Here is a 57,178-nt window from a genome sequence, read left to right as displayed (position 1 = left end):
TGAAGGCAGCCGAACAAAAGACAGCGCAGGCGAAAGAAGCGTGGGTGACGGCCAAAGGGACGCTGGCTGCTGCCGAAGAGAGAGCAGCCGCAGCGAAGGCCGAGTACAGAGAGCTGGAAGCGCGGCTCGCCGCCGTCAAGGCAGAGTGTCACGGATATGGACAGCCTTGGACGGTAGAGACGTTTGAAGAGCTGATCGCTGTCTACCAGCGCGAGGAAAAGGAGCTGGCGGAAAGGCACGCCGAGCGCGAGCAGGCCAGGGAAGAACGGGAGCTTTTGCAAAAACAGTTGGAAGTGCTGCGCGAGGAAGAAGTCGAGAAGAAGCGGATGATGGAAAAAAGCGCCCTGCTGCTCGAACATGCGCAGAAGGTGTTGGATGAGAGCATCGCCCGCGTTGCTGTTGCTGTAGCAGCGGCGAAGCAGGCAGGCGAAGAGCTGGATGCGGTACGCCAGGAGATGGCGATCGAGGAAATCGAACAGCGCTACGAGGAAATCGGTCGTCTGGACAGAAAGCTGGCAGAGCTGGAGCACGTGCGCGCCGAGCAGGAAGCTTTGCGCAGCCAGCTAGTGATCCAAGTAGAAGCTGCCAAATCCAGAAAAGCCGATTGGAAATCGCGAGAATCCGCGCTCGGTGAAAAGATGGCCGACCGAAAACGGATGTGGGAGCAAAAGCATGCCCAGTGGCTGGAGCGGACTGGCGGCATTCCTGCACAGGAAGGGCTGGCTAAGATCGAGCAGACGCTAAACTCACTGCGCCAGTCGCTGACAGAGGCAGAGGCGAAGCGCAAGGCAGCCGCAGAGGCAAGGCAGGCCCTCCAAAACGATTTGGTCAAGCATTCGGAGACGCTGGCCGTTTTGACCAGACAGCGCACAGAGGCGCATGAGGCTTTGTATCAGGGGCTGCAGGAGACGGGCTTTGCCACATTGGAGCAAGTGCGTGAAACGTACGCGGAGCGCGACCGATTGCCCCAGGCGAAGGAACAGGTCGAGGCTTACACACGCGCCTTGGGGCAGCTTCGCTACGAGGAAGACAGGCTGCTGCAAGCCATCGCGGGCCGTACGATCTCGCACGAGGAACTTTTGAGCGCCAAAGATGCGTGGGAGACGTGGGAGCAGTCTTTTGCAGAGGCGCAGAAGCAAGTCGCTGTCGCCAAAGAGCACGTCGAGCGCATGGAGAAAAACCATTGCAGGTGGCAAGAGCTGCACCAGCAAATCGTCGAGCTGCAGGATGAGCAAAGCCGTCTGGAAGAGCTGAAAAAGCTGTTTGAAGCAAAGGCGTTCGTCCAGTTCATCGCCGAGGAAAAACTGGTTTCCATCGCTCGGGATGCTTCCTATCACTTGAAGCGGATGACCGCGAACCGCTACGGACTGGAAATCGGCGACGAAGGCGAATTTGTCCTGCGCGATGAAGGTGCGGGTGGGATGCGCCGTCCGGTCAGCACCTTGTCCGGCGGCGAAACGTTTTTGACCTCGCTTGCGCTTGCGCTCGCCCTGTCGATGGAGATACAGATGCGCGGCGGCCGACTGGAATTTTTCTTTTTGGACGAAGGCTTTGGAACGCTCGATCCGGAGCTTTTGGAGGTCGTCATGGACGCGCTGGAGCGGCTGCGAATGGACGATTTTACGATTGGCGTCATCAGTCACGTCCCGGAAATACGCGTGCGCATGCCGCGCCGTCTCGTCGTGACCCCGGCAGAGCCGATGGGCAAAGGCAGCACGCTGCAACTGGAGATGGAGTAGGGAAGGGGAAAAAACATGGCAGTCCAATTCATACTGGGACGGGCAGGCACGGGAAAAACAGAGGCGATTCATCAGCAGATTCAACAGCGGCTGCGCGATACACCGCTCGGCTCCCCGATGATTTTGCTCGTACCCGAGCAGGCCAGCTTTCAGGAGGAATACGCCCTCGCCAACCTGCCCGGGCTGGGCGGCGTAATCGGAACCCAGGTGCTCAGCTTCGGCCGCCTGGCTCATCGGCTGCTGCAGGAACTGGGCGATCTGACCACAATAGCTGTCGACGATCTCGGGAAGCACATGGTACTGCGCATGCTTCTGGAGCGGCACAAGGAGGAACTGCAAGTATTTGGCCGTTCCGCGACACAGCCGGGATTTGCCTCTCAGCTTGGACGTCTGATTAGCGAGTGCAAGTCGTACGGCGTCTCTTTTGCCGATTCGGAAAACGTGGACTGGGGCGGAGCCAACCTCAATCAAAAGATCAGCGACTTGCGTCTGATTATGAATGCCTATGAGGGGTACATGGCAGAAGGCTACTGCGATGCCGACGATATTCTCAACCGGGTCGCTGTCATGGTGAAGGACTCTTTTTACATCCGGCAGGCGGAAATTTTTATCGACGGCTTTACGGGCTTTACGAATCAGGAACTGCGGCTGATCGAGCAGTTGATGATGCACGCCAAACAGGTGACGATTGCGCTCACCCTGGACCCGGACGAGCGCGACGCGTCTGTCGACGAGCTTGGGTTGTTCCATCCGACTTTGCGCACGTACCAGACCTTGTTGCAGATCGCGCGGGAATCGGGCGTATCCGTTGCCAAGCCGATGCTGTTGACCGAGACGCGCCGTTTTGCCGACAGCCCGTGGCTGCGTCAACTCGAACAGGTTTATTTTCAATGGGGGACACCGCCCGCAGTCGGAGAGCCTGGGCGCCGCGATGAGATTGCCTTGCTCTCTGCGGTAAACAGGCGGGCTGAGGTAGAGGCCGTCGCGCTGAAAATTCTCGCCCTGGCCCGCGAGGAAGGCTACCGCTGGCGGGACATGGCGATCTTGCTGCGGGAAATTGGCACCTATGCCGATGAGATTTCCGCTGTTTTTACCGATTACGGTATTCCGCACTTCCTGGACCAGAAGCGTACCGTGATGAACCATCCGTTGGTGGAGCTGGTTCGCTCGGCGCTGGAGGTCATCGTCACCAGATGGCGGTATGACGCTGTATTTCGCTGTTTGAAGACAGACCTGCTCACGCCAGACCTCGCCCAGGAGCGCACGTCCCGCCAGGAGATCGACCGCCTGGAAAACTACGTGCTGGCTCACGGCGTTTTCGGCTACCAGTGGGCGGAGGAAGCGGCCTGGCGTTTTCGCGGGCCGTCCGGGGCCGCCGAGGATGCGGAAGCAGACGAGCTGAGACGCAAATACGCGGCTCCCTTGCTCGCTTTTGAAAAAGAGATGAAGCAGGCGGCAGGCAAAAATGTACGGGAAATGACGGTCGCGCTGTACAATCTGCTGATCGCGCTGGACGTGCCGGGCAAGCTGGAACATTGGCAGCGCAAGGCAGAGCAGGAGGGCGACCTCGATGCAGCGCAGGTGCACGGCCAGGTGTGGACGGGGCTGGTCGAGCTGATGGACCAGGTCGTGGAGGTCATGGGCGACGAGAGCATGGAGCTCGCTACGTTTGCCCGCGTGCTCGACAGCGGTCTGGAAACGATTGAGCTTGGGCTTGTCCCTCCGGCGCTCGATCAGGTGCTGGTCGGGGCGATGGAGCGCTCGCGCCAGCCTGATGTCAAGGCATTGTTTATTCTCGGAGTGAACGAAGGCATCATCCCTCTGCGTCCGAAAGAAGAAGGCATTTTGGACGAGGCGGAGCGCGAGCGGCTGGCGGAGATGGGGCAGGTGCTCGCGCCAAGCGCCAAGCAGAAGCTGATGGCCGAGCCGTACCTGTTGTACCAGGCGATGACGCGGCCGTCCGAGCGGCTATTCTTGAGCTGTGCCCTGGCCGATGAGGAAGGCAAGGCACTGCTTCCTTCCCCGGTGTTTTCGCGCATCAGGGAGGTGCTGCCGGACATATCTCACCAGATGTTTTACAACGAGCCGACGGGCGAGGCGGACACAGATGCCTTTTTGCTCGGACAGCCGAGAAGGGTGTTTCGCCACTTGCTGACCTTGTTGCGCGCGATGAAAAAGACAGGCGAGCTGCCGGTGTTCTGGTGGGAGGTCTACGACTGGTACGTCCGTTCCTCCCCGGAAGCATTGCGGGAAAAATGGCTGCTGTCCGGCTTGCGCTACCGGAATCTCCCGGACGGGCTGGACAGGCAGACAAGCGCGACCTTGTACGGCAAGCAGTTGAAAATGAGCGTGTCGCGTCTGGAGCGTTTCCAGTCGTGCCCGTTCTCGCATTTTTCCTCGCATGGATTGAGGCTGTCCGAAAGAGCAATGTACAAGCTGGAACGATTCGATGTGGGTGAACTGTTCCACGCCTCGCTCAAACGCGCAGTCGAAAAAATGAACGAGGCGCATCTGGAGTGGAGCAAGCTGACGGAAGACCACAGTATGCAGCTGGCGAGCGAGGTAGTGTCCGAGCTGGTGCCGCAGACGAGAAGCAGTATCCTCACGCGGACAGCGCGCTATCGCTATTTGGCGGGCAAGCTGATGCGGGCGGTTGGCCGTGCGATCTACGTGCTGGGCGAGCATGCCAAGCGCAGCCGCTTCGCCCCGGTTGGGCTGGAGGTTTCCTTTGGCCCGAACGCCGACTTGCCGGGCCTCGTGCTCACGCTCGACAACGGCGTGGAGCTGCAATTGATCGGACGCATCGACCGGGTCGACCAGTCGCTGGACAGCGAGGTGCCGTATTTGCGCGTGATCGACTACAAATCAAGTCCGAAGCAATTGTCGCTGTCAGACGTGTGGAACGGCCTGAATTTGCAGTTGCTCGTCTATCTGGACGTCGTCGTGGCAAACGCGGAGGAATGGCTGGGCAAAAAAGCCGAGATGGGCGGCGTCTTTTACTACCAGGTGGCCGACCCGTTTGTGACGGCGAAGCGGCTGCTTACGTCCGAAGAAGTGGCCAAGGAGCGGGCCAAGCGATTGCGGATGAAAGGCTTGATGCTCGCCGATCCCGAACTGGCGAAAATGATGGACGCGTACGTGGAGCAGGGGCCGTCCGAATTGGTTCCGTTTGAGCTGAAAAGGGACGGGACGCTCTCTTCGCGCTCTTCTGTCGCTACGGCCGAGCAGTTCCAGGCGCTGACCGCGTATGTGCGCGACACGGTGAAGCAAATCAGCACGCGCATGACCAATGGAGAAATCGGAATCAAGCCGTATTCCAACGGGACGATGACGGCTTGCGATTATTGCTCGTACAAGCCTGTGTGCCAGTTTGACGGGGAGACAGGCGGCAACGAGCACAGACAGCTTTCCAGATGGAACAACAAACAAATCTGGAGCATGCTGGCCGAGCAGCAACTGGCAAGAGAGGGAGGTGCTACCGATGGCGGAGCAACAAGTGCAGGCCAAGCCTGAGCAATGGACGGACGAACAATGGCAAGCGATTATTCAGCGCGGGAGCAACTTGCTGGTAGCGGCTGCGGCAGGCTCGGGGAAAACGTCGGTGCTCGTCGAGCGGATCATCCGGCGCATTATGGATGAGAGCGAGCCTGTCGGCGTCGATCAGCTTCTGGTCGTAACCTTTACGAATGCAGCGGCAGCAGAGATGCGGCACAGAATTGGCGATGCGCTGAGCAAAGCGCTGAAAGAAAATCCGTATTCTGCCCATTTGCGGCGGCAACTCGCCCTGCTCCAGCGAGCGACCATTACGACGCTGCACTCGTTTTGTCTTGGCCTTTTGCGCCAGTATTACTACCTGATCGACCTCGACCCGGAGTTTCGCATTGCCGACCAGATGGAGGGCGAACTGCTGCGGCAGGACGTGCTGGAGGAGCAGTTGGAGGGCTGGTACGAAAGCGACCCGGACTTCCAGGCGTTGGCAGACATCATGCTGGACGGACAGGACGATCAGGCGCTGGCGACTTTGCTGTTGCGGCTGTACGAGTTTTCCCGCAGCCATCCGTCGCCTGAGCGCTGGCTGGCGGAAGCAGCCGAGATGTTTGACATTCGCGCAGGAGCCGGATTGGACGGACTCGTCTGGGCCAAAAGTGTGCTGCGGTCTGTGGAGCTGTCGCTTGTCGGCATGGCTGGCAAGCTGCAGAGGGCGGCCGAGCTGGCCGCTTCCCCGGAAGGCCCGGCGGCTTATTTGCCGCTGTTGGAAGCGGAAGCCGCGGCTCTTCGGCAGGCGGCTCTCGCCTGCAAGGAAGGCTGGGAGGCAGCGAGCCAGGCTATTCGCAGCGTTGCTTTTGCCAAGCTGCCGCCAGTCAAAGGAACCGATCCCGAGATCAAAGAGCAGGTTCAGGCGCTCAGAAACGGCGTGAAAAAAGAGCTGGCGGAGCAGATCGAGCAGTATTTTTCCATGACGCCCGAGCAATATGCCGCTGATTTGCAGCGACTGGCCCCGCATATGAAGACGCTGGCCCGACTCGTTACCGAGTTTTCCGAGGCGTTCCAGTTGGAAAAGCGGGCGCGCGGAATCGTCGACTTTGGCGACCTGGAGCATCTGGCCTTGCGCATTTTGACGGCAACGGACGAGGCGGGCGAGGCGATTCCTTCGCCTATATCGGAGCAGTTGCGCGAACAGTTCGCGGAGGTGCTGGTCGACGAGTACCAGGATATTAACCTGGTGCAGGAGACGATTTTGCGCATGGTTTCCCGCGACGGGACGAACGGAGTCTCCCCCAACCGTTTTATGGTGGGCGACGTGAAGCAGAGTATTTACCGTTTCCGTCTGGCGGAGCCGAAGCTGTTTCTGGAAAAATATTTGACCTATCAAAAAAGTTCGGTAGGCGGGCAGGATGCGGACACTGACGCTCCGGGGCGGCGGATCGACCTTGCCGCCAACTTCCGCAGCAGACGCGAGGTCGTGGATGCGGTCAACTTTTTGTTTCGGCAAATCATGTCGCCGGGCGTGGGCGAGATCGACTACGATCCGTCGGCCGAGCTGATTAACCGCGCCTCTTATCCCGCGGCAGAGCCGGGGAGGCTGCAGGCAGAGGTGCACCTGATTAACCGCAACGTGGAGCAAGAAGCGGGGCAGGCAGTGTCTGCAGAGGCAACGGAAGAGGCCGAGCTGGCAGGAATCCCCGAGGCGACAGGCGACTCGAGCGAGGAAGCGAGCGTCGCGCAACTGGAAGCGCGCCTGATTGCCAGCCGGATTCGCCGCTGGATGGAGCCGGGCGAAGGCGAGTCGTCGCTGCTCGTGTTCGATAAAAAGGCAGGGGGAATGCGCCCGCTCGCTTACCGGGATATCGTCATTTTGCTGCGGGCCACGTCCGGCTGGGGGCAGACGATGCAGGAAGAGCTGCATGCGGCGGGAATCCCCGTGTACGCCGAGCAGACGGCAGGCTATTTTGCGGCGACAGAAGTTGAGACGATGCTCTCGCTGTTGCGGGTGATCGACAATCCGTTGCAGGACATTCCGCTCGCTGCGGTGCTGCGCTCGCCTATCGTCGGCTTGCGCGAGGAACAGCTTGCCCAAATTCGCATCCAGTATCCGACGGGCCCTTTTCATCTCGCTGTCATCCAGTACGTGAAGGAGCGCCCGCCGCAGGAGTCGTGGGAAAAACGGCTGCGCCAGTTTTTCGCGAAGCTGGAAGGGTGGCGGACGCATGCGCGCAGGGGAGCGCTGTCTGAGCTGCTTTCCGTGCTGTACCGCGAGACGGGCTATCTCGACTACGTCGCTGCCCTGGAAAACGGACAGCAGCGGCAGGCCAACCTGCGTGCCTTGTACGACCGGGCAAGACAGTATGAGGCAGGCTCTTATCGCGGGCTGTTCCGCTTCCTGCGCTTCGTCGACAGGCTGCAGGAGGCGGGCAATGACATGGGCGAAGCGCGCACGATCGGGGAAAACGAGGATGTCGTGCGGATCATGACGATCCACAAGAGCAAAGGCTTGGAGTTTCCCGTCGTTTTCGTCGCGGGCATGGGCAAGCAGTTCAATACGATGGATTTGAAAAGCCAGTTTTTGCTGCACAAGGACCTGGGCTTCGGGCCGATGGCCGTGGAGCCGTCCATTCAGTTGCGCTACCCGAGCATCGCGGCGCTGGGCATTCGGCAGCAGTTGCGCCGGGATATGCTGGCAGAGGAAATGCGCGTGCTGTACGTCGCCTTGACCCGTGCGCGCGAGAAGCTGATTCTCGTCGGTTCAGCCAAAGACTTGGCGAAAAGCGTCATGGACTGGGGCAGACAAGGTGATGGCGAGCGGCTCAGCGACGAGGATCTGATCCAGGCCAAAGGCTATTTTGACTGGGTAGGCCGCGCCTTGCTGCGACATCCGGCAGCAGGCGAACTGCGCGCGTATCCTGCGAAGCAAGGCGCAGGCGAAGAAGTGCGAGTCAGAACCGTTCCCGATGACTCCGTCTGGTCGTTTCATTTTCATCAGGCGGACGAGCTGAAGGCGCAGCAGGAGGCCATGAGCGATGACATGGCACTGTGGGAGCGCGCGACCAGGCGGGAGGAGATTGCAGAACGGCCAGGCGACGAAGCGCTGCGCAAGCTGGTAGAAGCGAGACTGGGCTGGACCGACCCGCACCCGGTTGCCTCGCGCGTGGCGGCCAAATGGAGCGTCAGCGAGCTGAAGCGGCATGCCAAGGTCAGCAAAAGCGGGCAGGCGCTCACACTGCCTTCGATTACGGAAAAGCCGAAGTTTTTGGCGGAACAAAAATCGCACCGCCTGACAGCAGCCGAGAAAGGCACGATCACGCACCTGGTCTTCCAGCATCTCGATTTGCAGCGTCCGCTGGATGAGGCCGACATACGCGAGCAGGTGGCAGAGCTTGCGGCGCGCCGCTTTTTGACAGAGGAGCAGGTGCAGGCGGTGGATGCCGGACAAATTGCCACGTTTTTTGCCGACCCTCTGGGGCAGCGGATGAAAAGGGCCAAGGCGGTTCACCGCGAGCTGCCGTTTACGCTGGTGCTGCCCGCGCATGAAGTGGAGCCGGAGCTGGGCGAAGCAACTTCGGAGCGGATTATCGTCCAGGGTGTGATTGACTGTTTGCTGGAGGAAGACGACAATCGGCTGGTCTTGATTGATTTCAAGACTGACTGGATGGCCAAGGAAGCCTCAGCCGAAGCAATCGAAGAGATGGAGCGCAGGTACAGCGGCCAGATCAGCTTGTACGTTCGGGCGATCAGGCAGATCATCAAGCCGTCTCAGGAAGTGGAGAGCTATCTGTATTTGCTTTCCGGCGGCTTCTCCATCCGGTTTACGTAAAGGCAGACAAGACTGCCGAGCATAAGAGCGCCGTTTTTGAAGCGAATCGAAAACGGCGCTCTTTGTCATGTGCGAAAACACGCTAACGCTCCCTCTGCAAAGTCGGGGGAACGGATGAAGTTGTGGGAGAGCGGGTGAAGTTCGGGAGAGCGGGGGAAGTTCAGGACAACAGATAACAAAAGCGGCAAGCAGGCTGGATAATGGCGAACGTACGTGTTAATGTATAGAAAATATTTACATTTCAGTCTATGGGAGGATTCAGGGTGAAAAAGCTGTTTGCGTACAACTGGATGGTGCGGGATGAATGGTTTGCTTGGTGTGCAAAGCTGCCGGAAGAAGAACTGCTGAAAACGAGAGTGGGAGGCGCCGGGACGATTTTGTACACGCTGTTTCATATTGCAGATGTGGAGTACAGTTGGCTGCGGGGCGTACAGGGGAAGCCGGATGTGCAAGTGCCTTACGAGGAACACCAGTCGCTTGCGCAAGTAAAGGCGCTGGCGGCTCAATGGCGGGAAGAGCTGCGCGATTTTATCGAGGCTTGGACAGACGACTGGGAGCGGGAGCCTGTGCGCGTGGCATGGAGCGACAAGGAGTACGCCAAAGGGGAGATCATGCGGCATGTGATCGCGCACGAGATTCACCATATGGGGCAACTGTCGATCTGGGCCAGGGAGCTTGGCTATACGCCAGTCTCCGCCAATTTTATTGGCAGGAGCTTGGTGTAAGGCAGCGAGTTTTGCGCGAACAGGGCGCATCACCCAGGGACTGCTTCGTTGTAATTTTGCGCCGGAATGCAGGCACTGCAAAAAGGAACCGCCACGCCAGCGTCAGTTTGTAACAAGGCAACGCGATTCGCGTCTTCGCGGGTGTGCACCAAAGCAACACATGCCCCTGCCAGTGCCAGTCCGCAACAAAGGCCACGCCGTCCACACCTTCGCGCGACTGCAACCATCCAACTTGATCCCCCATGCATAATTGTCCTCTTGCCTGCCCATACTCCAACTGTTTCGATTGAAGCTGCTGGAGTTGGAATGTCCGGGCGGGAGGTACGCACAATATGTCGTTAAAAGAACAGTTGTTGAGAAAAAAATCGGTTGCCAGCTTGATGGCACAGGTTGAGAGCAGGCAGCTCAAAAAAACGTTGGGCGCTTTTGATTTGACCATGCTTGGCATCGGCGCGATTGTCGGGACGGGCATCTTCGTTCTCACTGGAGTCGCTGCGGCCGAGCATGCGGGGCCTGCGCTGGTGCTGTCGTTTGTCCTGTCGGGGCTCGCTTGCGTATTTGCGGCGCTGTGCTATGCAGAGTTTGCTTCCACCGTCCCCGTGTCCGGAAGCGCGTACACATACAGCTACACCGCGTTTGGCGAACTGGTGGCGTGGATGATCGGCTGGGACCTGATCCTGGAGTACGGGGTGGCTTCCGCAGCGGTGGCGAGCGGCTGGTCGGGCTATGCGCAAGGCTTGCTTGCAGGCTTCGGCATTCATCTGCCTGTCGCTTTGACGAATGCGTTCGACGCTTCTAAAGGAACGATCATTGACTTGCCTGCTGTTGTCATCATTTTTGTTATTACGCTTCTGCTCATGAAAGGGACAAGGGAGTCGGCCCGCTTCAACACGCTGATGGTCATTATCAAGGTCGCGGTGATCCTTTTGTTTCTCATCGTCGGGATCGGTTATGTGAAGCCGGAAAACTGGAGTCCCTTCATGCCGTTTGGCTTTGCCGGGGTCGCGACGGGCGCTGCGACAGTCTTTTTTGCTTTTATCGGATTTGACGCGGTTTCCACGGCCGCAGAAGAAGTGCGCAATCCGCAGCGCGACATGCCGATTGGCATCATCACATCGCTGCTGGTGTGCACGCTGCTCTACATCGCCGTCTCCTTGACGCTGACCGGGATCGTTCCGTACGACATGCTCAATGTCAAAAATCCGGTTGCCTTTGCGCTCAACTACGTGAAACAAGATTGGGTAGCGGGATTCATTTCCCTCGGGGCCATCGTGGGCATCACCACTGTATTGCTCGTGATGATGTACGGACAGACGCGGCTGTTTTTCGCGATGAGCCGCGATGGTCTGTTGCCCGCCGTTTTTTCGCAGGTGCATCCGACCACGCAGGTGCCGCGAAAAAGTACGCTCATCGTCGGCATTTTGGTTGCGATCTTCAGCGGATTGCTGCCGTTGAACAAGCTGGCTGAGCTGACGAATATCGGGACGCTGTTTGCGTTTATTCTCGTCTCCATTGGCGTCGTCGTACTGCGCCGGACGAATCCGGAATTGCGCCGTGCGTTTCGCACGCCGTTCGTTCCACTCGTCCCGATTCTCGCCGTGCTTTTCTGCGGATACCTGGTCTACAGCTTGCCTGCTGTCACGAAGATCGGGTTTCTCGGCTGGCTGGCTGCAGGCGCTGTCGTCTACTTCCTGTACGGACGCAGGCACAGCCATTTGCGGGATGGCGAATACGGCAAATAGCAAAAAAATGAGGCATGTTCTCCTGGGGACATGTCTTTGTTTGCATCTGACAAAACCATCCAATTCATGGTAGAGTAAAAGGAACCAAACTGACGAGGAGAACAGGCCATGAAGCGAAAACGAGCAGACCGACCTGGGTGGAGACGCGTCAAGCGCATGGGCTATCAGGAAAAGTGGGTAGAGGCTTTGTCTTTTTCCGGGTACGCTGTCCGTTTGACCCTGGACGAAGTAACCGAGCCCGCCTACATGCCTGTTGGTGAAAAACTGTTGTGCGTAGGCGACAGAGGGTATGTGTACCTGCAATACTTTCCGGATCAGAAGCCTTATGCCGTCACGAAAATGATGGACGAGCTTGGCAACACCGTGCAGTGGTACATTGATATTTGCAAGGCGCATGGCAAAGATGAGAACGGCCATATCTGGTATGACGATCTCTACCTCGACATTGTGGTGCTGCCGCAGGGCGAGGTTTATTTGCTCGACCAGGACGAACTGGACGAAGCGCTGCAAAAAGGAGTCATCGACAGCGACGAGCACAGCTTCGCGACGGAGGTGGCCGATCAGCTCCTGCGGGAAATATTGGCGGGCAAACGGGATGCCTTTGATTTTCCGGATTTTTTTGCATAAACGGATGCTTTGCAGCTATTGAGGAAGAGTTTGGTGTCCATCTATGGACAGAAAGGGAGCGGTTTGCAAAACAAGAGGAAGCCAGCCCGTTTCCCCCTTTTTTTCCAGGAACGAAGGCAATTGCTGCCCTCGTTCTTTTTTTTCGTGCCAAACAAAACAACCCCATTACGCAAAGTTACGTTTGTCGTGACTTCGTGCAATGAGGTTTGTGGAAATTCCAGTTCCTTTATGGGGCGACTGATTTTCGGGTCCTGGATATTACTGGGACTGCGGAAAACCACCATACATATCTACTGTCCAAATATTATGATAATCTGCCCATTGTTTTAGGCTCACCCTAAATAACCACTGATCTTTTGTTGTAACAAGAATGTGACGCTCATGTTCGCTTTTATGAATCGTTTGAAATGACTCCATCTCTTTTTCTAAATGCTGTGTAAAGAAATCGTTGAGCACTTTTTTGTAATCTTGCCGATCTGAATCATTTTGTATTTCCTTTAGTTTGTGTGTGTCGAACTCCTCCCCAGAATTGAAATCGTGAATGAGAAGAAATTGTTCCACAAGTTTATCACGGTCCACGACGGAGGAAGAGGACAAGGAATCAAGGTTATCTTTCGTTTCACAACCCATCAAAAAGAGGAATACGAGACAAAAGACTTGTAATCTCATGGAGATAACCCCCCTTTACATTTATGCAAGACTTTCGTTATTCTTGCTACTTCCTTTCTCATAGAAGTAACCAAACAACAATGTCTCAAGTAGAGGAATCATCGGATAAACAAACACGGAATAGTGATGCATTTTCCAGGTGTAGACAAGAGAAAAAACGACTGCCACTAAAAAATAATAGAGAGGTCTGTTTATTTTTCTGAAAAATTTTTGTTTGAAGTAAACAGCCAGCCCGTTTTTAACCATCAAGACAAGAAAAAAGAACGGTGAAAAGAGAAGGAAATAAAAAAACACTGTATTTGCTGAAGTTGTAATTTTCATAAACTGCTCCGTACCCGGATCGAAGTATTCTACAGTCATTTCTAGCCAATAGATTAAGATGCTTAATACAGCATTTATTATCAGAAAAGGTTTCATTTTAAATTCCATATTCTCCCTCCTTATTAAAAGTATATTACAAGAAAAGGCCGATTCCAAATGGAATCGACCCATCATAAATTAATAGTCTTTGTTTACGCGAATGATGTTGAAGAGATGTCGGTCTTCGCCATAGAAGCTAAAATCTTCATCCAATCCATTATCATCATCATGTACCTGAATGCAACTCGATCCGGAACCATCCAATACGATTGCATTAGTTGGGTCTAGCCCAACATATTCAAGCGATTCTTTTAACCAAGGAACGCTAATCGCATCTGGCACTACGATCAGGTATGCGTAGCTTCCTTTCCACGCAAAAACGGTACGGGGAGCAGGTCCGTAGTAAGCCGTAGTGCTCCAATCAGCTGAATTGAAACTGGTTCCACCAATTACATTGGTTACATTATCGTAACGGTCGAGGACATCATCAAGATTCCTCGCATACATATAAGCTGCTTTGGTATTTCCATTGCTGTCTTCGTAAATAACGGCAGTTTTTCTCGACTTTTGATTGCTTGAAGTGCCGTTATATTCGTAGATCTCAGGCAAGGTTCTACCGCTATAAGTTACTTCGTCTCCGTCATCATATTTATTATAACAAATTGATCTACCTTGCGTTGGAGGCTCATCATAACCATCGTCAGCCGCAAAAAATCCACCATTAATACCTGTTTCTGTTGTGGTTGAAAGTGGCCTTAATATAGTCTCGGTCCTGATATTATCCAATTTTGTTTTAATGGTGAGAAGTCGAGGACCCCATGTTGTACCACCAGCTCCTGGTGCTCCTTCCATAGTAAAGTATTCATAATATCTTGGCATTAGACATTTCTCCTTTTTGTGTGATGAACGACTTTTTGACCGGTCAGTTTGTCGCTCTCACTTATATAGGAAAAAGATCAGGGTGAATAACAACCTCTATAGCCCCAAAATTGGATTTGAGTAGTACCTCCTTATCTTGTTAGGCTGTTATCAGTTGAACAGAGGGGGATTGTTCCTTCAATAAAACGGTTCGTCTGCTCGTCAGTTTCCACATACTTTCCGAACATCCCTACAGAAAAGCCAATCACAGCCACCGCCAATACCAAATGCTGCAAAAAATTTGGCGTAACCCGCATTCTCATCTACAATGGATGAGAACACATAGCAGGAATGTGAAGCAGATGTAAGGTGGTGTCACTTATGAGCAAAACGCTTGTACTGGCGGAAAAGCCGTCTGTCGGGCGCGATATTGCAAAAGTATTGCAGTGTCAGAAAAAAGGGAACGGCTTTTTCGAAGGAGATAAATACATTGTGACGTGGGCCTTGGGGCATCTTGTGACCTTGGCCGATCCCGAGGTGTACGGGCAGCAGTACAGTTCGTGGCGAATCGAGGATTTGCCGATCATGCCGTCTCCGTTGAAGCTCGTCGTCATCCGCGAGAGCAACAAACAGTTTCAGACCGTGAAGCAGCAAATGCGGCGCAGCGACGTCAGCCAGATTGTGATTGCGACAGATGCCGGGCGCGAAGGCGAGCTGGTCGCCCGCTGGATCATCGAAATGGCGCATGTGCAAAAGCCGATCAAGCGGCTGTGGATTTCGTCAGTCACCGACAAGGCGATTCGCGACGGCTTCCGCAACCTGAAGGACGGCAAGCAGTACGAAAACTTGTACGCTTCTGCGGCCGCCCGCGCCGAGGCGGACTGGCTCGTCGGAATCAATGCTACTCGCGCCTTGACGTGCAAGCACAACGCCCAGCTCTCGTGCGGGCGCGTCCAGACGCCGACGCTGGCCATCGTCGCGGCGAGAGAAGAAGAGATTCGCCGCTTTACGCCCAAGCCGTTTTTCGGCCTGCGCGCCGTGGCAGAGCAGTCGGTTTCGCTGCAATGGCAGGACCAGAAGACGAAGGACGTCAAAACGTTTTCCAAAGAGCGGGCGGACCAGCTTCTCGCTGCCTTGAAGCAGGAAAAAAGCGCAGAGGTTGTAGAAGTGACCCGCACACACAAAAAGACGTACGCCCCGCAGCTTTACGATCTCACCGAGCTGCAGCGGGACGCGAACCGGATGTTTGGCTATTCGCCGAAAGAGACGCTGTCGATCATGCAAAGCCTTTACGAGCACCACAAGGCGGTGACGTATCCGCGGACCGATTCCCGCTACCTCTCGTCCGACATCGTCGAGACGCTGCCTGACAGGATCAAGGCTGTGCAGATGAAGCCGTATGCGCCGCTCGCGGCGAGAATTTTGCGTTCGCCGATCAAGGTGGCGAAGTCGTTTGTGGACGACAGCAAGGTTTCCGATCACCACGCGATCATTCCGACTGAGCAAGCGGTGTTTCTCGGCGATTTGAGCGACAAGGAACGCAAAATTTTCGATCTGATCGTGAAACGCTTCCTGGCCGTTCTCTTGCCTCCGTTTGAATACGAGCAGACGACCATCCAGGCGAAAATCGGCGGAGAGCTGTTCCTGGCCAGAGGCAAGACCGTGCTCGCCCAAGGCTGGCGGGAAGCCTACGACCACGATGTCGAAGACGAGGAAGGACAGGACGGACTGACGGAGCAGTGGCTGCCGAAGATCGAAAAAGGCGATCGGCTCACCATCCAGAGCATCACGCAGACAAAGGGAGAGACGAAGCCGCCGGAGCCGTTTACAGAGGCCAGCCTGTTGTCCGCGATGGAAAATCCGGCGAAATACATGGCAAACGAGAGCAAGGAGCTCATCAAAACGATTGGCGAGACAGGCGGACTCGGTACGGTTGCGACGCGTGCCGACATCATCGAAAAGCTGTTTAACAGCTTCCTTTTGGAGAAGCGCGGCAAGCATATTTTCGTCACGGCAAAAGGCAAGCAGCTTCTGGAGCTTGTTCCCGACGAGATGCAATCTCCGACATTGACCGCTCAATGGGAGCAAAAGCTCGCCGCTATCGCCAAAGGAAGCCTGAGCAAGCGCGCCTTCATCGAAGAGATGAGAACGTACGCGCGAGAGGTCGTCCAGGAGATCAAAAACAGCGACAAAACATTCCGCCACGACAACCTGACGAGAAGCAAATGTCCGGAGTGCGGCAAGCTTCTGTTGGAGGTAAACGGAAAACGCGGCAAGATGCTCGTCTGCCAAGACCGGGAGTGCGGTTATCGCAAAAGCATTGCCAAGCAGACGAACGCCCGCTGCCCGAAATGCCACAAGCGGCTGGAATTGCGCGGCGAGGGTGAAGGACAAATGTTCGTCTGCGCTTGCGGGCACAGGGAAAAGCTCTCGACGTTCAAGGAGCGTCGGGAAAAGGAAAAGAACAGCAAGGTGTCCAAGAAGGAAATCGCCAGGTATTTGAAATCCCAGGAGAAGGGAAGCGAGGAAGGCATCAATACCGCGCTGAAGGACGCGCTCTCCAAGCTCAAGTTCGAGTAGGGAGGTTGGCCTGGGCCCGTCTCTTGCGCTTGCGGAAAGCAACAAGACGATTGTTTGTGCAAAAAGCTTCCCTGCCTGGGGAAGCTTTTTGCAACTGAATGACCCTGTCATTTCCTGCGTCGATACCGCTACAACAAGGAGTGCAGGTTGCATGCTGGACTGGTATAAAATGGAAAGAGAATACGAAATGGATCGTCACTTCCATCTTACATACTGTGAGGACGGATACGATATTGAAGCAAGCGCCTGGAAAAAGAAAAACGGTCAGGGTTGGGCAGTATTATTTGCGGATCACTTTCATGATCTGGGGCCATCGGATACAGCCGAAGATATTGTGATCTTTCATTATGAAAAAGAGGAACTGGACGTAGAAGAGATGAACAAGCTGTTTGCCAAATGGGTCAATGAGGTTCTGCTACCTCGTGCCAAGGATAAGTCGCTATATCAATATCAGGAAGTGTAGAATAGAAGGGAGGATGCACGCACACAACCAACAGCTCGCGAAAGAAAAGAGGATTGACATGGGGCTATTTGGCAGTCGCAAAGAAGAAACAGACGCAAAAGCAACAGCAAGCGTCCTGTTGACTATCCATGACAACGAACGAACCATCCGGCAGGAAACCGCCGCGATGGCGGCATTTCTGAACACGCTCATCCAGCAAGCGAGCCGGGAACAAAGAGAGGTCGTCTTTTTGTGCATCGGGTCGGATCGCTCGATTGGCGATGCGCTCGGGCCATTGGTTGGAACGATGCTGCTGGAGGCGGGTGTCACGCACCGCGTTTACGGAACGCTGGAGGAGCCGGTTCACGCCTTCAATCTGGAGCCGACCTTGAAGGCGATCAAGCGGCAGTTTCGACAGCCGCTCATCATTGGCATAGATGCCGGGCTGGGGGAAAAGGAGCAGGTGGGCGCAGTCATTTTGAAGGAAGGTCCGCTGCTTCCGGGACGGGCGCTGCAAAAAATGCTGCCGCCTGTAGGGGACTACCATTTGACGGGGGTAGTCAACTATCTCGACCCATTGCCAGCCACGCAGTTTTTAAATGATACCCGCCTGTATACGGTGAGGAAGCTGGCGAAAACGATAGTCGACGTGATCGCAGGCGCTGGCTGAGCACGGTCATGACACCGCGTCGCAGCCGTTGCGGCACATGCTTGAGCGGGTAAGGCAAACAGCGAAAAGGACGGAAAGCGAAGTTCCGTCCTTTTTGGCTGTTAATAAATGGCGCCTGTCAAAACCCCTACCAAAATGATGAACAAGGAACAGAGAATCGCCCATTTGATCGCGTAGCGCTGAAACTCGCCCAGGTCTGTTTTGACCATCCCGACCAGAAGCAGTGTAGAGGCAACCAGCGGGCTCAAGAAATGGACAGGCTGCCCGAGAACAGAGGCGCGTGCGACCTGGACCGGATCAATGCCGTAAGCGGCAGCGGCTTCGGCCAGGATCGGCAGGACACCGAAGTAATAGGCATCGTTTGACAAGACGAAGGTGAACGGCATGCTCGTGAGCGCAACTACGAGCGGGAAAAAGGAGCCGAGAGATTCGGGGATAATGGCGACGAGCGAGTTGGCAATCGCATTGACCATTTTTGTCCCTTCAAAAATCCCTGTGAAAATTCCGGCAGCAAACACGAGTGTGACGACGGTGAGCGCGTTTCCGGCATGGGCGAGCATCCGCTCCTTTTGCTGCTCCAGATTGGGATAGTTCACCATCGAGGCGAGGACAAACCCGATCAGAAACAGCACCGGAACCGGGAGAGTGCCGAGAACGAGGAGGACCATGACCGTCATGACGAGCAAAAAGTTAAACCAGATCAGGCGCGGACGTTTGATGTCCTCCTGGACAGCGGAGGCCGCAGCAGCTTCGGAGAGCGGGGCATCCTCCTGCCCTGTTTGCAGCGTATCAATTACCCCGATGCGCTCCCGTTCCTTTTTGCCGAGCAAATAGGCAATCACGAGCACACAGACGATACCGCCCAGCATGGTCGGCAACAGCGGGATAAAAAAGTGGCTCGCATCCAGCCGCAACGAAGTAATCGCCCTCGTCGCCGGCCCGCCCCAAGGCGTCATGCCGCTCATGATGCTGAGTGAAAGCAACGAGATCGTCGCCAGCACAAGCGGCTTCATCCCCAGGCGCTTGTAGAGCGGCAGCATGGCTGAAATCGTAATCATATGCGTCGTGGTACCGTCCCCATCGAGTGCGACGGTCAGGGCCAGTATGGCTGTCCCGATGGCGATTTTGACGGGATCACCTTTCACAATATTCAGTATCTTGCGGATGAGCGGATCGAACAGCCCGGCATCGATCAAAACCCCGAAGAACAAAATCGCAAACAGGAGCAGGGCGGCGGATGGTGCAACCGTTTTCAATCCACTGAGCATCATTTCTCCAAGTTCGGAACCAAAGCCACCCAGCAGGGCAAAGACAATCGGTACAACCGTGAGCGCGGCAACCGGGGTTAACCGCTTTGTCATGATAAGGTACGTGAAGATGATGACCATAGCCAATCCGAGAAAAGTTAACACAAGAGTCCCTCCTTCAAAGAAGCAATCGCTTTCATATTGGGGTATGGTGAATGGTTACTCGTAGCTTAGAGCAAATGGCGAGATAAAGGAAATACATATTTTTTTGCTGATTTCGAAAAAAAAACTTATAAACGAACAACGCAAGAGCGAATCTTGCGTTGTATCAAGGTTAGAGGCTCGCTGTCTTGTTCAGGAAGTCGATAAAATGTTTCACGGTAGACAGCCGCAACACATCCTGATTGTACATGAGCCAGGTATTGCGCAGTACAGGCTCGCCGTTTTTGTAGGAAAGCCCGTAAGTATGCAAATTGTCCGATGGCTGCAGGCAAATTTCCGGCAGGATGGAGACGCCGAGACCTTGCTTCACCATTTCCTTGCATGTTTCCTGCCGATCGTTTTCCATCGTGACCAGCGGCGGGTCAGAGAAGCGGTCGCGCCACCAGCCGTTTATCAAGTTTTTCAGCGAGCTGTCGGTTTTGTAGTTGATAAACGGCAGCGAAGGCAGGTCGTCCAAGTCGACCTCGTCCTTGGAAATCAGGCAGAGCCGTTCTTTGTGCAAAAGCGTTTTCAGGCCGTACCATTCGTAATTGCCGCGCAAAATGCCAAGCTGGACGCTCGCAGAGTTCAACAGATGCATAATATCGGTGCTCCAGCCTGTATGGACGCTGAACTGCACGTGCGGAAACTGCGCGGAAAACTTTTTCAAAATCTTCGGGAGCTTGTACTGGGCGAAGTTGCTGGAGACGCCGAGCCGCAGCGTGCCGCGCACTTCGTTTTGCATGTTGAGAATGTAGTCCTTTGTTTTTTGCAGCTTCCTAATCATTTCCTCCGCGTAATCCGCCAGGTAAATGCCTTCCGACGTAAATTCGATCCCGTTTTTGACCTTGTAAAACAGGCTCGTGCCAAACTCCTTCTCCAGATTTTTCAGCCGATAGGTCAGGGCCGGCTGGGAAACATACAGGCGCTCTGCAGCGCGGCTGATGTTTTTTTCCTCATATAGAACGCGGATGGCCAGCCAATCTTTTTCATCCAATCGCATTCGCCTCCAAAACAGACTATAAAATTTTTTTATCAAAATCAGAAAAAAACATGTATTTCACTTATGATTTAGCTTATCATACGATACTTTCATTGAACAAGAAAAGGTGGTTGTGGCGATGAAAGTACCTGTCGTAATCATGAGGGGCGGTACAAGCAAAGGAGTTTTTTTGAATCACGCGCATATGCCAAAAAACGAGTCGCTCTGGGAACCGTTTCTGCTCGATGTGATGGGCAGCCCCGATCAGCGCCAGATTGACGGACTGGGCGGGGCCAATTCGTTGACGAGCAAGGCGGCGATTATCAAAAAAGCCGATTCCCCGGACTTTGACGTGGAATATACGTTTGCCCAGGTGAGTATTGACCAGCAAATGGTCGATTTCAAAGGGAATTGCGGGAACATCTCGGCAGCGGTAGGCCCGTATGCCATCGAGCAGGGGCTGGTGCAGCCGCAGGAGCCAATCACGACCGTGCGCATCTGGAACACGAACACGAAAAAGCTGATCGTCGCCGAAGTCGAGGTGGAAAACGGACGGGTAAAGGTAGAGGGGCAGTGCGCGATTCCAGGCGTACCAGGCACAGGCTCGCCGATCTACCTGTCGTTTACGCAAGCGGAGGGAGCAGTGACCGGAAAGCTTTTTCCGACCGGCAATCCGATCGACATGATAAAAGCAAACGGGCGGCTGATTCCCGTGTCGATTGTGGACGTCGCCAATCCACTTGTCTTCGTCCGGGCCAAAGACATCGGGCTTACCGGAACAGAGCTGCCTGCCGACTTCACGGCCAGCAAGTTGCAGGAGCTGGAGGAAATTCGTTCGATTGCCGCCGAGATGTGCAAATTCGCTGACCGCAAAGAAGCGACGCTCAAGTCACCGGCTGTACCGAAGCTGACAATCGTTGCGGCTCCGACGGACTACACCGACCTGACTGGCACTTATCGCAAAGCGGCGGACATGGATCTTTCCATTCGCATGATGTCGATGCAAAAGCCGCACCAGGCGCTGGCGATCACGGGAGCGATCTGCACCACGGCGGCCGCTTTTCTGCCTGACACCGTCCTCTCCGAGCTGATCGACATCAAGCGGGAGGTGCTGCGGCTCGCGCATCCCGGCGGCATCATCGAAACGAAGGCGGAATTTGTCGCGGGCCACATCAGCGCGATCAAAGTCGTGCGCACGGCACGGATGATTTTGGAAGGGTATGTGTACACGAAAAGCCATTACACGCTCGCTTCCCAACTGGCGTAATCGGGAAGCCCGGTCGCAAAACGCCGCCGATGGATGCACCGGTCGAGCGGCATCCCGTGTCCCGTCCCTGTAGCAACAAAGACCGTTACACTACCCAACGCCAAAAGCGCTCCGGTCGGACTGGGGATGAATCCCTTGTTCTGGCCGGAGCGTTTTTCGCAGCTGACACGTGTTCACAAAATAAAAATTGCAAGTTGGGCGCAGGGAGCATATACTCAAAGTAATAAGTGAGTAATCACTCGCTTTTATGAAATGCACCGATGACTTGCATCATGAACTGCACAAAGAGGGCAACATGCCCGTTTTTTGACCGCAATAACAAAAGTGATTACTCACTCACTTGGGATAGGGGAGATTCTGCATGAAACGTGTCTTGCGTGCAGTAAGTATCGGCAGTCTTGTTCTGGCTCTGTCAGGCTGCGGCCTTTTCGGGGAAAAGCAGCAGCCGCTGTCAGGGACAATCGAGGCGGATGAATGGCCGGTCGTGGCCGAAGTAGGCGGGCTGGTGACGAAGGTGATCGCCAAGGAAGGAAGCGAGGTGAAAAAAGGAGAGCTGCTGGCGGAAATCGACCCGCGCAGCTACGAGATCAGCGTGGCGGAGGCCAGGGCGGCATGGGAGCAGGCGAGGGCAAGGCTGGAGGAAGCGAAGGCAGGCTCGCGCGACCAGACGATTCAAAAGGGAGTAGCCGCCGTGCAGCAGGCGAATGCCAGCATCCGTTTGGCGCAGGCGAGAAAAAGCCAGACCGAGGCAGGAATCGCCAAGGCGCAGGAGCAGCTCGCGCGGGCCGAAGCACAGCGCGCAGGAGCGGAAGAGACGCTGCGCTACCAGCAAAAGCGGCTGCAGGAGGCGACGGCCTTGTATGAAAAAGGCGCGATCTCGCAAAAAGACCTGGATACGCAAAAAGAGGCGGTCAGCCAGGCGACTACCCAGTTGAACCAGTGGACGGCACAGGTGGCCGAGGCCAAGGCGGCGTACCGTTCCGCCCAGGAGGATGTGGCAGCAGCGGTTGCCCAGGTCGGCACAGCCGAAGCACAGCAGCAAGCGGCGCAAGCAGAGCTTGATCTGGTGCGGGCAGGCAGTACAGACTACGCGATCCGGGCACTGCTGGCAGCAGAGGAACAGGCGCAGGCGAGGCTCGACCAGGCGATGCTGCAACTGGAAAAGACGCGGATTGTCGCTGCAGAAGACGGCGTTTTGCTGCGCTCTTCCATCGAGCAGGGAGAGGTCGCCAAAGCGGGGGCTACTCTGTTTACGATGATGAAGGCCGACCAGCTCAAGCTCGTGGTGTACATCCCGGAAGCGCAGCTGAACCGGGTGCAAAAAGGGCAGGAGGTCGGCATCAAGGTCGATGCGTACCCGGATGAGACGTTTACAGGCACGATCAGCCGCATCGCGGACAAAGCGGAGTTTACGCCAAGAAATGTGCAGACACAAGATGAGCGGACCAAGCTTGTGTTTGCCGTCACGATAGACGTCACCAAAGGCCAGGAAAAACTCAAACCGGGCATGCCTGCCGATGTGCTGCTGCCGGACGAGGAGGGAGGCCGATGAGCGCCGCCGCCATTACGTGCCAGCAACTGACCAAGCGCTTCGGGGAGCGGGTCGCCGTCAACAGCTTGACCTTGACAGTGCCAAAAGGCTCGATTTACGGCTTCCTCGGCCCGAACGGTTCGGGAAAATCAACGACGATTCGCATGCTGTGCGGGCTGATGACGCCGACGACGGGCAGCGGAACTGTGCTTGGCTACGACGTCATGACCCAGAGTGAAGAGATCAAGCAGCGCATCGGCTACATGTCGCAAAAGTTCAGCTTGTATGAAGATTTGACAGTGGAAGAAAACCTCGATTTTTACGCGGGTGTCTACCAGCTCGGCGCAGCGGAGCGGCGGAAAAGAAAGGCGGAGCTGATCGAAATGGCAGGGCTGGCAGGCAGGGAAAAGCAGCTCGCAGGCTCGCTGTCCGGTGGATGGAAGCAGCGTCTCGCCTTGTCCTGCGCCCTTTTGCACAAGCCGGAACTGCTGATTCTCGACGAACCGACGGCCGGAGTCGATCCGGTGTCGCGGCGCATTTTCTGGGAAGTGATTCACGAACTGGCCGAGCAAGGAATTACCGTGCTGGTGACTACACACTACATGGATGAGGCCCAGACGTGCGACTGGATCGGGTTCATTTTTTTCGGCAACCTGCTTGCGGAAGGAACCCCGCAGGAATTGATTGGGCAGATGGGCGCGAACAATCTGGAGGACGTATTCATCGAGCTGGTGCGGCGTGAAGAAGCGCGGCAGGCGGCGGAGGGGGGAGCGCGATGAGACGGTTTGTCTGGGGGCGCTACTGGTCCGTCGTCAAAAAGGAAGTGATTCAGATCAAACGCGATCGGCCCAGCCTGGCGATTGCGCTGGTCATGCCGCTGATGCTGCTGTTTTTGTTCGGGTACGCGGTCAATACGGATGTGAACGACATCCGCATGGCCGTCTGGAACCAAAGCCCGTCCGCGGCAAGCCGGGAGCTGATCGATCAGTTCGTCCATACGAAAATTTTTCAGGTGACAGCAAGCGTCGGCGGCTACCGGGAACTGGAGGCGATGCTGGACGACGGAACGGCAGATGTCGGCCTGGTGATCGGGCCGGACTATACGCGCCAAAAAGACCGCGGCGAATCGGCCCACATTCAGATGCTCGTCAACGGCTCCGACCCGAATATCGCGCGAACGGCTGTGTCCAACGCCCAACTCATCGTGCAGCACCAGGCGATCAGCTTGCAGGAAAAGAAGCTGGAAAAGCAGGGAATGGGCGAGCTGACGATGCCGCTTGAGCTGGAGACGCGCGTGCTGTTCAATCCGAATATGGAGAGCATCGTCTTCAATATTCCTGGACTGATCGGGCTGATTATGCAAAACGTCACGATGATTTTGACCGCCTTTTCGCTCGTTCGGGAAAAAGAACGGGGCACGATGGAGCAGCTCGTCGTGACGCCGATTCGCCCCCTTGAGCTGATGCTTGGCAAAATTACGCCGTATGTCGGCGTAGGGCTGTTCTCGTTTTGCCTCGTGCTTTTCGTCGGGACGGCCTGGTTCGGGGTTCCGGTCAAAGGGAGCATCGGTCTGTTGGTCGCCTTGTCCGTCCTGTTTCTCGTGACTACGCTGCTGCTGGGGATTTTTATCTCGACTGTAGCGAAGACGCAGCTACAGGCGATGCAGATGGCCTTTGCGCTCATCCTGCCCAGCGTGCTGTTGTCCGGCTTCATGTTCCCGCGCGATTCGATGCCGGTCGTGATACAATGGTTAGGCGGGCTTGTCCCGTTGACCTATTTTCTGGAAATCTTGCGGGGCATCTTCTTGAAAGGCGTGGGCGCCGAGGCGCTCTGGGAAGAGATTGTCGGGATGGGCGCATTCAGCCTGGTCATTTTGGCTGTCGCCATCGGCCGATTCCGCAAGAAGATTGAATAGAGGAGCGTAAAAGACGTATGAACAAGCCGCCGTCGTTTGCAGAGGGCCTGTTGCAATATGTGGAAGAGCTGAAGGACGAAAGCGAGATGACGGAAAAGCAGCGCAATATTTTGCGGGCCTCCGTCAAGCTGTTCGCGGAAAAAGGCTTCCACGCCAGCTCTACCTCCGAGATCGCCAAAGAGGCGGGAGTGGCTGAAGGAACGATTTTCCGCCATTACAAATCGAAAAAAGACATTTTGCTCGCTGTCGTGGCACCTGTGCTGGTGAAATTTGCAGCGCCGTTCATTCTGAAAGATGTGCGCGAGATTTTCAAGGAGCGGGCGCAAAAGCCGTTTGGCGAAATCGTCACGGAGCTGTACCGGAATCGCCTGAATCTGGTGGTCGCCAATGAAAAGCACATCCGCATCTTGCTCCAGGAAGCGTTTTTTCATGACGAGATTCGCGAAGCGCTGATTTCGACTGTATTTGAGGATGCGAAGGTGATGGCGCAAAAGCTGATCGAGGCCAAGGTGGATGCGGGCGAGCTGCGCCCGCTGCCGAGCCAGGCGGTCTTTCGCGCCGTCCTGTCTGCAATGATCGGTCTGGTGCTGTTTCGCCAGGTGCTGGACAAGGACGATTATGCAGCCTACAGCGATGAAGAGCAGATTGCCATGACTGTCGATATATTGCTGAACGGAATTGCAAAATGATTTTTATCGATAAGCAAGCGTTTTCTCTCAAGTTGCCTCTGGAAAATCTGCTGAGGAATGGTATAATTGCAAACAACTTTTTGCTGTTTGCTTTTGGAGGAGAAAAACCATGAATTTGTTATCAGAGAGAGAATGGCTTGCGTATCGGGAAAAAAACAAAGACCGTGCGCGCATGCTGATTTCCTGCCCGGACCGGGCGGGAATCGTTGCGGCGGTCTCGAACTTTTTGTTTCAGCAGGGCGCAAATATCGTCCAGTCTGACCAATACACGACTGACCCGGAGACAGGGCGCTTTTTCATGCGGATTGAATTTGATCTGGTCAACCTCAAGGAACGCTTTGAGGCGATCAAGGCGGAGTTTGCGCAGGTAGCCGACAGCTTCGGCATGGACTGGTCGCTGGTGGAAGCGAACAAGCGCAAAAAGGTTGCGCTGTTTGTTTCCAAAGAAGACCACTGTCTGCTGGAGCTGTTGTGGCGCTGGAAGTCCGGCGAGCTGCACGCGGATATTTCTATTGTCATAAGCAACCATCCAGACATGAAAGAGACGGTAGAGTCGTTTGGCATCCCGTACCGCTGCATTCCGGTGACGAAGGAGAACAAGCCGCAGGCGGAACAAGCGCAACTGGAAGCGGCAGCGGGCGTCGATTTGATCGTCCTGGCGCGCTACATGCAGATTTTGTCCCCGCGTTTTCTCGCCGATTACCATATGCGGATCATCAATATCCACCATTCATTCCTCCCTGCCTTCGTGGGGGCCAAGCCTTACGAGCAGGCGTATCGTCGCGGCGTGAAGCTGATCGGTGCGACCGCGCACTACGTCACCGAGGAACTGGACGCAGGTCCGATCATCGAGCAGGACGTACAGCGCGTCACGCACCAGGAGGACGTCGAGGCGCTGAAGCAGCTCGGACGCCAGGTAGAGCGTACCGTGCTGGCGCGCGCTGTTCGCTGGCATCTGGAAGACCGGGTGCTGGTGTACGGCAACAAGACGATTGTGTTTCCGTAAATACGATATGGGCAAAGCCGCTTCTTGTATGTGGCTTTGCCAAGCAGGAAAAGGCTTCCCGCGGTGGGAGGCTTTTTTTGTAGCGTCTAACGCTTCACGCATGCCTGAAGCGATTTTTCCCTCAAAACCATCTCCAAAAACCGCTCCACTACCGGGCGATAGCTGGTTTCTTCCTCGCGCGTGCAGATGTAGACAGGGCGTCTGATCTCCACGCCGGGGACGGTTACGCGCCCGATTTCGTTGCGCTCGATCATTTCCGTGACAGCCACCGCGGGGGCAAGCATCGTTCCGTACCCTGCGCGTACAGATTGGATGGATTCGACCAGCCCGTGATATTGCAGGCCGACGCGCGGGCGCTTGACGCCATGCTCGCGGCAGAGGGAAAACAGCCATTCCCGCGTCGAACTGCCTTGTTCCCGCAGCAAAAATGGCTCCTGCACAAGCTGCTCCATGCTGATCTCTTTGCCCGCATACGGGTGATCGGCGGGTAGGATGAACCAGTAGGGTACATCTGTCACGTGTACGCGCCGGACTGGCAGCTCGTCCCATGATTCCTTGATGACGATGGCGAGATCGACCTGACTGCTCAATAACAGTTCAATCGATTGCGCGGAATTGCGAGTGCGGACTTCCACATCGACCTGCTCGTACTGCCGCTTGAACGCAGCGAGCCACTTGGGCACGAGATAGTGGGAGGGCAAATAGGTGGCGGCGATGCGCAGCTTGCCCTTTTTGCCCTGCTTCATTTCTGCAAGCTGCCACTCGATCTCGCGCTCCCAGTCGTAGATGCGGCGGGCTTTTTCCAACAGAAAGCGTCCTTCGTCGGTCAGGGTGATTCCCCGGCCATGAGGGGCGACGAGTGCAACTCCCAGCTCGTTTTCCAGCTTGCGGATTTGCGCGCTGACCGCAGGCTGGCTGATCGAGAGGGCATCTGCGGCTTCGGTCACGCTTTGGCGCGAGGCTACTTCCACAAAAATGCGCAAGGCGTGCAGGTTCATTTTGCTCCCTCCATTCATAACCAAAAATGATGATTTTCGCACGAATATGTATTAGATCCAATGAATGATTCCTTGTATGGTAATCCATAGAACGCCGGGAAGTAAAGGAGCAAAAAAGAGATGAGAGAAATCAGCGGGAAAACGCAGGTTGTCGCGGTTGCCCTGGTGACGGCGCTGTGCATGCTCGGGGATTCGATGCTGTATGTGGTGCTGCCGCTCTATTGGCGGGAGGCCGGGCTCGGTTCGCTGTGGGAGGTGGGCGTGCTGCTGTCGGTCAACCGCTTCATTCGGGTTCCGCTTGGGCCGCTCGTCGGGAAGTGGTACGAGCGGACAGGCGGGCGCACCGGGCTTGTCCTCGCAGTCGTGCTCGCTTTTGTGACGACGCTGTCGTACGGTTTCCAGGGCTTTTGGCTGTGGCTTGTGATGCGCAGTCTGTGGGGCGTCGCCTGGACGTTTTTGCGGCTGGGGGCGTATTCGTTGATTGTGTCTGTGGCAGACGGACATAACCGTGGGCAGATGATGGGGCTGTACAACGGTTTGTACCGTCTCGGCAGCCTGGGGGGAATGCTCGCAGGAGCGCTGTTCGCCTCCTGGTACGGCTTGCAGCCGGCTTCGCTTCTGCTCGCCTGCTGCTCGCTGTTTGCGCTGTTGCTCGTCTTTTTCTACATTCGTCCTGGCTTTTCCTGCCGGACCGCGTCAGCTGTAGGGGAAGGCGGGGAGTCGCGCAGGCTGGGGCTGTGGCGGCAGGCGGCCATGCAAAAAACCATGCTGACCGCGCTTTTCGTCACCATGGTTTATCAAGGCATGTTTGCTTCCACGCTGAGCAGGCTGGTAGAGCAGCGGGCCCCGTTTCTCGTGCTCGGAGGCATCGTGCTGGGAGCTGCCGTGCTCGCAAGCGTGGTGCAAGGACTGCGCTGGTGCTGGGAGCCGTGGGCCGCGCCTGTAGTCGGCAGGCTGGCGGATCGGTACGGCAGAAGGAAGATGTTTGCCGCGACGCTTTTTACAGGCTCTCTCCTGTTCGCGCTCAGTCAGGCGGGGGTGCCGCTTGGCGCGTGGTTTGCGGTGCTCTTCGGCATCCAGTTGACCGCGACGATTCTTACGACAGTGATGGACACGCTCGCGGCAGATGAAGCAGCCAGGCACGCGAACAGCACAGCAGTCATGACGTTTTATTCCGTCATCACAGACGTGGGTGCGGCCTTGGGACCGCTGTTCGCCTTTTGGCTTGATGAGCATGCCGGGCTATCCGCCATGTACATGGGGCTTGCCGCAGCGCTTCTGCTCATCGCCGCATCATGGAGTGTCAGACAGAGACGGGAGAGTCTGGAAAACGCTCCTTGAGCGCAGTCAAAATATGGGCGATCGCCGCTTCCTTGTCCGGGCCGTGCAGCAGCATGTGATTGGAATGCTCGTACCAGGTGATTTGCGGCGACGCGGATTTGTCTACGCTGGTTGCCAGAAGCTGGGCGCTGATGGCATGCACCGTGTCGTCCCGCTTTGCCTGCAGCAAGAGGTACGGTGTCTTGATCTGTCCCAGGAGAGGCTTCGTTTCCGACAAAAGCCGGCGAAACTCCAGCATGCTGCTGATCGGGATTCTGCCGATGCTTCTTATGTAGCGGCGCGAATGGGTGGGGAAGTCCTCGCGCAAGTAGTTCATCGCTTCCTTTACGTCCCAGTATTTGTACGGCGTATTGATCGTAATCAGCAGTTCGACAGGGTAGCGGGTCGTCAGATGAAAGGCGAGCAGGCCGCCCATGGAAAACCCGATGATGACGATCTTGTCTGAGCGCATGGAGAGGCGTTTGTAGCCTTCCTCCGCAGAGCGCAGCCAGTCTTTGCGAGTGCTGCGGGCCATCTCGCGGCGAGTCGTCCCGTGCCCTTCCAGCGTGGGACACTCGACCTGGTAGCCAACCTCGCGCAGCGCTTTGGCGAGGGGCAAAACATCGTTGATGTCTCCGGCGAATCCGTGGATGAGAAGGCAACCGACTGTTCCTGACATCGTGATCTCTTCCTCTCAAATGTTGGCAATTTGCTTTGTGTACGTATTATATACCGAATACGGACGGGAAGCGACTGCGCGGGTGCAGCTTGCTTGCGAAAACGAAAAGGCCCCATCCCGGCAGGATGAGGCCGATTTTGCAAAAACTGCGAGCAGAAATGAAGCTGTCAGTCGCAGGGCTGGTCAAAAGGTTACAGTTCAATTGTTTTCAGCTCTGGCGAAATGAGCAGTTTCGGCTCTGTGCACGCCTGGATGTCCTCTGCCGTATAGCCTTCCGCGACTTCGACCAACAGCAGGCCGTCCGGTGTCACGTCGAGAACCGCTCTGTCCGTGATGATCCGGTTGACCACTTTTTTGCCAGTGAGCGGGAGAGCGCACTTGTTCAAAATTTTCGGCTCGCCATGCTTGTTGACGTGGTCCATGATGACGACGATTTTTTTCGCGCCGTGCACGAGGTCCATCGCTCCGCCCATTCCTTTGACCATCTTGCCGGGAATCATCCAGTTCGCCAGATCGCCCTCGGCAGAAACCTCCATCGCGCCGAGAATGGCGAGGTCGATGTGCCCGCCGCGAATCATGGCAAACGACTCGGCGCTGGAGAAGTAAGCCGCGCCGGGAATCGCTGTGACGGTTTCTTTTCCGGCGTTAATCAGATCGGGATCGAGTTCGTCCTCGGTCGGATAGGGGCCGATTCCGAGCAGGCCGTTTTCCGATTGCAGCACGACGGTTTTTCCTTCCGGGATGTAGTTGGCAACCAGCGTAGGCATCCCGATCCCGAGATTCACGTAAAAGCCATCCTCGATTTCCTTGGCAGCACGAATGGCAATTTGCTCACGAGTAAGCGACATATCTGTTTCCTCCCTTGAATGACCTTTGTCTGTGATCGTGTCTTCGGTTAGGAGCGGACCGTGCGCCGCTCAATCCGTTTTTCAAACGACGGAGCCTGAATCAGCCGCTGGACGTACACGCTTGGCGTGTGGATGTGATCCGGGTCCAGCTCGCCTGTTTCCACGATTTCTTCTACCTCGACAATCGTGATTTTTCCGGCGGCGGCCATCATCGGATTGAAGTTTTGCGCGGTCTTGCGGAAGACGAGATTGCCCATCTTGTCGGCTTTCCACGCCTTGATGAGCGCAAAGTCGCCCGTGATCGCATGCTCCAGCAAATACTCCTTGCCGTTGAAGACGCGCGTCTCGCGGCCTTCCGCAATCGGGGTGCCGACGCCCGCAGGCGTGTAGAAGGCAGGGATGCCAGCGCCGCCAGCGCGGATTCTTTCGGCCAGCGTGCCTTGCGGTGTCAGCTCGACTTCCAGCTCGCCCGAGAGGAATTGACGCTCAAACTCCTTGTTTTCCCCGACGTAGGAAGAAACCATTTTTTTGATTTGCTTTTCGCGCAGCAACAGGCCGAGTCCCCAGTCATCCACGCCGCAGTTGTTGGAGACGACAGTGAGGTTTTTCACTGCTTTGTCGCGCAGGGCGATAATGAGATTTTCCGGAATGCCGACCAGTCCGAAGCCGCCGACGAGCAGTGTAGCCCCATCGTGAATATCTGCTACGATCTCCGCATAAGAAGAGTAAATTTTTGCCATGACGATCACTCCCACCATGAAAAAATGTCGTTGTACGCGAGTAAAGACTTTTGTAAGCGCTAACAAGAGAGCGGACAGTTGCTTGAATATTTCCGCCTTTTCATCATACAGCATACGAGTTACAAACAAGTGACGAGAATTTGCCCGATAATAAAAAAATATAAAAAGTGACAGAAAAGTGGTACAACTATTTTTGTTTTCTGTAAAATATATTTTGTCAATTATTATTCTTCTTTGATTCGGGTCTGATGACTTGCTGTTGTTCAGCGAAGCATTCGCTGCGTGGACGGGCGGATTATGGAAGGTTGCAGGAGTGAAAGTATGAAAAAATGGATCAGCCTCACGATTGTTGCCTTGCTTTTGACAGGTTGCGAAAAGCTGGACGAAAGAGTCGGGCAGCTCAAGCGACTGGATGAAGAAATCGTGGTGAAGGTGAAAACGGTAAATGCTTACACGGTAGAGGATAACCAGGACGTCCGTACGCTGGAGGTGACAGGCGTGCTGACGCCTCGCCAGGAGTTGGGGCTGTCGTTTGGCACTTCCGGCAAAATCGCGAGCATTCTCGTGCAGAAGGGGGCGAGTGTGAAAGCGGGCCAGACGCTGGCGACGCTGGACCAGTCCGGATTGCAGGCGGAGATTCAGGCGGCGTCCGGGCAGGTAGCGAGTGCTGCGCTCAGGCAAAGCAAGGCGCTGGCCGGGCCGGAGAGCCACGAAGTGCAGACGCAAAAGCTGCAGGTGGAAAAAGCGAAGGAGCTTGCTTCGAAGGCCGAGCGGGAATATTCGCAAGCCAGCATTCTTTTTGCCAACGGGGCCATCTCCAAAGATGAGCTGGACAGGCTGGCTTTGGCGCAAAAGCAGGCCAGGCTCAGTCTGCAGGAAGAAGAGATCGCCTACAACAAGCTGATGCAAGGCGCGGATCGGCTGGATGTCGAAGAGGCCAAGGTTGGAGTGAGCCAGGCCAACGTCCAGCTCAGCCGTGCGAAGCAAGAGGCGGCCGAAGCCGTGCTGAAGGCGCCTTTTTCCGGTGTAGTGGCAGAGATTTCGCAGGTGGCTTCCCAACAGACTGGTCCTGGCAGTGAAGTCATTCGTCTGGTGGATACGAGTGCCTGGATCGTCAAGCTGCAGGTGGGAAGTGAGCAGATCAGCAGCTGGCAGAAGGGGGCGACAGTGCAGGTAAAAGCGGCGGATGGCAGCGAGGCAGAAGGCAAAGTGACGTTTGTCTCGCCGATCATGGATCAACATGTGGGGGCTTATCCGGTTGAAGTGACGGTTGACGGCAGCGCCGTGAACTGGAAAGGCGGCATGACGGTCACGTGCCACTACCCGCTGGCGGCGAAAAAGGGCCCGCTTGTGCCTGTCGCAAGCATCGGCGTTGCGGAAGAGGAATACTACGTCATGAAAATCAACGAAAACATAGTGGAAAAGACGCCTGTAAAACTGGGTGCGCTGCACGGCACATTTTACGAGGTCCTGGAAGGGCTTGAGCCGGGCGATCTGATTGTCGGGTCGGGTCTTTCCTACGTGGTGGACGGCGAGGCGGTGAAGGTGGCAGATGAATAACAAAGCGCTTCTGACAATCGTTCCTGCCCTTGCCCGTCTGAAAGCAGTGCTTCTTTGCCTGCTTGCGATTGCCGCTTTGTTCAGGCTGGATGTGCAGACATTTTCCGAGCGGGGATTGCCGGAGTACAGCATAAACCTCGTTGCATCAGGGCTGACAGCAGACCAGGTCGATGCGACGGTCACGCGAAAAGTCGAGGAAGCAGTCCGCGCAATGGGCAGTGCCGTGATGATTTCTTCCGATTCCCGCCCCGGTGCGGGCACCATTACCGTAAAAACAGCGGAAAATCTCGGCTCTGATTACAAAAAGCGTCTGGAACAAAAGCTGGCGGAGGTCGTGAAGACACTGCCTGTCAAGGAGTACAGCATCAGTCAGGAGAAGCTGGGAGACAGTCTGGTCGGGTATTACCTGCTCCATGGCAGCGATGTGCAGACACTTGCCAATGTTGCCCGTTATACCGTCTATGAAAAACTGATCCAGACGCCGGGCATTGCCCGAGTGGAAGTGGACGGCCAGCCTGTTCGCGAGCAGATCGAGGTAGTGTTTCGCCCTTCTATGCTGCTTGCGTACGGCTTGACTCCGGGGGATGTACTGGATCAGCTTCAAAGTGATGTGGTCGGGGAAGAGATCGGCACAGTCGGAAAGGCGGCAGATCGCACCGCTTTTACGTGGACGAGCCAAACAGAAGGGCCACAAGGGCTCGGCAAGCAATTGATTGCGACCGACAAAGGATACGTGCCGCTCTCGATGCTGGCCGATATACGCGACACAAGAGGCAGCAAAGGCGAGGCGGTAAGTGTCTATCGCGGTTCTCCGGCGGTGGGCATCTCGGTCTACGCTGCGGAAGTGGGGCAAATCCCTTCCATCCGCAAAGAGACGGCTCAAAAAATTGCCGAGCTGAACGAAGAGGCGGCTGGCAAGTATGAGCTGGCTCTGTTTGAAGATTACGCCCTGCCCATCTCGGCGGCGACCGGGCAGCTGGCTTTGCTTGCTGCTTTGGCAGCGGTGCTTTGCGCTCTTTTTCTCGGCGTAACCTTGAAGCGGGCAGGTCCTGCCTTGCTGTCGCTGCTCGCTGTGTTCATGGCGGCAGGGGCCGTTTTGGGCGGCATGTGGCTGTCCGGGTTGAAGCTGACCTTTTCCACACTGGGGCCGCTTCTCGTATTTGTGCTAGTTTACCTGGTTGCGGGCGCTGCTTTCTTTTCCCGTCTGGACAGGCTTGGCGCCTATTCACTCACGGGAAGTCTGAAAACCGCATGGGCGGTGATGAAGCCGCTGCTGCTCGCGCTTGTCGTCATGACAGCCGCCTGGTTCACTGTCGTCATGACGGATATGCTCAAGCCAGAAGACAAAGTCGTCCTGTTCGATGCCTGGCCCGTGCTCGTTTTGGGCGTGGCAAGCCTTGTGCTCGTGTACGGCTGGATTGTTCCGGTGCTGGCCGGGACGTGGCTGCAAGCAAAAGAGACGCCAGCCGACGAAGGCAGCCTGCGCTTACCAGGACGGTTGACGCGCGCGCTCGTCGCCCGCTGGGAGCGGCTGGTGCAGCAAGGCTACCTGCCGTTTGGCCTCACGCTCGCAGCGTCTGTTGTCCTTGTTGTGCTGCTGGAAGCGTTTGTGCTGGTGGAGCCGTTTCGCGACGTGACGCCACACAGCAAGACGCTGACGCTGCCGATGGTTCAGGAAAGCAGCGTAGACGATGCGATCAAGGCGGCGCAGACGGCCGAGGAACGGCTGCGCGGCTTGGCAGAGGTGGCTGACCTGTACACTGTCGCCTCGCGCGAGCGGTTGACGATCCATTTGAAGCTGACGGACAAGGCGGATTGGACCCGCTCCGTACTCGATCTGGAAAAAGAGCTGGACAAAAAGCTGCGCGACATCCCGCAAACCGACCCGTTCGCGCTGGTCGTCAACGAAGAGCAGAAGACACGCCTGGAATTTACGGTCAAGGGGCCTTCGCAGGAAACGACGAACCAGATTGCCAAGGAAATTCTTCGCTACCTGCAGGAAATGAGATGGCGCGACAAAGACGACCGGGAAATCGTCACCGATGAACGGATCGGGCCGAAGCCGCAAACCGCGTTGATCGATATTCGCCCGAGGGCGGAGATGCTGGCGCGCTATCGTCTGAGCGAAGCAGAGATCAAGCGCCAACTGGAAAGCTATCTGGGCGAAAAGCAGGCGGGAAGCATCTACGTAAACGAGCGCAATGTTTCCGTAGTCGCCCGCTTCCCGGACAAGTGGATGGATCACCCCGAGCAGGTGAAGCAGATTCTCATCCGCACTCCGCAAGGGCCTGTTCGCCTGGCCGATCTGGTCGACTGGTCCATTGGCGGGGAGCCGCAAGTGTATGAGCGCCAGGACGGCATGTACATGGTCAAGGTCAGCAGCGCCATTGCTGACCCGAGATGGATTGACGGCCTCGCGTACACCCTGCCGCTGTCCATGCAAGAAAAGATCAACGTCCCGGAAGGCTATACGATTCTCAACGAGGACGAACTGGAGAAGTTGAGTGAGGAACTGTCCGACAAAAAAGACTGGAGCGGCCGGATGATCGTCATGATCGCGATGGCAGCTGTCGTCCTGATGGCGAGCCTGCTCTTGCGGCGAAGAAAGCGGGACGGCTGGTTCGCCCTGCTCCTTTTGCCAGTCTTGTCAGGAGGGGTCACGCTGGGGCTGCTCTGGCTGAATCACCCGATGAATGTCATGGGCTTCTACGGCATCGCGGCAGCGGCTGCCGTGCTCGTCTCGCAGGCGTTGCTTGTTCTCGACGAAATGGTAAGAGCAGGCGACGAGCAGCCTGACATATGGGAGGGTGTGCGAGCCGGCGTGAAGCGCGCATGGGCTGCCAAGACAGGCGTGAGTGCCGCGATTGTCATTGCCTGCCTGCCGATTACAGGCGGCTGGATGGCGGGGAGCAGTTCGTTTGCCTCTTTTGCCACCGCCTTGTTGTTCGGAGCGTTGCTCGCCTGGTTTGTCACCCTCGTGCTCGTGCCCGGCATGCAGCACGCAGCCCAATGGAGCGAGGCCGTCCAGTCGGATTTGTCGCTTGCCCTTCTCATCCGTCGCCTTCGCGACTGGCGGGAAAATGAGCGGATTCGCCGCCGGGACCTGCGGGAATTGAAAAGCAGACAAAAGCAACTCGCAAGCGAACTGCGCGAGGAACAACGGGAACGCTCCGTCCATCCGAAAAAGGATTTGTCGCAGGAGGACTTTTTGCCGCTTTCAACAGGTACAGAGGACGCCAGGTCGTAACGGCTGGCGTCTTTTTTATTTGTTCACAGGCTCGGCAAGGACTTTTTTTGCAATCTCGGGTAAGATGAGAGAAGAACGGAGTATGGGAGGGAACCCGCGCGTGCGCCGCTATAAAAAACTCCTGGATTATCTGCTGTTGGCTGCCATTTTGCTGGGCCTGTTTTTGTCGTCCTCCCAGCCATACTACAAGCAGGATTTGCGGGGAACGATATCGAGGATTGTGGATGAAAAAAGCTGGACGGAGCGGATGGAAGGGATTACAATTCCGTATGCGGGCCGCGAAATCAGCGTCGAGAACAAGGGAGCCGCGGGCTTTATCGAGTTTTTCCTTCGCAAAGGAACGCATTTTGCGGTGTTTGCCTTGTTGGCGTTCAGCTTTTATCGCGTGTTTTCCCAGCGCCTTTCGTTTGCAGTAGCCCTGCCCTGGAGTGCTTTTTGCAGCCTGCTGGTAGCGGTCCTGGACGAGTGGCATCAGACTTTTACCCCGGATCGGACAGGAATGGTCAATGATGTTTTGCTGGATTTGTCCGGTTCTGTCACGATGTTGTTGATAATTCTTCTCAATTATCTATATTCACGAAGAGCATATCAGTATAAAATGAAGTGAGCAACTGCCAATCTGACCTGGCAGTTGCTTTATTGAGAGATTAGGGAGTGGATGAGATTCGTGTCAGAGAAAAAGAATGTACTTGTACTGAACTGCGGCAGTTCCTCGGTGAAGTACAAACTGTATGAAATGCCGGGCAAAACGTTGCTTGCCCAAGATTACTTGCAGCAAATTCAACGCGACGAATACGAGGATACCATTCGCGGCGTGTTTGAAACATTGAAGCAGTATCGCATTGATATTATCTCCCACCGGGTTGTTCACGGTGGCGAAGCATTTAAACATTCCGTCATCATCGACGATCAGGTAAAAGCGGAGATTCGCAGCCTGTCCCGTTTCGCACCGCTGCACAACCCGATCAACCTGAAAGGGATTGAAATCGCGCAGAGCATTTATCCTGAATTGAAGCACGTGGCTGTTTTTGACACCGCGTTTCACCAAACGATGCCGCCGTCCTCCTATTTGTACGCGCTGCCGTACGAGTATTACGAGCATTACGGCATCCGCAAGTACGGCTTCCACGGCACGTCCCACCGCTATGTGATGGGCCGGGCGGAGGAAATGTTGAATCGGCCGAAAGAACAGCTCAGACTCATCAGCTGCCATATCGGCAGCGGTGTCAGCATCACGGCGATTCGCTACGGAGAATCGTTTGATACGTCGATGGGGATGACTCCGCTGGCCGGACTGTCGATGGGAACGCGCAGCGGCAACATCGATCCTGGCATCATTCCATACATTGAAGAGATCGAGAAGACGGACACAGCGGGCGCCATTACCATTTTGAACAACAAGAGCGGACTGATGGGGGTCTCCGGCGTCTCCAACGACTTGCGCGACGTCATGGAAAAGGCGGAAGAGGGACATTACCGCAGCCAACTGGCCCTGGAATTGTTCACAACGATCCTGCATAAACATATCGGGCTGTATTTGGCGAGACTGAATGGAGTCGACGGGATTATTTTTACGGCCGGTGTTGGAGAAAATAGTGCTAAAGTACGTGAAATGGTTTGCACCGGGCTGGAATTTGCCGGGGTCAACCTGGACCGCGAAGCAAACCGGGCAAGCAAAGGAGAGGCATTTATCAGTACCGAATTCTCTCCGGTAAAAGTTATGGTAATTCCTACCAACGAAGAGCTTGTCATGGCTACAGACGCCTACGAGCTGTCTTTTCAATAGCAGGTAGTGCGTCCTTTTAGAAAGAATAGGCTTTTCAGTATTGGAATTTCTCTGCTATACTAGGAGAATGAGGCTTCTGGTTTGAGGTTCTCACCATTTTTCTGAAATAATAAAAGGAGTGCAAACTGGATGGCAGTACAAGTGGGAAGCATCATCGAAGGAAAGGTGACAGCGATTAAACCGTTTGGGATGTTCGTCGCAGTCAGCGAAACCGAGCAAGGGCTGGTTCACATTTCCCAAGTAGCAAACGGTTTTGTAAAGGATATCAACGATCACTTTACCGTGGGGGAACAAGTAAAGGTAAAAGTTCTCTCCATTGATGATGCAGGTAAAATCTCGCTTTCGGTTCGCGCCGCACTCCCAGCGCCTGAGCGTCCGGAGCGCGAAGAGCGCCGTGGTGGTGGTTATCGTGGAGGCGACCGCGGAGGAAATACAAAACGCGATAGCGCTGCTTCCTTCGAGGACAAATTGAAAAAATGGTTGAAGCACAGCGAAGAGAACCTTGCGACGATCAACAAAAAGAACGCAAAACGTGGCTATTAAAGCCTTGTGATAACGAAAAAAAGACGGGATCCCCCGTCTTTTTTTACGCTTGGAAGCTTGATAAGCCTTGCTGGAAGAAGCCGGGATTATTCCAAATAATAAAATAGCCCCGATTCTTGGTCGATCATCGGTGTGGCAACACCTTTGTCAGTCGCAATGGTTTGGTTTGGATTGCTTGTTGCGCCAAGGTAGGCGGTAAAAATTTTGTTCGATCGTGTCGTAACAACTGTTTTCGCGACCGGGGCGGGTTCTTGATTGTTGTTTTGGATATGAACCGGATTGTTCGTTCGGTACCAGGCAAACTGACCGTCTGCTTTTGCCAGGCTGGCGACTCCAAGCCCCGTGCCATCAGGCAGCGTCATTTTGTGGACAGTGAGCATTTTCCCATGCTCAAGCCATACGTCAAAAAGAGCAAACAGAGAGGAATCGTGAGCAGGATGCAGGTTGATTTATCGCCATTTGTTGCTGTAACTCCCGAAGCGGCGGCAGTGCCAAACGTTGCGCTTTACACGGTCAGCTACTACAGCGACGATTTGCTGGTCAAGGCGGCACTTGCTGTGCCGGAGAGCTTTCTTGCGGACGAAGCGAAGCTCCCGGCTTTGCTTTATTGCCGCGGCGGGATTAGAGGAATCGGCCGGGTCAGGCCGGAGCGGATCAGCCAGATGGCTGCCTTTGGCTATGTCGTGCTCGCCCCGCACTATCGGGGAAATGAAGGGGGAGAAGGGCGCGACGAGTTTGGCGGAGCCGATCGGCAGGATGTGTTCGCGGCCTATGAGCTGCTTCGTCAATTGAATATTGTCGACCCCCGGCGGATCAGCGCGTATGGCTTTTCCAGGGGCGGGGTCATGGCGTTGTTTGCGGCGATGGAGTGCAAAGGCTTGCTGGCGACGGTCGTCTGGGGCGGCGTCAGCGACATGGCGTTGACGTACGAGGAGCGGGTGGACATGCGGAGGATGATGCGCAGGCTGATCGGGCACCCGCGCAAGCAGGAGGAAGCTTACCGCTACCGAACCCCGCTGTATCGTGCGGCAGAGATTGCCTGTCCTGTGCTGATTATTCACGGGACAGAAGATGAGAACGTGAGCGTAGAGCACGCCCACAGACTGGCAGAGGCGCTGCGCCAGGCCGGTGTCCCCCACGAAAAATGGCTGGCGGAAGGGGCCAGCCATCTGTTTGTAGGAGATGAAATCGAGTTGTACACGCGCAAAATGTTTGCCTGGCTGGATGAACGCGGCCAGGAACGGGTCGCTGCCACCCAGGCGCTAACCTAATCGACTTTCGGGGTAAGCGGCAGCGTAATCGTAATTTCCGTTCCCTGTCCGGGGGTGCTTTTCACTTGCAGCTCGCCGCCGTGGTTTTCGACCATGCGGCGCGAGATCGGCAAGCCCAGCCCGGTTCCGTCTTCTTTCAGGGAGAAGAACGGCTCGAAAATCCGCACGAGATACTCTGGAGGAATCCCTTCTCCCGTATCTTTCACTTTTATATGTACCGCTTTTTCGTCCAGGTGGCTTTCGATGACAAGAAGGCCGCCTTCTTTCATGGCCTCGATACTGTTTTTCATCAGGTTCAGCAAAATTTGCTTGAGCTGCTCGACATCGGCATGCAGGCGAATATGGGGCGCACAGCGATCCACGATCTCGATGCCGTGCAGCATCGCTTCGGCATTCATCAACGGGAGAATCGAGTGGATGACGCCCGCGAGATTGACCTCGCGATAGTCCGGCTTGGACGGCTTGGAGAGCATCAACAGTTCGGTGACGATCCGGTTGACGCGCTCGATTTCCTCCAAGATAAGCGGGAGATAGTAGCGATCCCGTTCCTGATCGGACAGGCGCTGTTCCAGCAGTTGGATAAAGCCGTAGATGACGGTCAGCGGATTGCGGATTTCATGGGCGGCTCCGGCTGCCAACTGTCCGACCATGGCGAGTTTTTCCGACTGGTTCAAGTATTCTTGAATCTGCTCCTGTTCGGTAATATCGAGAAAAGCGACCATCCAGCCCGACTCCTGATCGTGCTGGTGATTGTGCAGCGGCACGTACGAGACAAGCGCGATAAAAGGCGTATCATCCTTCTTGTACAGCGTCATTTTGCGATTGACGAACCAGGGGGAGTCCTGACTGTCGGTTGAGGCGGCAAAAGAAGCATCCTTGCACATCGGGTAGCCTGCCTCATCGACCTTGACGAGATCGTTTGCCAGTTTGTTGACGTGAATGCCAGCTCCGGCATGGGGATGGGTAATGATCCCGACGGGCAGCGAGTTGAGGATTTGCTCCCGAATATTTTTTTCTTCCGTTAAAATTTGCCGTTGCATCGCGTCCTGGGCAAACAAATCGGCAATGTTGCTCGACATCTTGTTGAATTCCTGGGCGAGCTCGCGGAATTCATCCTGGTGCGTGTACACAATTTGCTGCCCGAACGTCCCTTTGGACACTTCGCGAGCCTGCCGCATCAACGACTCGATGGGGCGAAGCAGTTCGTTGCGGAAGTAGAACGTGCAGAAAAAGCCGAACAAAATCGCTGCGACTGAAACCGTGTAGGTGAGAATGAGCGAAACGCGAATGCTTTCGTTTGTGTGCTGAAACTCTTTGTTCGTCTTGTACTCCAACTGGTTGAGCGAAAAGGACAAATCCCGCTCCAGCTGATCGATCAAGGGCTGGACCTCTTGGCTGAGCACGTAGCTGACAGCCGGCACGTTGTTTGCCTTGAGCAGCGGATTGATTTTGTTCAAAAAGAGAAAATCCAGCTTGGAAATCGATTCGACGATGGTGAACAGGCCGCTGTTTTCTTCTGTTTTTGTCAGCGAATCAAACTTGGCGGTGTCTATCAGATTCGTGTAGTACTGATCGAGATAGGATTCGTCGCGGGTCAAGGTGTACATGTTCAGGGCGTAGGTCTTGGTGTAGATTTGATTTTTGACGTCCAGCAGAGCGCTTGTTTGCGGCAAGACGTCTTGCGTCAGGTGTACTTCGTCGGAGGTTACTTTTGTCATCTGGTAGCTGAACAGGCTGGTGACACATCCGATCAAAAGCATCATGACGAGATAGCTGAGCATGATTTTTTTCTGGAATCCAAGATTTCTGAACAGGGACATGCAAATTAACCTCCAAATGAACCACGGGAAGAAGTGAGACGCTGCATTTCCCGTTCAATATCTTCACGAACTTCCGGGGGCACCATCGGGCCGAACGGGCTGAAATGGTTCACACCTTCGGCCAGACCGTACAAGACTTTGCCGCTCGGAAGCTGACCTGCCATGTACTGCTCGAAAATCGTCCGGTAGCACTGGCGGACGTCCTGTACCAGCGAGGCGAGAACGTAGTCGGGTGCAATGTAGCGTTGGTCCGCGATATAACCGATGGTGTACACCTTGGACCGCTGTGCCTCGGTAATGACGGCAAGATTGAAGCTGTCGCCGGTTGTGTAGATGACATCGACGCCGCTGGCGATCATCTCGCGTGTTTTTTTCACCGCATTTTCAATGTCATTAAAATCTGACACCTTACCAATGAAAACCTTCGTTTTCGGGGAAACCTTTTTTACCCCTTCCTGAAAGCCCTCGGCCTGGGCAAGCTCCGGCGGCTTGTCCACCAAAATATAGCCGACCTTGCGGGTGCGGGACATTTTCGCTGCGAGCATGCCGACGAGCTGGCCGGCGGGCTTCATGTCGTAGCGAATCGTCGTCTGGTTGGGATGCGGCGCTTCTCCGTTGAAGGAAACAAAGCGTGTATGCGGATATTGCAGCGCCACGCGGGTAAACGGTTCGGAAAAAATGCTCCCATGCCCCAAAATGAGGTCGTAGTCATTTTCCGCGTATTTTTGCGCCACGTTCATAATTTGCTCCGGCTTTAGATTGTTCGCAATTTCCAGGGTAAAGCCGAATCTTTTTTGCATTTCCGTGATGCTCTCCAGCGCGCTGCTGTTCCAGCCCTGATCGTACGTAGGACCTTCCAGCAGCAGGGCAACACGCAATATTTCAGAAGAAGGTCCGCGTCTATTCATGACGGTTTCCAAATGTTTCATACTGGTGATGAATTGGCTGGTAATGAGCAGAAGCAACCCGACAACCAAAGCGGTGTACAGGGCCAAGAAAGGCTTCAGCTTGAGCATGGATGAGTTCTCCTCCAAAGGATACAGGCCTAGATTTAAGTAATCGGCAAAGAAGTGCACTCCTATTATATCGAAAAAAGTGTCGAGTTGAAAAAAAGAGGAAATAATGGGGTCAGATGGGGGTGCATGGAAAAAACGGATCAGGACACGCTAAGGGGGAAGACGGCTTTCACAAAAAGCAGGAAAAGGGAGGCGCCTGTCATGGAAAAAGACATCGTGGAAATTCCGCAAACCGATATACCGGATGAAGTGAGACAGGTCGATTTGCCGGAAATAGGCGTGACGACTCCGCACCCGAAGCCGGAGAGTCCGCTTGCTTCGGGCGGGGGTGAGCAAGCGGCTGGTGAGCGCGGCACAGGCGATGCTGCGGGGCCAATCGGCTTTCTTCCATAGGGAATGTGCTGCAAGCGTTCGTTTCGACAAAAGAAGTCATTTTCTCTCGTGGACAAGGCTTGCAATTTCTGCAAAAGTAGTAGGTAGAAAGCGCAAGATGTGAGGGGATAGGACAGCATGGCCCGATTGCTGATTGTAGATGACGCAGCCTTCACGAGAAGGGTGTTGACGGATATGTTAGGCGAGCAGCACGAGATTTGCGGAGAGGCGAGCAATGGCTTGGAGGCGATTGAAAAATACAAGGAATTGAAGCCGGACATTGTGACGATGGACATTACGATGCCGCACATGCACGGGATTGAAGCCATGCGCCAAATACTCGATTATGACCGGGATGCCAAGGTGCTGATTTGTTCGGCAGTCGGACATCGGCAAAAGGTGCTGGAGGCGATGAAGACAGGGGCGAGCGACTTTGTCATCAAGCCTTTTCAAAAAGAGCAAATTCTCGATGCGATATCACGGTTGTTGTAAGGAAACGGGAACAGCCGCCAAGGCGATGTAGTCTGGCGGCTGTTTGTGTGCGGTTTTGATCGCGTTTCGCGTTAGAAGGAACCTATTTTGTTACGGATAAAGCCGGATGGATCGTTATTGCCAATCAAGCTGCCCAATTCAGGTTATTCCAGACAACAGACGGCGGCCATACCTGGCAGATCATCCACCCGCAACTCGTCCGCAGCAAGTAGGAGCGCGTTGCGCGGGGATCGGAGAAAAGGAGCAGTCATGCGCTGCTCTTTTTGTGTTGACGGCGGAAAAAGTGCGCCCCTCTCCTGCTTTCTTGTATAATAAAAGCACACGTATGAAAGCGCGGTAAAGAGGTGGAAATGTGTCCGTAGAGCCTAACTACTTTCAACAGTATCAGCATGCCGACATAGACGAACTTGCCGATGCGATTGGCGAACTTTTGCAAAACCCGATTACAGTGGAAGACGCCGATCACAAGCTGATTGCCTACAGCTCTCACGGGGACAGCACGGATCAGGCGCGCTGGTCGACGATCATGGGCCGCAGGGTGCCGGAAAAGGTGCTGACGCGGCTGTGGAAGGACGGCGTGTTTCAGGAGCTGTTGACGCAGGATGATCCGGTGCACATCCCGGCCAAGGATGAAGTCGGTCTGGGCAAGCGGGTGGCGATTGCCATTCGCCGGGGCAGCGATGTGCTCGGGTATATTTGGGCGCAGGAAGTGAATCGGCCGATTACACGCGAGGACGACGAAATTTTGCGCCAGGCGGCACGGGTTGCGGTTCCCCGGCTCATGCAGCGGCAGGGCAAACGCAAGGCCGAGGAGCAGCGGCGCAAGGAGTTTTTATGGGAGCTTTTGCTCGGCAACCACAAGAGCGAGAGCGCGATCCGGCAAAAAGCGGACAGCCTGCAAATGCAGCTTCCGACCTCTTATTTGATTTGCGTGATCGAAGCGGCCGGAGCGCGGCTCGACCAGTATTTGTACCCCCTGCTCATGCGCGACAAGCTGCTGTGGGTCGTAGACGGCTCGCAAATCATTTTGCTGATCGGGCTGAACGAGGACGGCAAAAAAGATGTGCGGGAAGTGCTGATTCGCAAAGTCGAGCAGTTTTTGGCCGATTCCCTGGGCAAGCTGGAAGCCCACGTCACAGAGGGGCGGCAGGTGATTGCAGGCTACGGCCTTGGCTACAGCACGTATTTGGAAATTGTGAAAAGCTACAGGGAGGCGCTGCATGCGCTCAAGATCAAGAAGCTGTTTCCCAAGGAGAACGAAGGCATTTACGGCTATCACGAGCTGGGCATTTACCGCTACCTTTTGCAGTTGAAACAGTGGGAAGAGGAACAAGGCTACAAAAATGAACGGCTGGAAAAGCTCAGACAGTACGACCGGGACAACCAGACGGCGCTCATGGAGACGCTGGAGACGTTTCTCGATGCGGCAGGCAAGGTAAACGTAACGGCGCAGCGCTTGCACATCCACATCAATACATTGAGCTACCGGCTGCGGCGGATCGAGGAAATCATGCGGGTCGATCTGGAGAACATGAACCAGCGGGCGGCACTTTATCTGGAACTGAAAATGGCGAAGCTCGATCAGGAACAATAGTCTGTTTGTGAATTTTCACAAAAAGAAGGACACCAAAATTAAAGGAATCCCCAAGGAAGCGCTGCCATTTGTCGCTGTACAATGGTAGTAATCCCATTAAATCGGCGTTTCCAAGGAGGACTACCCATCATGATCGTTGGAATTCCTAAAGAAATTAAAAATAACGAAAACCGCGTTGCCATTACGCCAGCAGGCGTAGCCGCTCTGGTGCAAAACGGACACACAGTTCGCGTGGAAACAGGAGCTGGCCAAGGCAGCGGCTTTACCAACGAAGACTACACTGCAGTAGGCGCTGAGATTGTCGCGACCGCAGCAGATGCGTGGGCCGCTGACATGGTTATGAAAGTAAAAGAACCGCTTCCTGCCGAGTACGGCTACTTCCGTGAAGGTTTGATCCTGTTCACGTACTTGCACCTCGCTCCAGAGCCTGAGCTGACTCGTGAACTGGTTGAGAAAAAAGTAATCGCGATCGCTTACGAAACGATCCAGCTCGACAACGGCGCTCTGCCGCTGCTCATGCCGATGTCCGAAGTAGCGGGCCGCATGTCTGTACAAATCGGGGCGCAATTCCTGGAAAAACAATACGGCGGAAAAGGCGTGCTGCTCGGCGGCGTACCTGGCGTGCCAAAAGGCGAGGTAGTGGTAATCGGCGGCGGTATCGTGGGTACAAACGCTGCGAAAATGGCGGTCGGTCTCGGCGCAAACGTAACGATCATCGACGTGAACGCAGACCGTCTGCGCCAACTGGATGACCTGTTCCAAGGCCGCGTGCAAACGCTGATGTCCAACTCCTTCAACATCGCAAACGCGGTGAAAAAAGCAGACCTGCTCGTAGGCGCTGTCCTGATCCCTGGCGCACGCGCACCTCGTCTCGTAACCGAAGACATGGTAAAAACAATGACGCCTGGCTCCGTCATCGTAGACGTGGCGATCGACCAAGGCGGTTCTATCGAAACAATCGACCGCATTACGACGCACGACAACCCAACCTATGAAAAACACGGCGTGATCCACTACGCGGTAGCGAACATGCCTGGTGCAGTCGCTCGCACTTCCACGCTGGCTCTGACCAACGTGACGGTTCCATACGCTGTGCAACTGGCGAACAAAGGCTACGCCCAAGCGATCCGCGACAACCGCGCGCTGGCAAAAGGCGTAAACGTCATCAACGGACACGTAACGTACAAAGCCGTAGCCGATGCGCACAACCTGCCATACACTTCCGTGGAAGAAGTTTTGCTGGTGAAAAACTAATCCTGATTGCAGAAACGAAACTGCTTGCCGCTGATCGTCGGCAAGCAGTTTTTTTGTCGGTTGGAAAGATGTATCTCGTATAAAGGTTAGCCCACGATAAATAAAGTGTGGTATTCTACAATGAGGTAAAAATGGAGTAAGGAGTGCAACCGGGATGTATAAGCTCATTAGAAAATATCTGTTCCAGATGGATACGGAAGAGATTCATGAAAAAACGGTTGGTGCCCTGAAGCTGGTGGAAGATTCTGCGCCGGGAAAAAGCTTGCTGCGAATGCTGTTCCAGGTGAAGGACGAGCGTCTTGCCACGAAGCTGTGGGGAATGACGTTTCCCAATCCGGTAGGACTCGCCGCCGGGTTCGACAAAAATGCCGAGGTGTACCATGCACTGGGTGCGCTTGGTTTCGGTTTTGTGGAAGTCGGGACGCTGACGCCGCAAGCACAGCCGGGCAATCCGCGGCCGCGCCTGTTCCGGTTGCCGGAGCACGAGGCGATCATCAACCGGATGGGCTTCAATAACCACGGTGCTTATTTGGCTTCGCAGCACCTGGTCGATTACGCTTATTCCGATGTGCCAATCGGGATCAATATTGGCAAAAACAAAGTCACTCCCAATGAGGAAGCGGCTTCTGACTATATCAAATGCCTGGACATGCTCTATTCATACGGCCATTATTTCGTCATCAATATCAGCTCTCCGAATACTCCCAACCTGCGCGACCTGCAGGAAACGGAGAGCATGCGGCTTCTGGTGCGAGCGGTGCGCGAAAAAGCTGCCGAAATGGAAGCGCGCGGGATCCGGAAAAAGCCGATTTTGCTCAAAGTAGCGCCGGACATGTCCGACGAGCACATGCACGATGTCGTGCATGGAGCGGTGGAAGAGGGCATTTCCGGTATTATTGCCACCAATACGACCTTGTCGCGTGAAGCCGTTCAGGGACATCGCCATGCCGAGGAAGCAGGAGGGCTGAGCGGAAAGCCGCTGACAGAGCGCTCCACAGCCTGGGTCAAGGAAATTTACCAGGAAGTGGGCGACAAGGTGCCGATCATTGGTGTTGGCGGCATTTTCACCGGAGAAGATGCGTACGCGAAAATCCGGGCAGGCGCAAGTCTTGTCCAGGTGTACACCGGGATGATTTATCAAGGCCCTGGCATCTGCAGGCAAATCAACAAAAAGCTCTTGCAACTGCTGAAGCGCGACGGCTTTTCCCACATCAGCGAAGCAGTCGGCGTGGACGCCAAGGCGTAAGACAGGAAGAAAGCACATGCAACCGATGATTTTTCCAAGCGACAGTCATCGGTTTTTCTTTTGCTTGCTAATCGGCATCATCATATATTCTTCCGCTTTTTCCCATGATTCTGTATAATAATGTGGGACAGGCAAAACTGTCTGACAATTGCATATTGCCGGCAATAGGTGCCTTTATGTGCAAGCCGCATAAAGGGTAACAGGGAATCGGGTGAAAGTCCCGAGCGGTCCCGCCACTGTAAGCAGGGAGTTCTCTTTGACGAATAGCCACTCATTTTCATGGGGAAGGCCAAAGAGCGCGATGATCTGTAAGCCAGGAGACCTACCTACTTGCCACACCCACAATACCTTCGCGGAAAGGAGCGGTGAATACGAAGCAATGTGACTGTGCCAACGGTCTATTGTTTTTGTGCGCATACCTCGTCTGCTAGCGGATGAGGTTTTTTTGTTGGTGAAAAAAGAAAGAACAGCAAAGGAGGAGGAAATGCTTGAATCGCTCCCGTCTTGTTTCGACTGGTCTGCTGATTGCAGGCTTTGTCCTTTATTTTCTCGTAAATGAACCGCAGACGTCCTACGCGATGCACATCATGGAAGGGTATTTGCCGCTTGGCTGGGCGCTGTTTTGGTGGGCTGTGTTTCTTCCGTTTTTTATTCTCGGCATTCGTTCCTTGAACAAAATCGTCAAGGAGCATCCGCAAATGAAGCTTCTGATCGGCGTATCCGGTGCTTTTGCCTTTGTGCTGTCCGCGTTGAAAATTCCATCAGTGACAGGGAGCAGCTCCCACCCGACGGGAACCGGGCTTGGCGCGATCATGTTTGGTCCGTGGGTCATGTCTGTACTCGGCAGCCTGGTGCTGCTGTTCCAGGCGCTGCTTCTGGCGCATGGAGGGCTGACGACGCTGGGAGCCAATGCGGTGTCCATGGCAGTAGTAGGGCCGTTGGTGGCATACGGCGTCTATCGCTTGATCGCACGCGGAAACGGCGGACAGCGTTTGGCTGTATTCGCGGCTGCTGCGTTCGCAGACCTCGCTACTTACATCGTGACCTCTATGCAACTGGCTTTGGCCTTCCCGGCTGAATCCGGCGGGGTCATGGCGTCGTTTGCAAAATTCGCCGGAATTTTTGCCGTCACACAAGTTCCGTTGGCGATCAGCGAAGGGCTTTTGACCGTACTCGTCTGGAACTGGCTGCAAGCGTACAACGCAAATGAGCTGGCGCAACTTCGCCTGCTGAAACGGGAGGAATCGCTGTGAAAAAAGGGATGAACTGGCTGCTGCTCCTGGGCGTGGTCGTGCTGGCGGTTGTGCCGTTAATGTTGGTGCAGGATTCGGAGTTCGGGGGAGCAGATGGAGCGGCCGAGGAAGCGATCAAGGAAATCGCACCTGCCTACGAGCCCTGGTTTGAGCCATTGCTTGAACCGCCAGGCGGCGAGACAGAGAGCTTGCTGTTCGCCGTGCAGGCAGCGCTCGGGGCAGGTATTGTCGGCTATGCCATGGGCTTGTACAAGGGTCGGCTGGATAAGCATAAAAAATGATTGGGCAACAGCTTGATTCGCTTTCCTATCAAAACCGGCTGCGCTTTTTGCCGCCCGAGCACAAGCTCCTGTTGGCGGGCGTGCTGATCGTGCTGGCGCTGACAGGACATGAATGGTTGCAGATGGCGATTTGTGTATGGATGGGAGTATGGGTGACGGTTTACGCCCGTATTCCCGTCCGTATCTTTTGCGGCTTTTTCATCCTGTCCCTGTCTTTTTTCGTCCTGGGTCTTCCGGCGCTGTTGCTGGAAGCTGCGCGAGCGGATGCGGCAACGGTCGTCCAGACAGTTGCGGCGTGGAAGGTCGGGCCGTATCTGGTCTACATTCCGGCAAGCGCGGTCGACAAAGTGTGGGTGCTTTTCTGGCGGACGATGGCCAGCCTCGCCTGTTTTGCCTTCGTCTTGTTTACCGTGCCGTTTGCCGAGATTTTGCAGGTGCTGCGCAAGCTCAAACTTCCGGCCATCGTCACCGATTTGCTGATGATTATGTACCGCTTTATTTTCGTGCTGCTCGGCATCTCGCATCAGTTGTGGATTGCCCAGCGCGCGCGTGGTGGCCACCGCGGGTTCCGGGGGATGTTGCGGGACGCGAGCGGACTGGCCGCGCAGTTGTTCGTCAGGGCCATGCGCAAATACGATGCGCTGTCCAAAGGGATGGCTGCGAGAGGCTTCGGGGAAAGCCTGCAGGTGCTTTCCTTGCACACGCATTCTCGCTCCCGCCGATATGAAGCGGAGTCAATCGCAGGCTGTCTTTTGCTGATTTTGCTGGAGTGGTGGACAGGAGGGTAATGCTTTGACATCATGGCTGTTGGAATTTGTTGATTTGCACTACGCCTATCCAGGCGGCCGCGGCCCTGTCCTGAAAGGGTTATCCCTGGGCATTCCGGAGGGGAAAAAATGCGCCCTGCTCGGGCGAAACGGCTGCGGCAAGTCCACGCTGTTTTTGCACGGAAACGGCATCATCCAGCCGCAGCAGGGGCAGGTGCTGTGGCGAGGAACGCCCCTCAGCTACAAACGCGCTGCCTTGCAGGAAATGACGCAAAAAGTCGGGCTGGTTTTCCAGGACCCGGAGCACCAACTGATCGCCGGCACGGTCGCGGAGGATATTTCTTACGGGCTGTGCAACCGCAACTTGCCCGCCGACGTGATCCGCGAGAAAGTGCGGGCTGTCCTGGACGCGTTTGGCATGACGGAGTTGGCGGACGTTCCGATCCACCACTTGAGTCTGGGGCAAAAGCGGCGTCTAGCCCTTGCCGGGGTCATGGTGCTTGCGCCGGAGCTGCTGTTGCTGGATGAGCCTACTGCCTATCTCGACCGCTACCAGACCAAAAATCTGCTGCGCGAGCTGGACGCCATTCACCAAAACGGCACAACCGTATTGATGGCCACCCACGATATGGACATCGCCTTCGAGTGGGCCGAATGGCTTTGCGTCATGGATGAAGGCCGACTGATTTTTGCCGGAGAGCCCCAGGAGGCGCTGGCGCGAAAAGAGATGCTGGAAAGCCTGCACTTGGGCCTGCCGCTCATCGCTGAGTTGTGGGAAGCGCTGCCGCCTGAATGGAGACGGGAAGCAGGCGAGCGGATTCCGTGTTCGCTGGAGGAATTAAAAACACGGCTGGCGGTACATGCAGCGGCCAGGTAGATCAGGTACAGGCAAGCGGTCGTCGTTTCGGCGGCCGCTTTTTGCACGTCAAATGTCGCGCTGATGTGGCGAAAGTATGCTTGTATGGGTGGTTTTCGGAAACCGTGCATGTTTGCTGTTTGTATGGGGTATCTTAACCGTAAAATTTCTCTGGAGGTATCCCGATGGTTTACGATTCCTTGATGAGCTCAGGGCTTGCTGGCGATGAGCAAAATGAAATCCCCGGCAAAGTGAAAAGCCAACTCATGTTCAATGTGCTGGAAAAAGAAATGGCGAAGGAAGAAAAGGAAAAAAAGGTAAAGGACGAGTATTTGACAGGAAAGTCGTAACCTGTGCCAAAGAGCCCTTCTCGGTTTGCACAAAGACGAGAAGGGCTTTTCCTGCAGCGAAAAGGTGTGGAGACATGCTGCCTGCCCGCTCAGTTGTCCTTCTTCTCTGCTTTTTCCTGCCGTTCTTTCAGGATTGATAAAAAGGCCAAAAAATCGCCCAACAGGACCACTACGGCCGCCAGCAGCGCCAGATCTTCCGCAGATAAACCATTGTTCTGCTTCATGTTCCAGCCTCATTTCCGTATGGATATCCGCCCTTTTTATCTTATGCGGTGGTTTATGATTGGCAACAAGGCTATGTATAATGGCGGCCACATTACCAACTCAATCGAAAACCACAACTTGATGGAAAGCCTGTGTTTCGCCTGCTGCGAGAGCAAGGGTGACGATATGGTGTTGAAATATTCGCATATCAAGCATGCCATTACGGCGAGACGTATCGGGATTTGATGGAGCAATGGAAACAAAGATTTGCCTGATGTGGCGGGAGGCATTTGTGGCCATTGTTGCCGCTCGCGCTGGATTTGCGGAACCTTCTGATTGCGCCGTCGGCTTCCATGGCAAAAGCGCCTCCCTGCAACCATGCCACTAATGAACTTGTGCATGGCGGATTAACGTTTCAATCAAGTGTACCAAACAAAATTCAAGACCCTTATGAGGAACTGGAGGCACAAAGAACCAGCAGCAACATATAAAGCGGTTCGCCCGACGCTTTTGTATTGCGGGTTTTGGTTAAATACGGTAATAATCCATACAATCAATCCGACAGGGAAAAAGATAAAGCTGAACAAATAGATTATTCCTTTTTCAAGGTTGTTCATTCGGTTTGTACATCCAAAAAATCCCTTTTTTGTATATACGATTAATTAACTGATCTGGTTTCGGATGGCAGGAGGAAGCGATCCAAGCAGCAAATTTATGCCAATGCGACTATCCTAAAGTATGTGATGACGTTGACAAAAAGGAAAAGCCCCCTTAAAAGTGGGCACATCAAGGCGTACCTCGAGCTACTTTCCGAGTACACATCCACCAACCATGCGATGCCGGATGGCCTGCAACACAATTTCATCGAAAATGTCCTGAAGAATGCTCGTGTTCTTAAAGCGGACACGTCGATTAAGAATGATTGTGCTGTGATCTGGTACACGATCCGTTAAACCAAGACCAAGAAAGCTGGACGACCATAATCCTCACAGTAAGAACGTAAAAAACAAGGCTGCCGACTTCATCGACAGCCCGAGGTTTCAATTATTTTCTTTGTTTAAATGTCTTGACAATAGAGGAATTTACAAGTATTAACTTTGAGGGCATTCTGAAATAGTGGATCGGTGTTTCGTGAAATAAGCATTTTCATGCGAATAAAAACCGCAAAAATTGCACAATATTTACATTTTTGTTAACGTTAATTACTTTATGTAACATATTGTAAGTGATTTGGTATACTTACAATGTAGCAAGTTCAATTAATGAAGAAATTAAAAACATCAATCTTGGCTCTCTGCTTGTTAAGTGTGTTCGGAACTTCTGCTTACGCAGCAAATATCACTTTTGAAATAGCACAGGTGGAAATATTACTAAGTGACAAAAGCAAATGGGAGAGTAGGGCAACAACTAAAGGATCTTATGGTACGACACATGCAAGAAGTTATACTGAGATCTGGGCTGGCGGGAAAAAACAAGATTATAAAGAAAGTCCTAAACAAGCTGGAGTAGGTCCTGTTATTGCATCAGCATACGCCCCAATCGGCTTATCTGATACATACTCGACATCTGGTCATAGAATTTGGTGGGGATCTACCGATAAAGAGTCGATAAGCACAACAGACAGAACTTCTATTTAGAAAAGAATTCAGAATAATGTATAGAATAATAAAGGTATGAATTAATTTAAATGAGGTGAATATTAATGAATAAAAGAATGTTACTTGTGTCGTTTTCTGTTGCAATATTATGTGGTGTTGGATTTGGAACCGTTTTAAATATTGAAGGTGTAAGTGCCAAAAAAGAGAAAATCCGACCGGAAGCTAAAATGAGGGACTATAGATCAGCAGAAACAAATGAGAAATTAGATGAATCGTGGAAAAAATCAATTGGAAAATTTGGTTTAAATAGTTCACTGCAATTAACAAAAGGAATTAATTCCATTAATGCAAATTTGGAAAAATCAATTACCGGCAGTGAATATACTTTTGTAGATTACGCAGATCATCAACATATCTGGGGTAATTTTGAAAATCATATTGAACAGAACAGTTTTTTAGATGCGCTTCGGGCTGCTATGACCAATCATAACATTGGGGATTATGAACCCATTTTGTTAGTTAATCAGGACGTGACACAAACGATTATGCTGTTTGAACGTGAAAATGGAAAGTCAGTAAAAATAGTGCTGTCCTCCAAAATCGGGGATGAAGGAAAAGAATGGTTTATAGATGGGCCAGTTGAGGAGAAATAAGATAATACATGGGTAAGAAAAGACGCCCTCAATGAGAGCGTCTTTTTTCATGTACGCCTAGCATGGGCGTCATCTCTAGGGCGAAGTCCCGAACAGGGGCTGGCGAACGCCTGTTAGCCAAGAGCAAGGGTGTCCTAGGGTATCCCAACCATTATGGTTGCTTAATTCAGCAAGCCTTCATGCAAGCAATGACGCAATTTTTGATCCGCATTTTCCCCGAACAGTATCGGATTCCGTCCAAACAAACGTGCACACGACGCAGTAAAGAAGCGCAATCCTACATACAAGGAGGGGCGTTAAGTCCACTCCTCGCCAACATTCTTCTGGATAATTTGGACAAAGAGGTTACAGCACGCGGACTGTGCTTTGTCCGCTATGCAAGCGACTGTAGCATCTTCGTCCGGAGCAAAAAGTAGTCATCTTCTATTTATTCCAATTCGTTTATTTTAAAGTATTAGGAAATAAAACCCCCAGAAGGGGCATATTACGCGCTACCTCGAGCTACTTCGAATGCGATAACGCAGCATCAAAGGCATCCAGTATTTCGAGGAAATGGGAGGCTTCTCTAAAGACGTGGTCGGCAAGCAACGGAGGGATAATGCTTTTGATTCGGCATGCTTCGATCAGATCGCGTGCCGTTTTCTTGAAGTCGCGCAATTGGCGGACGGAAACACGGTTTTGATCGACAAACTGCGAGAGGAGAGGTTGTGTCTGGGATTGGGGACGCATAGAGTCAAGATCCTGGGCCTGGAATAAAAGCTGGTCAAAATCATGACTGAATTCTCTGGCCTGTTCCACTAATTTTCTCTCGGATGGATCAAGCAAATGGTTAATGAATTTGGCATGGTCAGCCATGATGCGCAGGAAGAAGACATTTTCATTAATAACCGCATCAGGCAGTGGGTCCAGGCAGCCGGTATTCAGCTGTTCCAAGCGATTCCGGAAATATGCGGCTTCCCTGCTGACGTGATCGACCAACAGGGGGAAGTTGTTTCCGCCGATCTTGCAATGGATGATTAACCCGAGTACGTGTCGTTTGAATGCCCAAATATGAGAAGCAGCGCTGTACACAACCTGGTTAAAATCGTAAATCCTTTGCGGATCGACGTCTGGAGTAAAAGCGTGAGCGCGGTTCTCAATGTCTTCAAAGATGTTGTAAAAACGGTCGGCTTCGTTAATTAATTTGGTGTCGTCACAGTTAAACCCTAATTTCAAAAAGAGGGAATGTTCCTTCATAATGCGGGACCAAAAGCGAATTTCTGCTAATGACCTGTCAACAAATTCATTTGCCATGTTGTACCTCCAAGTGAGTGTGTTCGCATGCAGCACAAATGAAACATGATTTATACCTATGCAACTGCCCATTACTCCGAATGGGCGCTGGCCTAAAAAGCACTTGGAGCGGCCAAGCCTAATTTTTGTGTAAAAAACGCAAAGAACCCCAAAGCAAGGGGTTCATTGAAAGAAAAGTCTGATTGGGCTTATTCTTTTTCATTTGCATCGATTGCGCTAAACCATATACCTAAATCTTCGGATGTCGTGATTTTGTATCTGATTCCATTTCTGACGGTGGATTTATTTAAATCCATAATATCACCACCATCAATTACACCAAGCTCCCTGAGAACATTCCCTCTTTCAATATCTGACAAATCAGGATTGGTTGCAGTGATAAGAATACCCATACCAATCAGAATATCTGCACCTGACTTTACCGTTCCGTCTCCAGCACCCATTAGCAGCACTTCTCGGACACTGCCGTCTTTTTTGTTGACCGTTCCAATAATTCCTAAGTTTTTTGTAAACATATATTGAAATGTATTTTGGGCGACACCCTCTGTAATCGTGATATTGTTAATGATTAAGTCAGACTGGTATTCGGCCGCCACTTTATTGAAAGCTGTCTTGAATTGCTCAGGGGTCATGCCGATCGTACCAGGTATTTGTTCAGCCTTTTTCTTGGTTTCTGTCTGAGCTTTGGCCCTCGCTTCAGTCTCAGCTTTAGCTGTTGCTTCCTGTTCGCCATTGGCTTTTGCTTCGGCTTCAGCTATTGCTTCAGACTCAACTTCATCCTTCGTTTTTGATTCAACTTCATCCTTTGTTGTTTGCTCGGAAGTTGCATTTTGTGATTGAGTTACCGAGGTTGTTACTGGTTTACGATCAACAAAGGCAGCAACTAAAAAGACAATCACGCATATAACCGCAATCGTCAGATGCTTTTTTGTTTGACCATTTTTTCGAAATACTGAAACAATCGTCATAACTAAAAAAAGGAATGAGCCAAAAAATCCGAGTAATCCCAAAGTCATCCACATGATAAATGCCCCCCCATGTTCTATCTGGTTAAAATCATAAAGGTTAGATTCTGTACGGAAAATGATGCAATCAAAAAAAGCGGTTTCCTGCATCAATGCTTCTTGGTGTTTTCCTCGTCAGCCTTGTTCTTTTCCGAGAGAAAACATTTGGAATTGGGGCAGGCTTATCCTTCTTGAAAGCAGGGGAAGGAGCGTTGGTGCGTCCCAACAGGTAATCTTCGGACACCGAAGTAGTCAGCCGTTTAGGCTCTTTTTATCCTTCCGGGAAACTTGTTCCATTTTCCCTCTTTCAAAGAAATCATATCATATGTTCGGTAAAAAAACGGTGTGTTTTACGCATGGAAAATTCGAAAAGTATCTTTCTTCGTCTGTTTTGTGCGATCACCAGTCGCAGCTCGTTCTTTTTACTTGTCTTGCAAGCAACAACTTTGTTGTTGAACAGATAGATCGCAAATAACAGATCCTGTCCGCGGCTATTTGCTTCTTCATTAACCAAAGATGTTGCCAGCGGCCATTTCCCATCTGCGTATTCCATTTTTACGGTCACAGGATCGGAAGGGTCAGCCAGCACCGTTTTGTCAAACTCGATTTCGAAAACATGATCTTTTTGACTTTTGATCCTGGCGGTATCGAGCAGGAATTCTGTGGCCCAACCATGGCCTCCATTATTTGCTATTTAGTTTCTGCCTTCGGGATAAGTTGTTTGCGAATGTCTTTTGCTTCCTCTTCCGTAAGTTTGGCAGAAGGGCTTTCCTTTGTATTTGTAGAAGATTCATGTGTCAAAGTTTACATGAGTTTGCATAAGTTTACATATCGGGAGTTTTACGCAAACAAATGGGCTTATTTGATAAAATGGATTCAGTAGTTCGGAACGTACTGGTGTGAAACTGGTACGTTTTATTTTTGTTTAAAAAGGCGAACGTATGATCCCGTTTAATCTTGAGCACCAAAAGTGGAGAGTAGGTGATTCTTTGACGAAAGAGGAGTGTAGACAGATACTGCGACGCATAGCGTGGAACCTAAACTATCGAGAAAGAAAGAGGTTACGCAATGAATGCCCGATCTTGGATGACTTTGGCAGTCGGCAAGAGACAGTCCAAAACGTGGATGGTTTGTTTGTCAAAGAGTTGTTACGACAGCTTCCTAGTGAAAAAGAAAGATATGTCATCCGAAAGGTCGTCCTGGAGGGCTTTACCGCCAGAGAAGTCGGAGAAGAATTGAACATGGGAGAAAGAGGCGTGAACCAATGCAAAAATCGAAGCCTGAAGAAGCTGCGCAATTATCTAATCACGAATTCGGTGTGATGGTTGAGCGTGCAAAAAATGGAGATAACGAGGCGTTAGTGAGGGTATTGGTAGAAATACAACCTGAAATTGATAACTTGGCTAGGTTTCTCAAACTCCCGAAAGAAGAAGGAGTTCAAGAGATTACCACGCAGTTTATTGAGAAAATCAGGGGATGAAAATTTATTCGCATTTTTTTCGTGAAAGTTGTTCCGTTTTGTGCCTGTTTTTTTCCTAGATAGGTGAAAGCTGTAACCGTCAAGTAGTTTT

The 57,178-nt window shown here is 53.9% G+C and carries 52 protein-coding genes, 2 pseudogenes and 1 riboswitch (1 of these 55 cut by a window edge); of the genes and pseudogenes, 37 read left to right on the top strand and 17 right to left on the bottom strand.

The genetic code is table 11. The annotated features are described in order from the left end of the window. From EDM57_RS15585 to EDM57_RS15560, 6 genes are all read left to right on the top strand, one after another. Window positions 1–1,739 carry the final stretch of an AAA family ATPase gene (locus tag EDM57_RS15585; RefSeq protein ID WP_122905618.1) on the top strand. 1,912 nt of this gene lie to the left of the window's left edge, so the window shows 1,739 of its 3,651 coding nt (coding positions 1,913–3,651); the start codon falls outside the window, past its left edge; the stop codon is at window positions 1,737–1,739. Window positions 1,740–1,754: 15 nt separating this feature from the next. Continuing rightward, window positions 1,755–5,252, top strand: a complete 3,498-nt coding sequence (gene addB / locus EDM57_RS15580) for a helicase-exonuclease AddAB subunit AddB (RefSeq protein ID WP_122905617.1) — start codon at window positions 1,755–1,757, stop codon at window positions 5,250–5,252. Beyond that, window positions 5,221–9,051 carry a helicase-exonuclease AddAB subunit AddA gene (gene addA, locus EDM57_RS15575; RefSeq protein WP_122905616.1) on the top strand — a complete coding sequence of 1,277 codons (3,831 nt, stop codon included), beginning with the start codon at window positions 5,221–5,223 and terminating at the stop codon, window positions 9,049–9,051. The genes addB and addA overlap by 32 nt, the downstream gene beginning before the upstream one ends. Window positions 9,052–9,314: 263 nt before the next feature. Continuing rightward, on the top strand, window positions 9,315–9,776 hold the full coding sequence (locus EDM57_RS15570) for a DinB family protein (protein ID WP_122905615.1): 462 nt from the start codon (window positions 9,315–9,317) through the stop codon (window positions 9,774–9,776). Between the two features lie 332 nt (window positions 9,777–10,108). Continuing rightward, window positions 10,109–11,518: a branched-chain amino acid transporter BcaP gene (gene bcaP / locus EDM57_RS15565; protein WP_122905614.1), complete on the top strand. Its 1,410-nt coding sequence runs from the start codon at window positions 10,109–10,111 to the stop codon at window positions 11,516–11,518. A 108-nt stretch (window positions 11,519–11,626) separates the two neighbouring features. Further along, a complete protein-coding gene (locus EDM57_RS15560; RefSeq protein WP_122905613.1) occupies window positions 11,627–12,145 on the top strand; it encodes a ribonuclease FAU-1 family protein in 519 nt (172 codons plus the stop codon). A 258-nt stretch (window positions 12,146–12,403) separates the two neighbouring features. Here the strand turns inward: EDM57_RS15560 and EDM57_RS15555 are convergent, their stop codons facing one another. The 3 genes from EDM57_RS15555 to EDM57_RS15545 form a co-directional block, all read right to left on the bottom strand. Beyond that, window positions 12,404–12,814, bottom strand: coding sequence for a hypothetical protein (locus EDM57_RS15555; RefSeq protein ID WP_122905612.1), 411 nt, complete (start codon window positions 12,812–12,814; stop codon window positions 12,404–12,406). Between the two features lie 21 nt (window positions 12,815–12,835). Beyond that, complete coding sequence (locus EDM57_RS15550; RefSeq protein ID WP_122905611.1) at window positions 12,836–13,243, bottom strand: hypothetical protein; 408 nt, start codon at window positions 13,241–13,243, stop codon at window positions 12,836–12,838. A gap of 69 nt (window positions 13,244–13,312) precedes the next feature. Further along, entirely contained in the window at window positions 13,313–14,053 is a 741-nt protein-coding gene (locus EDM57_RS15545) for a hypothetical protein (RefSeq protein WP_122905610.1), read from the bottom strand. 360 nt (window positions 14,054–14,413) lie between these two features. Between EDM57_RS15545 and EDM57_RS15540 the strand changes: the two genes are divergently transcribed. The 3 genes from EDM57_RS15540 (at window position 14,414) to yyaC (ending at window position 17,724) form a co-directional block, all read left to right on the top strand. After that, complete coding sequence (locus EDM57_RS15540) at window positions 14,414–16,612, top strand: DNA topoisomerase III (RefSeq protein ID WP_122905609.1); 2,199 nt, start codon at window positions 14,414–14,416, stop codon at window positions 16,610–16,612. A gap of 151 nt (window positions 16,613–16,763) precedes the next feature. Next, the gene (locus EDM57_RS15535) at window positions 16,764–17,075 is read left to right on the top strand and encodes a DUF3986 family protein (RefSeq protein ID WP_122905608.1); all 312 of its coding nucleotides are present in this window, start codon (window positions 16,764–16,766) and stop codon (window positions 17,073–17,075) included. A 58-nt stretch (window positions 17,076–17,133) separates the two neighbouring features. Then, a complete protein-coding gene (gene yyaC, locus EDM57_RS15530; protein WP_246005824.1) occupies window positions 17,134–17,724 on the top strand; it encodes a spore protease YyaC in 591 nt (196 codons plus the stop codon). Between the two features lie 101 nt (window positions 17,725–17,825). Here the strand turns inward: yyaC and EDM57_RS15525 are convergent, their stop codons facing one another. Then, complete coding sequence (locus EDM57_RS15525) at window positions 17,826–19,136, bottom strand: CitMHS family transporter (protein ID WP_122905607.1); 1,311 nt, start codon at window positions 19,134–19,136, stop codon at window positions 17,826–17,828. 169 nt (window positions 19,137–19,305) lie between these two features. Beyond that, window positions 19,306–20,169, bottom strand: a complete 864-nt coding sequence (locus tag EDM57_RS15520) for a LysR family transcriptional regulator (protein ID WP_122905606.1) — start codon at window positions 20,167–20,169, stop codon at window positions 19,306–19,308. Window positions 20,170–20,293: 124 nt separating this feature from the next. Here EDM57_RS15520 and EDM57_RS15515 point away from each other — a divergent pair, with 124 nt between their 5' ends. The 6 genes from EDM57_RS15515 (at window position 20,294) to purU (ending at window position 26,562) form a co-directional block, all read left to right on the top strand. Beyond that, complete coding sequence (locus EDM57_RS15515; RefSeq protein ID WP_122905605.1) at window positions 20,294–21,421, top strand: 2-methylaconitate cis-trans isomerase PrpF family protein; 1,128 nt, start codon at window positions 20,294–20,296, stop codon at window positions 21,419–21,421. Between the two features lie 361 nt (window positions 21,422–21,782). Continuing rightward, a complete protein-coding gene (locus EDM57_RS15510) occupies window positions 21,783–22,973 on the top strand; it encodes an HlyD family secretion protein (RefSeq protein ID WP_122905604.1) in 1,191 nt (396 codons plus the stop codon). Beyond that, entirely contained in the window at window positions 22,970–23,731 is a 762-nt protein-coding gene (locus EDM57_RS15505; protein ID WP_122905603.1) for an ABC transporter ATP-binding protein, read from the top strand. The genes EDM57_RS15510 and EDM57_RS15505 overlap by 4 nt, the downstream gene beginning before the upstream one ends. After that, window positions 23,728–24,867, top strand: a complete 1,140-nt coding sequence (locus EDM57_RS15500) for an ABC transporter permease (RefSeq protein WP_122905602.1) — start codon at window positions 23,728–23,730, stop codon at window positions 24,865–24,867. Before EDM57_RS15505 ends, EDM57_RS15500 begins: the two co-directional genes overlap by 4 nt. Before the next feature lie 17 nt (window positions 24,868–24,884). Beyond that, on the top strand, window positions 24,885–25,556 hold the full coding sequence (locus EDM57_RS15495; RefSeq protein ID WP_122905601.1) for a TetR/AcrR family transcriptional regulator: 672 nt from the start codon (window positions 24,885–24,887) through the stop codon (window positions 25,554–25,556). Between the two features lie 109 nt (window positions 25,557–25,665). Beyond that, on the top strand, window positions 25,666–26,562 hold the full coding sequence (gene purU / locus EDM57_RS15490; protein WP_122905600.1) for a formyltetrahydrofolate deformylase: 897 nt from the start codon (window positions 25,666–25,668) through the stop codon (window positions 26,560–26,562). 86 nt (window positions 26,563–26,648) lie between these two features. Here purU and EDM57_RS15485 read toward each other — a convergent pair whose 3' ends face one another. Next, complete coding sequence (locus tag EDM57_RS15485; protein WP_122905599.1) at window positions 26,649–27,560, bottom strand: LysR family transcriptional regulator; 912 nt, start codon at window positions 27,558–27,560, stop codon at window positions 26,649–26,651. Window positions 27,561–27,680: 120 nt separating this feature from the next. Between EDM57_RS15485 and EDM57_RS15480 the strand changes: the two genes are divergently transcribed. Continuing rightward, window positions 27,681–28,901 carry an MFS transporter gene (locus EDM57_RS15480; RefSeq protein ID WP_122905598.1) on the top strand — a complete coding sequence of 407 codons (1,221 nt, stop codon included), beginning with the start codon at window positions 27,681–27,683 and terminating at the stop codon, window positions 28,899–28,901. On the opposite strand, the gene EDM57_RS15475 is transcribed toward EDM57_RS15480, so the two are convergent. The 3 genes from EDM57_RS15475 to EDM57_RS15465 all read right to left on the bottom strand — a co-directional run bounded on the left by EDM57_RS15475 (window position 28,864) and on the right by EDM57_RS15465 (window position 31,147). Beyond that, on the bottom strand, window positions 28,864–29,559 hold the full coding sequence (locus tag EDM57_RS15475; protein ID WP_122905597.1) for an alpha/beta hydrolase: 696 nt from the start codon (window positions 29,557–29,559) through the stop codon (window positions 28,864–28,866). The genes EDM57_RS15480 and EDM57_RS15475 overlap by 38 nt on opposite strands. A gap of 191 nt (window positions 29,560–29,750) precedes the next feature. Beyond that, window positions 29,751–30,407 carry a CoA transferase subunit B gene (locus EDM57_RS15470; RefSeq protein WP_122905596.1) on the bottom strand — a complete coding sequence of 219 codons (657 nt, stop codon included), beginning with the start codon at window positions 30,405–30,407 and terminating at the stop codon, window positions 29,751–29,753. Between the two features lie 47 nt (window positions 30,408–30,454). After that, complete coding sequence (locus EDM57_RS15465) at window positions 30,455–31,147, bottom strand: CoA transferase subunit A (protein ID WP_005835687.1); 693 nt, start codon at window positions 31,145–31,147, stop codon at window positions 30,455–30,457. Between the two features lie 321 nt (window positions 31,148–31,468). Between EDM57_RS15465 and EDM57_RS15460 the strand changes: the two genes are divergently transcribed. The 6 genes from EDM57_RS15460 to EDM57_RS15430 all read left to right on the top strand — a co-directional run bounded on the left by EDM57_RS15460 (window position 31,469) and on the right by EDM57_RS15430 (window position 39,554). Then, on the top strand, window positions 31,469–32,707 hold the full coding sequence (locus tag EDM57_RS15460) for an efflux RND transporter periplasmic adaptor subunit (RefSeq protein ID WP_122905595.1): 1,239 nt from the start codon (window positions 31,469–31,471) through the stop codon (window positions 32,705–32,707). After that, complete coding sequence (locus EDM57_RS15455) at window positions 32,700–35,954, top strand: efflux RND transporter permease subunit (RefSeq protein ID WP_122905594.1); 3,255 nt, start codon at window positions 32,700–32,702, stop codon at window positions 35,952–35,954. Before EDM57_RS15460 ends, EDM57_RS15455 begins: the two co-directional genes overlap by 8 nt. Window positions 35,955–36,054: 100 nt before the next feature. Continuing rightward, on the top strand, window positions 36,055–36,561 hold the full coding sequence (locus EDM57_RS15450; protein ID WP_122905673.1) for a VanZ family protein: 507 nt from the start codon (window positions 36,055–36,057) through the stop codon (window positions 36,559–36,561). 60 nt (window positions 36,562–36,621) lie between these two features. After that, window positions 36,622–37,740 (top strand): acetate/propionate family kinase, encoded by a 1,119-nt coding sequence (locus EDM57_RS15445; protein ID WP_122905593.1) that lies wholly within the window; start codon window positions 36,622–36,624, stop codon window positions 37,738–37,740. 129 nt (window positions 37,741–37,869) lie between these two features. Next, on the top strand, window positions 37,870–38,283 hold the full coding sequence (locus EDM57_RS15440) for a S1 RNA-binding domain-containing protein (RefSeq protein WP_122905592.1): 414 nt from the start codon (window positions 37,870–37,872) through the stop codon (window positions 38,281–38,283). Between the two features lie 437 nt (window positions 38,284–38,720). Next, window positions 38,721–39,554: an alpha/beta hydrolase family protein gene (locus EDM57_RS15430; protein ID WP_122905590.1), complete on the top strand. Its 834-nt coding sequence runs from the start codon at window positions 38,721–38,723 to the stop codon at window positions 39,552–39,554. Here EDM57_RS15430 and EDM57_RS15425 read toward each other — a convergent pair. Together EDM57_RS15425 and EDM57_RS15420 are read right to left on the bottom strand one after the other, a co-directional pair. Next, the gene (locus EDM57_RS15425) at window positions 39,551–41,374 is read right to left on the bottom strand and encodes an ATP-binding protein (RefSeq protein WP_122905589.1); all 1,824 of its coding nucleotides are present in this window, start codon (window positions 41,372–41,374) and stop codon (window positions 39,551–39,553) included. The two genes, EDM57_RS15430 and EDM57_RS15425, sit on opposite strands and share 4 nt — an antisense overlap. 5 nt (window positions 41,375–41,379) lie before the next feature. Further along, entirely contained in the window at window positions 41,380–42,390 is a 1,011-nt protein-coding gene (locus EDM57_RS15420) for a BMP family ABC transporter substrate-binding protein (RefSeq protein WP_122905588.1), read from the bottom strand. A gap of 201 nt (window positions 42,391–42,591) precedes the next feature. On the opposite strand from EDM57_RS15420, the gene EDM57_RS15415 reads away from it, so the two are divergent. The 10 genes from EDM57_RS15415 to EDM57_RS23385 all read left to right on the top strand — a co-directional run bounded on the left by EDM57_RS15415 (window position 42,592) and on the right by EDM57_RS23385 (window position 50,855). Continuing rightward, window positions 42,592–42,783, top strand: coding sequence for a hypothetical protein (locus tag EDM57_RS15415; protein WP_122905587.1), 192 nt, complete (start codon window positions 42,592–42,594; stop codon window positions 42,781–42,783). A 117-nt stretch (window positions 42,784–42,900) separates the two neighbouring features. After that, on the top strand, window positions 42,901–43,254 hold the full coding sequence (locus tag EDM57_RS15410; protein ID WP_122905586.1) for a response regulator: 354 nt from the start codon (window positions 42,901–42,903) through the stop codon (window positions 43,252–43,254). A gap of 352 nt (window positions 43,255–43,606) precedes the next feature. Further along, window positions 43,607–44,848, top strand: coding sequence for a PucR family transcriptional regulator (locus EDM57_RS15405; protein WP_122905585.1), 1,242 nt, complete (start codon window positions 43,607–43,609; stop codon window positions 44,846–44,848). A gap of 129 nt (window positions 44,849–44,977) precedes the next feature. Next, window positions 44,978–46,102: an alanine dehydrogenase gene (gene ald / locus EDM57_RS15400; protein ID WP_122905584.1), complete on the top strand. Its 1,125-nt coding sequence runs from the start codon at window positions 44,978–44,980 to the stop codon at window positions 46,100–46,102. A 154-nt stretch (window positions 46,103–46,256) separates the two neighbouring features. Next, window positions 46,257–47,348, top strand: coding sequence for a quinone-dependent dihydroorotate dehydrogenase (locus EDM57_RS15395; protein WP_122905583.1), 1,092 nt, complete (start codon window positions 46,257–46,259; stop codon window positions 47,346–47,348). 149 nt (window positions 47,349–47,497) lie between these two features. Beyond that, window positions 47,498–47,692, top strand: a riboswitch (cobalamin riboswitch). 144 nt (window positions 47,693–47,836) lie between these two features. After that, window positions 47,837–48,601, top strand: a complete 765-nt coding sequence (locus EDM57_RS15390) for an energy-coupling factor ABC transporter permease (protein WP_122905582.1) — start codon at window positions 47,837–47,839, stop codon at window positions 48,599–48,601. Then, window positions 48,598–48,882, top strand: coding sequence for an energy-coupling factor ABC transporter substrate-binding protein (locus EDM57_RS15385; protein ID WP_122905581.1), 285 nt, complete (start codon window positions 48,598–48,600; stop codon window positions 48,880–48,882). Before EDM57_RS15390 ends, EDM57_RS15385 begins: the two co-directional genes overlap by 4 nt. Further along, window positions 48,879–49,670 carry a cobalt ECF transporter T component CbiQ gene (gene cbiQ, locus EDM57_RS15380; RefSeq protein ID WP_122905580.1) on the top strand — a complete coding sequence of 264 codons (792 nt, stop codon included), beginning with the start codon at window positions 48,879–48,881 and terminating at the stop codon, window positions 49,668–49,670. The genes EDM57_RS15385 and cbiQ overlap by 4 nt, the downstream gene beginning before the upstream one ends. Before the next feature lie 4 nt (window positions 49,671–49,674). Further along, window positions 49,675–50,526, top strand: coding sequence for an energy-coupling factor ABC transporter ATP-binding protein (locus EDM57_RS15375; protein WP_122905579.1), 852 nt, complete (start codon window positions 49,675–49,677; stop codon window positions 50,524–50,526). Window positions 50,527–50,690: 164 nt separating this feature from the next. After that, entirely contained in the window at window positions 50,691–50,855 is a 165-nt protein-coding gene (locus EDM57_RS23385) for a hypothetical protein (RefSeq protein ID WP_170163456.1), read from the top strand. Between the two features lie 89 nt (window positions 50,856–50,944). Here the strand turns inward: EDM57_RS23385 and EDM57_RS23930 are convergent, their stop codons facing one another. The 3 genes and pseudogenes from EDM57_RS23930 to EDM57_RS15365 all read right to left on the bottom strand — a co-directional run. Then, window positions 50,945–51,079, bottom strand: a complete 135-nt coding sequence (locus EDM57_RS23930; protein ID WP_281274242.1) for a hypothetical protein — start codon at window positions 51,077–51,079, stop codon at window positions 50,945–50,947. Window positions 51,080–51,179: 100 nt separating this feature from the next. After that, window positions 51,180–51,419, bottom strand: a complete 240-nt coding sequence (locus EDM57_RS23380; protein WP_170163454.1) for a hypothetical protein — start codon at window positions 51,417–51,419, stop codon at window positions 51,180–51,182. 452 nt (window positions 51,420–51,871) lie between these two features. Then, a pseudogene (locus EDM57_RS15365) lies at window positions 51,872–52,027 on the bottom strand (IS5/IS1182 family transposase); the annotation flags it as partial. A gap of 294 nt (window positions 52,028–52,321) precedes the next feature. Between EDM57_RS15365 and EDM57_RS23020 the strand changes: the two are divergent. From EDM57_RS23020 to EDM57_RS23960, 3 genes and pseudogenes are all read left to right on the top strand, one after another. Further along, on the top strand, window positions 52,322–52,696 hold the full coding sequence (locus tag EDM57_RS23020; protein WP_148039123.1) for a hypothetical protein: 375 nt from the start codon (window positions 52,322–52,324) through the stop codon (window positions 52,694–52,696). Window positions 52,697–52,761: 65 nt separating this feature from the next. Further along, window positions 52,762–53,310: a hypothetical protein gene (locus tag EDM57_RS15360; RefSeq protein WP_122905577.1), complete on the top strand. Its 549-nt coding sequence runs from the start codon at window positions 52,762–52,764 to the stop codon at window positions 53,308–53,310. An 89-nt stretch (window positions 53,311–53,399) separates the two neighbouring features. Further along, window positions 53,400–53,723 (top strand): annotated as a pseudogene (locus EDM57_RS23960) (group II intron reverse transcriptase/maturase); the annotation flags it as partial. An 88-nt stretch (window positions 53,724–53,811) separates the two neighbouring features. Here EDM57_RS23960 and EDM57_RS15350 read toward each other — a convergent pair. From EDM57_RS15350 to EDM57_RS15340, 3 genes are all read right to left on the bottom strand, one after another. Further along, window positions 53,812–54,603, bottom strand: a complete 792-nt coding sequence (locus tag EDM57_RS15350; protein ID WP_122905576.1) for a DUF2935 domain-containing protein — start codon at window positions 54,601–54,603, stop codon at window positions 53,812–53,814. A 188-nt stretch (window positions 54,604–54,791) separates the two neighbouring features. Further along, window positions 54,792–55,625 carry a hypothetical protein gene (locus tag EDM57_RS15345; protein ID WP_148039122.1) on the bottom strand — a complete coding sequence of 278 codons (834 nt, stop codon included), beginning with the start codon at window positions 55,623–55,625 and terminating at the stop codon, window positions 54,792–54,794. A gap of 298 nt (window positions 55,626–55,923) precedes the next feature. After that, window positions 55,924–56,196 (bottom strand): hypothetical protein, encoded by a 273-nt coding sequence (locus EDM57_RS15340; RefSeq protein ID WP_122905574.1) that lies wholly within the window; start codon window positions 56,194–56,196, stop codon window positions 55,924–55,926. Between the two features lie 352 nt (window positions 56,197–56,548). On the opposite strand from EDM57_RS15340, the gene EDM57_RS24080 reads away from it, so the two are divergent. Both EDM57_RS24080 and EDM57_RS23015 read left to right on the top strand, forming a co-directional pair. Then, the gene (locus EDM57_RS24080; RefSeq protein ID WP_122905573.1) at window positions 56,549–56,929 is read left to right on the top strand and encodes an RNA polymerase sigma factor; all 381 of its coding nucleotides are present in this window, start codon (window positions 56,549–56,551) and stop codon (window positions 56,927–56,929) included. Continuing rightward, window positions 56,872–57,087, top strand: coding sequence for a helix-turn-helix domain-containing protein (locus EDM57_RS23015; protein WP_148039121.1), 216 nt, complete (start codon window positions 56,872–56,874; stop codon window positions 57,085–57,087). Before EDM57_RS24080 ends, EDM57_RS23015 begins: the two co-directional genes overlap by 58 nt. Window positions 57,088–57,178: the final 91 nt, after the last annotated feature.

This window comes from Brevibacillus gelatini (assembly GCF_003710935.1).
Lineage (GTDB): Bacteria > Bacillota > Bacilli > Brevibacillales > Brevibacillaceae > Brevibacillus > Brevibacillus gelatini.
This window is presented reverse-complemented; position numbering and strand designations above follow the sequence as displayed.

What these genes read in the sequence shown, in the direction of transcription:
- addB (WP_122905617.1), top strand. Translation starts at nt 1,755, where the DNA reads ATGGCAGTCCAATTCATACTGGGACGGGCAGGCACGGGAAAAACAGAG.
- addA (WP_122905616.1), top strand. Translation starts at nt 5,221, where the DNA reads ATGGCGGAGCAACAAGTGCAGGCCAAGCCTGAGCAATGGACGGACGAA.
- bcaP (WP_122905614.1), top strand. Translation starts at nt 10,109, where the DNA reads ATGTCGTTAAAAGAACAGTTGTTGAGAAAAAAATCGGTTGCCAGCTTG.
- EDM57_RS15560 (WP_122905613.1), top strand. Translation starts at nt 11,627, where the DNA reads ATGAAGCGAAAACGAGCAGACCGACCTGGGTGGAGACGCGTCAAGCGC.
- EDM57_RS15555 (WP_122905612.1), bottom strand. Translation starts at nt 12,814, where the DNA reads ATGAGATTACAAGTCTTTTGTCTCGTATTCCTCTTTTTGATGGGTTGT.
- EDM57_RS15550 (WP_122905611.1), bottom strand. Translation starts at nt 13,243, where the DNA reads ATGGAATTTAAAATGAAACCTTTTCTGATAATAAATGCTGTATTAAGC.
- EDM57_RS15545 (WP_122905610.1), bottom strand. Translation starts at nt 14,053, where the DNA reads ATGCCAAGATATTATGAATACTTTACTATGGAAGGAGCACCAGGAGCT.
- EDM57_RS15540 (WP_122905609.1), top strand. Translation starts at nt 14,414, where the DNA reads ATGAGCAAAACGCTTGTACTGGCGGAAAAGCCGTCTGTCGGGCGCGAT.
- EDM57_RS15535 (WP_122905608.1), top strand. Translation starts at nt 16,764, where the DNA reads ATGCTGGACTGGTATAAAATGGAAAGAGAATACGAAATGGATCGTCAC.
- yyaC (WP_246005824.1), top strand. Translation starts at nt 17,134, where the DNA reads ATGGGGCTATTTGGCAGTCGCAAAGAAGAAACAGACGCAAAAGCAACA.
- EDM57_RS15515 (WP_122905605.1), top strand. Translation starts at nt 20,294, where the DNA reads ATGAAAGTACCTGTCGTAATCATGAGGGGCGGTACAAGCAAAGGAGTT.
- EDM57_RS15510 (WP_122905604.1), top strand. Translation starts at nt 21,783, where the DNA reads ATGAAACGTGTCTTGCGTGCAGTAAGTATCGGCAGTCTTGTTCTGGCT.
- EDM57_RS15505 (WP_122905603.1), top strand. Translation starts at nt 22,970, where the DNA reads ATGAGCGCCGCCGCCATTACGTGCCAGCAACTGACCAAGCGCTTCGGG.
- EDM57_RS15500 (WP_122905602.1), top strand. Translation starts at nt 23,728, where the DNA reads ATGAGACGGTTTGTCTGGGGGCGCTACTGGTCCGTCGTCAAAAAGGAA.
- EDM57_RS15495 (WP_122905601.1), top strand. Translation starts at nt 24,885, where the DNA reads ATGAACAAGCCGCCGTCGTTTGCAGAGGGCCTGTTGCAATATGTGGAA.
- purU (WP_122905600.1), top strand. Translation starts at nt 25,666, where the DNA reads ATGAATTTGTTATCAGAGAGAGAATGGCTTGCGTATCGGGAAAAAAAC.
- EDM57_RS15485 (WP_122905599.1), bottom strand. Translation starts at nt 27,560, where the DNA reads ATGAACCTGCACGCCTTGCGCATTTTTGTGGAAGTAGCCTCGCGCCAA.
- EDM57_RS15480 (WP_122905598.1), top strand. Translation starts at nt 27,681, where the DNA reads ATGAGAGAAATCAGCGGGAAAACGCAGGTTGTCGCGGTTGCCCTGGTG.
- EDM57_RS15475 (WP_122905597.1), bottom strand. Translation starts at nt 29,559, where the DNA reads ATGTCAGGAACAGTCGGTTGCCTTCTCATCCACGGATTCGCCGGAGAC.
- EDM57_RS15470 (WP_122905596.1), bottom strand. Translation starts at nt 30,407, where the DNA reads ATGTCGCTTACTCGTGAGCAAATTGCCATTCGTGCTGCCAAGGAAATC.
- EDM57_RS15465 (WP_005835687.1), bottom strand. Translation starts at nt 31,147, where the DNA reads ATGGCAAAAATTTACTCTTCTTATGCGGAGATCGTAGCAGATATTCAC.
- EDM57_RS15460 (WP_122905595.1), top strand. Translation starts at nt 31,469, where the DNA reads ATGAAAAAATGGATCAGCCTCACGATTGTTGCCTTGCTTTTGACAGGT.
- EDM57_RS15455 (WP_122905594.1), top strand. Translation starts at nt 32,700, where the DNA reads ATGAATAACAAAGCGCTTCTGACAATCGTTCCTGCCCTTGCCCGTCTG.
- EDM57_RS15440 (WP_122905592.1), top strand. Translation starts at nt 37,870, where the DNA reads ATGGCAGTACAAGTGGGAAGCATCATCGAAGGAAAGGTGACAGCGATT.
- EDM57_RS15430 (WP_122905590.1), top strand. Translation starts at nt 38,721, where the DNA reads ATGCAGGTTGATTTATCGCCATTTGTTGCTGTAACTCCCGAAGCGGCG.
- EDM57_RS15425 (WP_122905589.1), bottom strand. Translation starts at nt 41,374, where the DNA reads ATGTCCCTGTTCAGAAATCTTGGATTCCAGAAAAAAATCATGCTCAGC.
- EDM57_RS15420 (WP_122905588.1), bottom strand. Translation starts at nt 42,390, where the DNA reads ATGCTCAAGCTGAAGCCTTTCTTGGCCCTGTACACCGCTTTGGTTGTC.
- EDM57_RS15415 (WP_122905587.1), top strand. Translation starts at nt 42,592, where the DNA reads ATGGAAAAAGACATCGTGGAAATTCCGCAAACCGATATACCGGATGAA.
- EDM57_RS15410 (WP_122905586.1), top strand. Translation starts at nt 42,901, where the DNA reads ATGGCCCGATTGCTGATTGTAGATGACGCAGCCTTCACGAGAAGGGTG.
- ald (WP_122905584.1), top strand. Translation starts at nt 44,978, where the DNA reads ATGATCGTTGGAATTCCTAAAGAAATTAAAAATAACGAAAACCGCGTT.
- EDM57_RS15395 (WP_122905583.1), top strand. Translation starts at nt 46,257, where the DNA reads ATGTATAAGCTCATTAGAAAATATCTGTTCCAGATGGATACGGAAGAG.
- cbiQ (WP_122905580.1), top strand. Translation starts at nt 48,879, where the DNA reads ATGATTGGGCAACAGCTTGATTCGCTTTCCTATCAAAACCGGCTGCGC.
- EDM57_RS23385 (WP_170163456.1), top strand. Translation starts at nt 50,691, where the DNA reads ATGGTTTACGATTCCTTGATGAGCTCAGGGCTTGCTGGCGATGAGCAA.
- EDM57_RS23930 (WP_281274242.1), bottom strand. Translation starts at nt 51,079, where the DNA reads ATGAAGCAGAACAATGGTTTATCTGCGGAAGATCTGGCGCTGCTGGCG.
- EDM57_RS23020 (WP_148039123.1), top strand. Translation starts at nt 52,322, where the DNA reads ATGAAGAAATTAAAAACATCAATCTTGGCTCTCTGCTTGTTAAGTGTG.
- EDM57_RS15360 (WP_122905577.1), top strand. Translation starts at nt 52,762, where the DNA reads ATGAATAAAAGAATGTTACTTGTGTCGTTTTCTGTTGCAATATTATGT.
- EDM57_RS15350 (WP_122905576.1), bottom strand. Translation starts at nt 54,603, where the DNA reads ATGGCAAATGAATTTGTTGACAGGTCATTAGCAGAAATTCGCTTTTGG.
- EDM57_RS15345 (WP_148039122.1), bottom strand. Translation starts at nt 55,625, where the DNA reads ATGTGGATGACTTTGGGATTACTCGGATTTTTTGGCTCATTCCTTTTT.
- EDM57_RS24080 (WP_122905573.1), top strand. Translation starts at nt 56,549, where the DNA reads ATGATCCCGTTTAATCTTGAGCACCAAAAGTGGAGAGTAGGTGATTCT.
- EDM57_RS23015 (WP_148039121.1), top strand. Translation starts at nt 56,872, where the DNA reads ATGCAAAAATCGAAGCCTGAAGAAGCTGCGCAATTATCTAATCACGAA.